General features: G+C 63.3%; 54 protein-coding genes (1 of these 54 only partly in view). 26 read left to right on the forward strand and 28 right to left on the reverse strand.

The window, feature by feature from the left end:
- Positions 1–16 precede the first annotated feature (16 nt).
- Genes AC1Q64_RS14185 through AC1Q64_RS14200 form a run of 4 tightly spaced genes read right to left on the reverse strand, consistent with a single transcriptional unit; the run spans position 17 to position 1613 of the window.
- Complete coding sequence (locus AC1Q64_RS14185; RefSeq protein ID WP_492251764.1) at positions 17–373, reverse strand: protein tyrosine phosphatase family protein; 357 nt, start codon at positions 371–373, stop codon at positions 17–19.
- Between the two features lies 1 nt (position 374).
- Positions 375–824 carry a YeeE/YedE family protein gene (locus AC1Q64_RS14190; protein ID WP_291436715.1) on the reverse strand — a complete coding sequence of 150 codons (450 nt, stop codon included), beginning with the start codon at positions 822–824 and terminating at the stop codon, positions 375–377.
- Positions 825–852: 28 nt separating this feature from the next.
- Positions 853–1284 (reverse strand): YeeE/YedE family protein, encoded by a 432-nt coding sequence (locus AC1Q64_RS14195; protein ID WP_492251765.1) that lies wholly within the window; start codon positions 1282–1284, stop codon positions 853–855.
- The gene (locus AC1Q64_RS14200) at positions 1278–1613 is read right to left on the reverse strand and encodes an ArsR/SmtB family transcription factor (protein ID WP_291439970.1); all 336 of its coding nucleotides are present in this window, start codon (positions 1611–1613) and stop codon (positions 1278–1280) included. Before AC1Q64_RS14200 ends, AC1Q64_RS14195 begins: the two co-directional genes overlap by 7 nt.
- A gap of 101 nt (positions 1614–1714) precedes the next feature.
- Between AC1Q64_RS14200 and AC1Q64_RS14205 the strand changes: the two genes are divergently transcribed.
- The 7 genes from AC1Q64_RS14205 (at position 1715) to AC1Q64_RS14235 (ending at position 8683) form a co-directional block, all read left to right on the forward strand.
- On the forward strand, positions 1715–2575 hold the full coding sequence (locus AC1Q64_RS14205; protein ID WP_492251766.1) for an MBL fold metallo-hydrolase: 861 nt from the start codon (positions 1715–1717) through the stop codon (positions 2573–2575).
- Positions 2576–2621: 46 nt separating this feature from the next.
- A complete protein-coding gene (locus AC1Q64_RS14210; RefSeq protein WP_291439966.1) occupies positions 2622–3002 on the forward strand; it encodes a rhodanese-like domain-containing protein in 381 nt (126 codons plus the stop codon).
- An 85-nt stretch (positions 3003–3087) separates the two neighbouring features.
- The gene (locus tag AC1Q64_RS14215; protein WP_492251767.1) at positions 3088–3279 is read left to right on the forward strand and encodes a YgaP family membrane protein; all 192 of its coding nucleotides are present in this window, start codon (positions 3088–3090) and stop codon (positions 3277–3279) included.
- A 62-nt stretch (positions 3280–3341) separates the two neighbouring features.
- Positions 3342–3716, forward strand: a complete 375-nt coding sequence (locus AC1Q64_RS14220) for a carboxymuconolactone decarboxylase family protein (RefSeq protein WP_492251768.1) — start codon at positions 3342–3344, stop codon at positions 3714–3716.
- 138 nt (positions 3717–3854) lie between these two features.
- Positions 3855–4385, forward strand: coding sequence for a putative pterin-binding protein (locus tag AC1Q64_RS14225; protein ID WP_492251769.1), 531 nt, complete (start codon positions 3855–3857; stop codon positions 4383–4385).
- A 28-nt stretch (positions 4386–4413) separates the two neighbouring features.
- Complete coding sequence (locus AC1Q64_RS14230) at positions 4414–7500, forward strand: hybrid sensor histidine kinase/response regulator (RefSeq protein WP_492251770.1); 3087 nt, start codon at positions 4414–4416, stop codon at positions 7498–7500.
- Complete coding sequence (locus AC1Q64_RS14235) at positions 7493–8683, forward strand: response regulator (RefSeq protein ID WP_492251771.1); 1191 nt, start codon at positions 7493–7495, stop codon at positions 8681–8683. The genes AC1Q64_RS14230 and AC1Q64_RS14235 overlap by 8 nt, the downstream gene beginning before the upstream one ends.
- Positions 8684–8784: 101 nt before the next feature.
- Here AC1Q64_RS14235 and bioB read toward each other — a convergent pair whose 3' ends face one another.
- Positions 8785–9828 (reverse strand): biotin synthase BioB, encoded by a 1044-nt coding sequence (bioB, locus tag AC1Q64_RS14240; protein WP_492251772.1) that lies wholly within the window; start codon positions 9826–9828, stop codon positions 8785–8787.
- 3 nt (positions 9829–9831) lie between these two features.
- On the opposite strand from bioB, the gene AC1Q64_RS14245 reads away from it, so the two are divergent.
- A complete protein-coding gene (locus tag AC1Q64_RS14245) occupies positions 9832–10116 on the forward strand; it encodes a hypothetical protein (protein WP_492251773.1) in 285 nt (94 codons plus the stop codon).
- A 66-nt stretch (positions 10117–10182) separates the two neighbouring features.
- Here AC1Q64_RS14245 and AC1Q64_RS14250 read toward each other — a convergent pair whose 3' ends face one another.
- The 8 genes from AC1Q64_RS14250 to scpA all read right to left on the reverse strand — a co-directional run bounded on the left by AC1Q64_RS14250 (position 10183) and on the right by scpA (position 19085).
- The gene (locus tag AC1Q64_RS14250) at positions 10183–10572 is read right to left on the reverse strand and encodes a phosphopantetheine adenylyltransferase (RefSeq protein WP_492251774.1); all 390 of its coding nucleotides are present in this window, start codon (positions 10570–10572) and stop codon (positions 10183–10185) included.
- A gap of 90 nt (positions 10573–10662) precedes the next feature.
- Entirely contained in the window at positions 10663–11031 is a 369-nt protein-coding gene (locus AC1Q64_RS14255) for a hypothetical protein (protein ID WP_492251775.1), read from the reverse strand.
- A 30-nt stretch (positions 11032–11061) separates the two neighbouring features.
- Positions 11062–11532: a VOC family protein gene (locus AC1Q64_RS14260; protein WP_056744910.1), complete on the reverse strand. Its 471-nt coding sequence runs from the start codon at positions 11530–11532 to the stop codon at positions 11062–11064.
- Positions 11533–11645: 113 nt separating this feature from the next.
- On the reverse strand, positions 11646–13694 hold the full coding sequence (locus AC1Q64_RS14265; protein WP_492251776.1) for an acetyl-CoA carboxylase biotin carboxylase subunit: 2049 nt from the start codon (positions 13692–13694) through the stop codon (positions 11646–11648).
- Between the two features lie 151 nt (positions 13695–13845).
- Positions 13846–14298 (reverse strand): PH domain-containing protein, encoded by a 453-nt coding sequence (locus tag AC1Q64_RS14270; RefSeq protein WP_492251777.1) that lies wholly within the window; start codon positions 14296–14298, stop codon positions 13846–13848.
- Positions 14299–14316: 18 nt separating this feature from the next.
- A complete protein-coding gene (locus AC1Q64_RS14275) occupies positions 14317–15849 on the reverse strand; it encodes an acyl-CoA carboxylase subunit beta (RefSeq protein WP_063460287.1) in 1533 nt (510 codons plus the stop codon).
- Positions 15850–15891: 42 nt separating this feature from the next.
- Entirely contained in the window at positions 15892–16920 is a 1029-nt protein-coding gene (gene meaB / locus AC1Q64_RS14280; protein WP_492251778.1) for a methylmalonyl Co-A mutase-associated GTPase MeaB, read from the reverse strand.
- Positions 16917–19085, reverse strand: coding sequence for a methylmalonyl-CoA mutase (scpA, locus tag AC1Q64_RS14285; RefSeq protein WP_492251779.1), 2169 nt, complete (start codon positions 19083–19085; stop codon positions 16917–16919). Before scpA ends, meaB begins: the two co-directional genes overlap by 4 nt.
- Positions 19086–19228: 143 nt before the next feature.
- Between scpA and AC1Q64_RS14290 the strand changes: the two genes are divergently transcribed.
- Entirely contained in the window at positions 19229–19870 is a 642-nt protein-coding gene (locus AC1Q64_RS14290; protein WP_291440038.1) for a GntR family transcriptional regulator, read from the forward strand.
- A 17-nt stretch (positions 19871–19887) separates the two neighbouring features.
- Here the strand turns inward: AC1Q64_RS14290 and AC1Q64_RS14295 are convergent, their stop codons facing one another.
- On the reverse strand, positions 19888–20706 hold the full coding sequence (locus AC1Q64_RS14295) for a tetratricopeptide repeat protein (protein ID WP_492251780.1): 819 nt from the start codon (positions 20704–20706) through the stop codon (positions 19888–19890).
- A gap of 326 nt (positions 20707–21032) precedes the next feature.
- Between AC1Q64_RS14295 and AC1Q64_RS14300 the strand changes: the two genes are divergently transcribed.
- Positions 21033–22889, forward strand: coding sequence for an AMP-dependent synthetase/ligase (locus tag AC1Q64_RS14300; RefSeq protein WP_492251781.1), 1857 nt, complete (start codon positions 21033–21035; stop codon positions 22887–22889).
- Positions 22890–22914: 25 nt separating this feature from the next.
- Here AC1Q64_RS14300 and AC1Q64_RS14305 read toward each other — a convergent pair whose 3' ends face one another.
- Entirely contained in the window at positions 22915–24036 is a 1122-nt protein-coding gene (locus AC1Q64_RS14305) for a saccharopine dehydrogenase family protein (protein ID WP_492251782.1), read from the reverse strand.
- A gap of 168 nt (positions 24037–24204) precedes the next feature.
- Here AC1Q64_RS14305 and AC1Q64_RS14310 point away from each other — a divergent pair, with 168 nt between their 5' ends.
- Entirely contained in the window at positions 24205–24657 is a 453-nt protein-coding gene (locus AC1Q64_RS14310; protein WP_291435776.1) for an Lrp/AsnC family transcriptional regulator, read from the forward strand.
- Positions 24658–24758: 101 nt separating this feature from the next.
- Here the strand turns inward: AC1Q64_RS14310 and AC1Q64_RS14315 are convergent, their stop codons facing one another.
- Positions 24759–25346, reverse strand: coding sequence for a lysophospholipid acyltransferase family protein (locus AC1Q64_RS14315; protein ID WP_492251783.1), 588 nt, complete (start codon positions 25344–25346; stop codon positions 24759–24761).
- Positions 25347–25669: 323 nt separating this feature from the next.
- Here AC1Q64_RS14315 and AC1Q64_RS14320 point away from each other — a divergent pair, with 323 nt between their 5' ends.
- The gene (locus AC1Q64_RS14320) at positions 25670–26851 is read left to right on the forward strand and encodes an alkane 1-monooxygenase (RefSeq protein WP_492251784.1); all 1182 of its coding nucleotides are present in this window, start codon (positions 25670–25672) and stop codon (positions 26849–26851) included.
- 239 nt (positions 26852–27090) lie between these two features.
- A complete protein-coding gene (dusA, locus tag AC1Q64_RS14325; protein WP_492251785.1) occupies positions 27091–28137 on the forward strand; it encodes a tRNA dihydrouridine(20/20a) synthase DusA in 1047 nt (348 codons plus the stop codon).
- On the opposite strand, the gene AC1Q64_RS14330 is transcribed toward dusA, so the two are convergent.
- Complete coding sequence (locus AC1Q64_RS14330) at positions 28130–30964, reverse strand: bifunctional diguanylate cyclase/phosphodiesterase (RefSeq protein WP_492251786.1); 2835 nt, start codon at positions 30962–30964, stop codon at positions 28130–28132. The two genes, dusA and AC1Q64_RS14330, sit on opposite strands and share 8 nt — an antisense overlap.
- Before the next feature lie 215 nt (positions 30965–31179).
- Here AC1Q64_RS14330 and AC1Q64_RS14335 point away from each other — a divergent pair, with 215 nt between their 5' ends.
- From AC1Q64_RS14335 to rsxB, 3 genes are all read left to right on the forward strand, one after another.
- Entirely contained in the window at positions 31180–32268 is a 1089-nt protein-coding gene (locus AC1Q64_RS14335; protein ID WP_492251787.1) for a GTP pyrophosphokinase, read from the forward strand.
- A gap of 204 nt (positions 32269–32472) precedes the next feature.
- Positions 32473–34077: a polyhydroxyalkanoate depolymerase gene (locus AC1Q64_RS14340; RefSeq protein ID WP_492251788.1), complete on the forward strand. Its 1605-nt coding sequence runs from the start codon at positions 32473–32475 to the stop codon at positions 34075–34077.
- Entirely contained in the window at positions 34074–34781 is a 708-nt protein-coding gene (rsxB, locus tag AC1Q64_RS14345; protein WP_492251789.1) for an electron transport complex subunit RsxB, read from the forward strand. The genes AC1Q64_RS14340 and rsxB overlap by 4 nt, the downstream gene beginning before the upstream one ends.
- Positions 34782–34825: 44 nt before the next feature.
- Here the strand turns inward: rsxB and AC1Q64_RS14350 are convergent, their stop codons facing one another.
- On the reverse strand, positions 34826–36313 hold the full coding sequence (locus tag AC1Q64_RS14350; protein ID WP_492251790.1) for a methyl-accepting chemotaxis protein: 1488 nt from the start codon (positions 36311–36313) through the stop codon (positions 34826–34828).
- Positions 36314–36494: 181 nt separating this feature from the next.
- Here AC1Q64_RS14350 and dapC point away from each other — a divergent pair, with 181 nt between their 5' ends.
- From dapC to AC1Q64_RS14380, 6 genes are all read left to right on the forward strand, one after another.
- Positions 36495–37700 carry a succinyldiaminopimelate transaminase gene (gene dapC / locus AC1Q64_RS14355; RefSeq protein WP_291435797.1) on the forward strand — a complete coding sequence of 402 codons (1206 nt, stop codon included), beginning with the start codon at positions 36495–36497 and terminating at the stop codon, positions 37698–37700.
- 16 nt (positions 37701–37716) lie between these two features.
- Positions 37717–38550 carry a 2,3,4,5-tetrahydropyridine-2,6-dicarboxylate N-succinyltransferase gene (gene dapD / locus AC1Q64_RS14360; RefSeq protein WP_056744941.1) on the forward strand — a complete coding sequence of 278 codons (834 nt, stop codon included), beginning with the start codon at positions 37717–37719 and terminating at the stop codon, positions 38548–38550.
- A 68-nt stretch (positions 38551–38618) separates the two neighbouring features.
- A complete protein-coding gene (locus AC1Q64_RS14365) occupies positions 38619–39782 on the forward strand; it encodes a PilT/PilU family type 4a pilus ATPase (protein WP_056744943.1) in 1164 nt (387 codons plus the stop codon).
- A 162-nt stretch (positions 39783–39944) separates the two neighbouring features.
- Positions 39945–41126: a succinyl-diaminopimelate desuccinylase gene (gene dapE / locus AC1Q64_RS14370; RefSeq protein WP_492251791.1), complete on the forward strand. Its 1182-nt coding sequence runs from the start codon at positions 39945–39947 to the stop codon at positions 41124–41126.
- Positions 41123–42010: a 50S ribosomal protein L3 N(5)-glutamine methyltransferase gene (gene prmB, locus AC1Q64_RS14375; RefSeq protein WP_492251792.1), complete on the forward strand. Its 888-nt coding sequence runs from the start codon at positions 41123–41125 to the stop codon at positions 42008–42010. Before dapE ends, prmB begins: the two co-directional genes overlap by 4 nt.
- Positions 42011–42125: 115 nt before the next feature.
- The gene (locus tag AC1Q64_RS14380; protein ID WP_492251793.1) at positions 42126–44165 is read left to right on the forward strand and encodes an ABC-F family ATP-binding cassette domain-containing protein; all 2040 of its coding nucleotides are present in this window, start codon (positions 42126–42128) and stop codon (positions 44163–44165) included.
- A gap of 488 nt (positions 44166–44653) precedes the next feature.
- On the opposite strand, the gene phbB is transcribed toward AC1Q64_RS14380, so the two are convergent.
- The 5 genes from phbB to AC1Q64_RS14405 form a co-directional block, all read right to left on the reverse strand.
- On the reverse strand, positions 44654–45391 hold the full coding sequence (gene phbB, locus AC1Q64_RS14385) for an acetoacetyl-CoA reductase (RefSeq protein WP_291435809.1): 738 nt from the start codon (positions 45389–45391) through the stop codon (positions 44654–44656).
- A 245-nt stretch (positions 45392–45636) separates the two neighbouring features.
- Positions 45637–46419 carry an EAL domain-containing protein gene (locus AC1Q64_RS14390; protein WP_291435811.1) on the reverse strand — a complete coding sequence of 261 codons (783 nt, stop codon included), beginning with the start codon at positions 46417–46419 and terminating at the stop codon, positions 45637–45639.
- Between the two features lie 63 nt (positions 46420–46482).
- Positions 46483–47940 (reverse strand): methyl-accepting chemotaxis protein, encoded by a 1458-nt coding sequence (locus AC1Q64_RS14395; RefSeq protein ID WP_492251794.1) that lies wholly within the window; start codon positions 47938–47940, stop codon positions 46483–46485.
- A gap of 190 nt (positions 47941–48130) precedes the next feature.
- A complete protein-coding gene (locus tag AC1Q64_RS14400; protein WP_492251795.1) occupies positions 48131–49309 on the reverse strand; it encodes an acetyl-CoA C-acetyltransferase in 1179 nt (392 codons plus the stop codon).
- A 70-nt stretch (positions 49310–49379) separates the two neighbouring features.
- The gene (locus AC1Q64_RS14405) at positions 49380–51080 is read right to left on the reverse strand and encodes a PHA/PHB synthase family protein (RefSeq protein WP_492251796.1); all 1701 of its coding nucleotides are present in this window, start codon (positions 51078–51080) and stop codon (positions 49380–49382) included.
- Between the two features lie 123 nt (positions 51081–51203).
- Between AC1Q64_RS14405 and AC1Q64_RS14410 the strand changes: the two genes are divergently transcribed.
- The gene (locus AC1Q64_RS14410) at positions 51204–51545 is read left to right on the forward strand and encodes a hypothetical protein (protein ID WP_291435818.1); all 342 of its coding nucleotides are present in this window, start codon (positions 51204–51206) and stop codon (positions 51543–51545) included.
- Here AC1Q64_RS14410 and AC1Q64_RS14415 read toward each other — a convergent pair.
- From AC1Q64_RS14415 to AC1Q64_RS14425, 3 genes are all read right to left on the reverse strand, one after another.
- A complete protein-coding gene (locus tag AC1Q64_RS14415) occupies positions 51465–52394 on the reverse strand; it encodes a purine nucleoside phosphorylase YfiH/LACC1 family protein (protein WP_492251797.1) in 930 nt (309 codons plus the stop codon). The genes AC1Q64_RS14410 and AC1Q64_RS14415 overlap by 81 nt on opposite strands.
- A complete protein-coding gene (maiA, locus tag AC1Q64_RS14420; RefSeq protein ID WP_492251798.1) occupies positions 52391–53059 on the reverse strand; it encodes a maleylacetoacetate isomerase in 669 nt (222 codons plus the stop codon). Before maiA ends, AC1Q64_RS14415 begins: the two co-directional genes overlap by 4 nt.
- 111 nt (positions 53060–53170) lie before the next feature.
- On the reverse strand, positions 53171–53626 hold the full coding sequence (locus AC1Q64_RS14425; RefSeq protein WP_043566498.1) for a MarR family winged helix-turn-helix transcriptional regulator: 456 nt from the start codon (positions 53624–53626) through the stop codon (positions 53171–53173).
- Between the two features lie 123 nt (positions 53627–53749).
- Between AC1Q64_RS14425 and AC1Q64_RS14430 the strand changes: the two genes are divergently transcribed.
- From AC1Q64_RS14430 to AC1Q64_RS14440, 3 genes are all read left to right on the forward strand, one after another.
- A complete protein-coding gene (locus AC1Q64_RS14430; protein WP_492251799.1) occupies positions 53750–54445 on the forward strand; it encodes a fumarylacetoacetate hydrolase family protein in 696 nt (231 codons plus the stop codon).
- Positions 54446–54574: 129 nt separating this feature from the next.
- Positions 54575–55126: an NUDIX hydrolase gene (locus tag AC1Q64_RS14435; RefSeq protein ID WP_015014179.1), complete on the forward strand. Its 552-nt coding sequence runs from the start codon at positions 54575–54577 to the stop codon at positions 55124–55126.
- An 8-nt stretch (positions 55127–55134) separates the two neighbouring features.
- On the forward strand, positions 55135–55377 hold the full coding sequence (locus AC1Q64_RS14440) for a DUF1737 domain-containing protein (protein ID WP_492251800.1): 243 nt from the start codon (positions 55135–55137) through the stop codon (positions 55375–55377).
- Positions 55378–55432: 55 nt separating this feature from the next.
- Here AC1Q64_RS14440 and AC1Q64_RS14445 read toward each other — a convergent pair whose 3' ends face one another.
- Together AC1Q64_RS14445 and AC1Q64_RS14450 are read right to left on the reverse strand one after the other, a co-directional pair.
- On the reverse strand, positions 55433–55858 hold the full coding sequence (locus AC1Q64_RS14445; protein ID WP_492251801.1) for a collagen-like protein: 426 nt from the start codon (positions 55856–55858) through the stop codon (positions 55433–55435).
- Between the two features lie 274 nt (positions 55859–56132).
- Positions 56133–56742, reverse strand: partial view of a penicillin-binding protein 1A gene (locus AC1Q64_RS14450; protein WP_492251802.1) — the 3' portion only. Its footprint extends 1685 nt past the window's final position; only the last 610 of its 2295 coding nucleotides appear in the window; the start codon falls outside the window, past its right edge; the stop codon is at positions 56133–56135.

Here is a 56742-nt window from a genome sequence, read left to right on the forward strand (position 1 = left end):
GGCGATTCCTGGGAGATCAGGAAGCCTCGACGCCCAGGGCCTGCGCTAGCCCAAACATCTGCGCAGACCTGGCGCCCGAACGGCAAAACGCCAATGTGGGCTTGGGTGCCGAGATCAGGACCTTGTGCATGGCCTCTACCTGTTCCGGAGTGATGGAACCGCTCACCACGGGCAGGTACACGTAATGCAGCCCGGCCACCGTGGCGGCGCGCTCCATTTCAGGGCTGGTGGGTTGTGCGCCACCGCCCTCCCCGTCGGGCCGGTTGTTGATGACGGTCTTGAAGCCCTGCTGGGCCAAAGGGGCAAAGTCGGTAGTGGCCAGCTGGGGCGACACTGCGAAATCGGGGGTAAGGGCAATGATCTGCAGCGGCATGTCAGCGGACTCCGACTTGGGTGGAGGTATGGCGACGGGACATGCGTTCAGCCAATTCGAACAGCCACATACCCGCCAGCATGGCGATCACAAACACGATGGCTTTGGGCTGGCCTGCGCCCGCCGATACGATGGCCGGACCTGGACAAAAACCTGCAATGCCCCAACCTGCGCCAAAGATGAGGCTTCCGACCACCAGTCGGCGATCAATGTCGCGCGACGTGGGCAAGTGCATCGCGCCTCCCAGGAAACTGGTGGTGCGCTTCTTTGCCACGGCGAACGCAAAGACGCCCACCGCAATGGCTCCGCCCATCACAAACGCCAGCGATGGGTCCCACAAGCCAGCCAGATCCAGAAATCCGAGCACCTTGCTGGGGTCGGTCATGCCCGAGACGATCAGGCCCAGTCCAAAGATAAGGCCCACCACAAACTCCGAAATACGATTTTTCATAGCGATCAATGCTCCGATGCGTAGAGGGTCAGGCCAGCGCGTGCCGGATGAGAAAGACGGTGACGAACCCTGCCCCCATGAAGGCCAGGGTGGCCACCAGGGACCTGGGCGACATGCGCGAGAGTCCGCACACGCCATGGCCGCTGGTGCAGCCCGATCCGTAGCGGGTGCCGACACCCACCAGCAGGCCGGCGATCACCACCATGCCCCAGCCCGTATCAATGCGCGGCTGCGTAGGGCCTGCCACCAGCCAGGAAAGCCCGGGCGCCACCAACATGCCCAGCACAAAAGCCACACGCCAACCGATGTCGCCAGCGCGAGGCCGCAGCAGGCCACCGACGATGCCGCTGATGCCCAGGATGCGCCCATTGAAAAGCACAAAAAGCGCCGAGGCCAGGCCCAGCAGAACACCGCCCGCGAGGGCGGCCCAGGGGGTGAAATGGGTCCAGTCGATCAGCATGCTGCGCTCTCCTTGGCAGGGCCGCAAAATTGTTCGAACAGCACGTTCATCACGGCCAGGGCCTGGGGGCTGGCGATCTCGTAATAGATGTTTTTGCCTTCTCGGCGGGTACTGACGAGGCCCTCTTCGCGCAGCACCCCCAGTTGCTGGGACAACGTGGGCTGGGAGATGCCCACCAGTTCCTCCAGCTCGCCCACGCGCTTTTCACCCTGTGTCAGCTGGCACAGCAAGAGCAGGCGATCGGGGTTGGACAAAACCTTCATCAAGCGGCAGGCGATGTCGGCGGACCTGCGCAAGGCTTCAAGGTCCATTTGCGTCTCTGCGTGCATGGTGGCGGGCTCCTTTTTCAAATTCGATGTCGATATTCTATTGACTAACAATCTATCTGTCAATAAACTATCAACATAGAAATTAAATACGGAGTCCTTCGATGCAACCCCATATAGAAGCCTTCTTTGATGACGCCACCTGGACGGTGAGCTATGTGGTGTTCGATCAGCCTGGCGGCCACTGCGCGGTGGTGGATTCGGTGCTGGACTACGACCCGAAGTCGGGTCGCACCCGTACGCTGTCTGCCGACAAGATCGTGGCGTTTGTGCAAGGTCAGGGGCTGAAGGTGCAATGGATTCTGGAAACCCATGCCCATGCAGACCACCTGTCGGCCGCGCACTACCTTCGCGACAAGCTGGGCGGGAAAATTGCCATTGGTGCGTCCATCACCCAGGTACAGGATGTGTTCAAGAAGGTCTTTCATCTGGAGCCCGGGTTCCACCCGGATGGCAGCCAGTTCGACCAGCTCCTGCACGACAACGAGGTGTTCCGCATTGGTCAGCTAGAGGCAAAGGCACTCGCAGTGCCTGGCCACACGCCGGCTTGCATGGCCTACAAAGTGGGAGACGCCGTGTTTGTCGGCGACACGCTGTTCATGCCCGATGTGGGTACCGCGCGCTGCGACTTCCCTGGTGGCAACGCACACACGCTTTACCAGTCAGTGCGCAAGTTGCTCAGCCTGCCCGCTGAGACCCGCCTGTTCATGTGCCACGACTACCCCCCCGCAGGGCGCGCAGTGGCCTGGCAAACCACCGTTGCCGACCAGCGCGCCGACAACATCCATGTGCACGACGGGGTGACCGAGGAGGCTTTTGTGGCGCTGCGCACCCAACGTGACGCCACGCTGGAGATGCCGGTGCTCATCCTGCCCTCGGTGCAGGTCAACATCCGCGCGGGAGAAATGCCGCCACCGGAAGCCAACGGCGTGACCTATCTCAAGATTCCCGTCAACGCGCTGTGACACGCTGCCGCATCCGTACCACCCCACCCACTGCAGGAACACTGACATGAAAACCGCCCACGATCTGGTCACTGCTGCCAAGGCTCTGGTGCAAGAGGTACCGCTGGACAAGGCAGACGAAGCCATCCGCAACGCCGACGTGCTGATCGATGTGCGAGAGGCCGACGAGTACCAGGCTGGGCATATCCCCGGCGCCATTCACGCCTCTCGCGGAGTGCTGGAGTTCCGGCTCAGTAGCACGCCCGAACTCAACGCTCGCGACCTCAAGGTGGTGCTGTACTGCAAGACCAGTGGCCGGGCTGCGCTGGCTGCGTGTGCCATGCAGGACATGGGCTACCTGCAGGTGCAGTCCATCGCAGGCGGCTTTGACGCGTGGTTGGCTGCGGGCAATCCCGTCGCAGCGCCCGCATCCCCCTCATTCGATTGACCGGGCGGTGAGCGCATCCGGCGTTCACCGCGCTTGTGCAAGTAAGGCCCATCCCCGGGCCACAACCCCAGAGCAAGGAATCATCATGAACATCAATGTAGGAACCGTAGACCGTGTGCTACGCATCGTCGCAGGCCTGGTCTTGATCGCACTGGCTGCCACCGGTACGGTGGGCTGGTGGGGTTGGCTGGGGGTGGTACCACTGGCAACAGGCCTGTTTCGCTTCTGCCCGGCCTACACGCTGCTCGGCATCAACACCTGTCCGATGAAAAAATGAACCGATGGCGTGCGCCCGCCGCCTGGCTGGCGCTCATCATGGTCCCAGCGAGGAATAATGAAATGAGTACGTTTGATCACATCGGCCTGATTCAGGGCATCAACGAAAACCTGGCCACCTTTCGCAAGGCCCAGCCCGACGCCATGCGGGGCTTTGCGCAGCTGGCGCAGGCGTCCATGGCGGAAGGGGCACTGACCAGCAAACACAAAGAACTGATTGCCCTGGCCATCGGCGTGACCCAGCGCTGCTCCGGGTGCATCGGTTTTCATGTCAAGGCGCTGCAAAAGCTTGGCGCCACGCGTGCAGAACTAGAAGAAATGCTGGCCGTGTGCGTTTACATGGGGGGCGGCCCGGCACTCATGTACACGGCCGAGGCGCTCAAGGCCTGGGACACCATGGCCGCAGCCAACCTCACCACCGCAGCCACCGCTGCCTGAAGCCCTGGCCCTGCCCCCTCTCCCACCATCATCCGCTCTATATGCAAAACCACCTTCAGCCAGACCAGCGGCAATAAATCGGTTTACATTTTGGGCGTCTGTCCGCGAGACTGTTACCAAACCGGAAGGGGGGTGTCCATGCAATCTCATCGTCGTCATGGGGGGAAACTGGCGAGGTCCAAGGCATTGGCGGCATGGGTCATCGGTGCGCTGGCGGCGGGCACCGCACACGCCCTGGAGTCACCCACAGGTCCCGTCGTCCTGACCATCGATGGCGCCATCACGCAGACCAACCGGGGTCCGCAGGCGCAGTTCGACATGAAGATGCTGGAGAAGCTGCCGCAGCACAGCTTCTCCACCCAGACACCCTGGTACCCCAGCGCCGTCACTTTCACAGGCCCCCTGCTGCGCGATGTGCTGGCGGCGGTGGGCGCCAAGGGCACCAAGATCACTGCTGTGGCCCTGAATGACTACAAAACCGAGATCCCTGCAGACGATGCCACGCGCCACGACGTGATCGTGGCGCGCCTGATGAACAACCGGCCCATGCCCATCCGCGAAAAAGGCCCGCTGTTCATCGTGTACCCGTTTGACACCAAGGCAGAGTTGCGCAGCGAGCTGTACTACAACCGGGCGGCCTGGCAGCTCAACGCCTTGCACATCCGATAGCCGCCCCTCCCCGCCACAGCCCCCACGCATGCTGCGCAGCCAACACATCCTGAGGCTCATCATTGCGGGGCTGGTATTGGCCTATGTCGCTATTGCGGCTGTGCAGTACAGCCAGTACCGCAGCGTGGAGGCCGTCATGCGGCGCGGCGACGTCAACGCGCTGTGGTCGTTCTTGCAGCTCAACGTGGAGTACGAAAAGCTGGACCATGCGCTGCACCAGTTCGAGCTGGACCCCACCAGCATCACCACGGACAAGCTGGAGCTGCGTTACGACTTGTTCCTGAGCCGTTTCAGCGCGCTGGAGAGCGGCACCTCTCGCACGCTGATGCAGGACGAGCCCATTTACGCCAATGCGCTGGCGGCCCTGCAGCGGTTTGTGGCAGCGGGCGACAGCTACTTTGGCGCCAGTGTGGACGCCACCTCCAGCCAGACCAATATGCGACGGCTGCGCACCGAGCTGGACGGCCTGCGCGACACGGTGCAAGAGCTTTCGCTCAACGCCTCGCGCGTTTCCGCCATGCTGGGCGATTCGCGCAATGCCGAGGTCAAGCGCCAGACTTTGCTCACCACTGGGCTCACGGCATTCCAGGCGCTGCTCACGTTTTTGCTGGCCTTTGCGATGGCGCGACAATTCTTGCAGCGCGAAAAGGCTACGTCCCAGGCCATGGCCGCGCAGAACGAGCTGGTAGAGGCCCTTAAGCGCAACGAGGAGGCGCTGGAGGCGCGCGTTGCAGAGCGCACCGTGGAGCTGCAGAAGGTCAACGCAGCCCTGCGCGAACACGAGGACGAGCTGGAGATTGCCTGGGCCCGCGCTGAAGACGCCTCGCAGATGAAGTCGGACTTCCTGGCCAACATGAGCCACGAGATCCGTACCCCCATGAACGCGGTGATCGGCATGAGCCACCTGGCCCTGAGCACCAACCTCACGCCGCGCCAGCGCGACTATGTCGAAAAGATCCAGCGATCAGGCCAGCATCTGCTGGGCCTGATCAACGACATCCTGGACTTCAGCAAGATCGAAGCCGGCAAGCTTGAAGTGGAGCTGGTGGACTTTGACCTGCGCGGCGTGCTGGACAACGTGGTCAACCTGGTCAGCGACAAATGCGTGCACAAGGGTCTGGAGCTGCTGTTCGATGTGGACCCTGCCCTGCCCGACGACCTGCGCGGCGACCCGTTGCGCCTGGGGCAGATCCTGGTGAACTACGCCAACAACGCCGTCAAATTCACCGACAAGGGCGAAATCATCGTGCGCGTCACCGAAACGTCGCGCGACAACACCGGAGTCCTGCTGCGCTTTGAGGTGCAGGACACCGGCATCGGCCTGACTCCCGAGCAGCAGTCGCGGCTGTTTCGCTCGTTCGAACAGGCCGACACCTCCACCACGCGCAAATACGGCGGCACCGGGCTGGGGCTGGCCATTTCCAAGAAGCTGGCTGGCTTGATGGGCGGCGAAGTGGGGGTACAAAGCCAGCCTGGGGTGGGCAGCACCTTCTGGTTTACCGCCCGTCTGGGGCTGGGCAACCCGAGCCATGCCCCTCTGCTGCCCACCCCCGACCTGCGTGGGCGGCACGTACTGGTAGTGGACGACAGCCAGCAGGCCCGGCATATCCTGGGCGAGATGCTGGCCCGCATGAGCTTTGCCGTCACCACGGCCTCTTCCGGCGAGGAGGCGGTGGTCCAGGCCCGCGCCGCCGAACAGGCTGGTCGCCCCTGCGAGATCGCATTCGTGGACTGGAAGATGCCCGGCATGGACGGGTTTGACACCCACCGCGCACTCGCCCGCCTGCAGCACCCGCCCCACACGGTCATAGTGACCGCAGCAGGCCGCGACGATGTGCAAAGCGAACTGGAGCGCGCGGGGCTGCAGCTGATGCTGTCCAAGCCCGTCAGCCCCTCGCAACTGATTGATGCCGCCATGCAGGCGCTGGGAGGGCCGACCCGATCTTCTGACGGTCGGACCAAGCAGGCACCCACCCGTGCAGCGCACCTGTCTGCCATTGCTGGTGCGCGGGTGCTGCTGGTGGACGACAACGACCTGAACCAGCAAGTAGGCGCCGAGCTGCTGAGCGGCGCAGGCCTGGTGGTGGACGTGGCCCAGAACGGACAGGTGGCGCTGGACATGCTCGCCCAAGCCCCCTACGACCTGGTACTGATGGACATGCAAATGCCCGTGATGGACGGCCTGACCGCCACCAGGCACCTGCGCCAGAACCCGTCCTGGGCCCAGTTGCCCGTGCTTGCCATGACGGCCAACGCCATGAGCCGCGACCGTGACCTGTGCCTGGAAGCGGGCATGAACGGCCACCTCGCCAAACCCATCGACCCGGACGAACTGTTTGCCACCCTGCTGCAATGGATTGCACCGCGTACCACCGGTGCGGACGAGGCTGACAGCGAAGGCGGAGACCTTCAGGGGCAGCCAGCAAGCGCTCCCTCCAAGTCCGACACAGCGCCCCACTCCACTGCCGCGCTTCCCGCCGATGACGCACTGCACCGCATCCCAGGGCTCGACGTGACCGCCGGCCTGCGGCGCGTGCTGGACAAACGGCCTGCCTACGAGGGCCTGCTACGCAAATTTGTGACAGGGCAAGCGCATGCGGTACAAGCCACCCGCATCGCCATGGCCGCCGGGCAGCACGACGAGGCCCAGCGCGCCATGCACACGCTCAGAGGCACGGCCAGCACCATTGGCGCTACCGCCTTGGCCGCCCTGGCGCAACGGGTGGAAGAAGCCATCGCCCAGAAGGCCTCGCCCGACTTGGTGGAGCCACTGCTTCAGCCTGTCGAAGCGGCTTGCCAGGCGCTGGTTACGGCACTACAGCAGGCCCTGCCCGCAGAGGAGGTTGCGGGCGCGGACGTTGCTCCCGGCCTGCAGATCGACGCATCCGCCGCGCGTGAACTGGTGGCGCAGCTCAGCGCGCTGCTGTCCGACGACGATTCCGACGCCATTGAAATCTTCAAGCAATCCGCCCCCACCCTGCAGGCCCTGCTGGGGCCGCTGTATGGCCAGATGAAGAGGTCGATGGACAGCTACGACTTCGTGGGGGCACTGACAGCACTGCGCAAGGCTCCCCTTGCACACAATGACAACCAGGAGGACCCGGTTCATGAATAGCCCATTCGCGCCCAGTGCCAAATGCACGGTGCTGGTCGTAGACGACACGCCCGACAACCTCTCGCTGATGAGCGACCTGCTGCGCACCGACTACAAGGTCAAACTCGCGCCCAGTGGCGAGCGTGCACTGCAGATTGTGGCGGGCGACAGCAAGCCCGACCTGATCCTGCTGGACATCATGATGCCGGACATGGACGGTTACGAGGTGCTGCGCCGCCTGCAGTTCAACCCCGACACCGAAGACATCCCCGTCATCTTCCTCACCGCCATGAGCGCAGCCGATGACGAAAGCGTTGGCCTGGAGCTGGGTGCGGTGGACTACATCACCAAACCCATCAACCCGGCCATCGTGATGGCCCGGGTGCGCAACCACCTGCAGCTCAAGCGCGCGCGCGATTTCCTGGCCCAGCACAACCATTTTCTGGAGCAGGAGGTCGCCAACCGCACCAGGGCGATGGCCGAGCTGCAGGACGCCACGATCCGCGCTATGGCCTCGCTGGCCGAAACGCGCGACAACGAAACGGGCAACCACATTCGCCGCACGCAGCACTACATGGAAGCGTTGGCCCGCGACCTTCAAAACCACCCGCGCTTCAAGGACGAGCTGACTGACGCCGCCATCGAGACCATCTTCAAGTCCGCCCCGCTGCACGACATTGGCAAAGTGGGTATTCCGGACCGCATCCTGCTCAAGCCCGGCAAGCTCACGCCGGAAGAGTTCGAGATCATGAAGACCCACACCACCCTGGGGCGCGACGCCATCATCGCGGCCGAGACGGGTACCACACAGGACAACCCGTTTTTCCGGTATGCCAAGGAGATCGCCTACAGCCACCAGGAGAAATGGGACGGCTCTGGCTACCCCGAAGGCCTGGTGGGCAACACCATTCCGCTGTCAGCGCGGCTCATGGCCGTGGCCGACGTGTATGACGCACTGATTTCAGAGCGTGTCTACAAACCCTCGTATTCCCACGAGCAGGCCGTGAAGATCATCCGCGACGGCCGGGGAAGCCACTTCGACCCTGACATGGTCGATGCCTTCCTGGCACTGTCGGAGGAGTTTCGGCGCATTGCCCAGCAGTTTGCCGATGCCGAGCCTGCAAGGCTGGCCCAGGTGGACCGCCTGGCGGCCGATTTGCCCATGGAGCGCATTGAACTGACCTTGCGCGAAGATCCGCTCTGAATGGCTGTGCCCCGCGCCGTGTCGTAGCGCAGCACTGTGGCACTGCATTCGGTGGCGCAGCAGCGCGCTCCAGCAGAAGCACGCCGCCGCTCCGGGGAACATCAAGCGCTGTGGCTGTGCCCGTCCAGGGTGGTGGTCGTTGTGCGGTGGCCATTCAGGCCCAGCTTGGCCAGCAGTTGCACATCCGCCTCCACGTCGGGGTTGCCTGTCACCAGTAGCTTGTCGCCATAAAAGATGGAGTTGGCCCCGGCCATGAAGCACAGCGCCTGCACGGCTTCACCCAGTTGCTGGCGCCCCGCCGACAGGCGCACGCGCGCCTTGGGCATGGTGATGCGGGCCACCGCAATCACGCGCACAAAGTCAAACGGGTCGATGGGCTCGCTGTCAGCCAAAGGCGTTCCAGGCACGCGCACCAGGCTGTTGATGGGCACGGACTCGGGGTACGGCTGCAGGTTGGCCAGCTGCGCAATCAGGCCCGCACGGTGCACGGGCGCCTCGCCCATGCCCACGATGCCGCCGCAGCACACGCTGATGCCCGCGCTGCGTACATGCTGCAGCGTGTCCAGCCGGTCCTGGTAGGCGCGGGTGCTGACCACATCGGTGTAGTACTCGGGGGCGGTGTCCAGATTGTGGTTGTAGTAGTCCAGGCCCGCGTCTTTCAATGCCTGCGCTTGGTGCGATTCGAGCATGCCCAGCGTCGCGCAGGTCTGCAGGCCCAGGCCCTTCACCGCACCGATCAGGGCGCTGACTTTTTCAATGTCGCGGTCCTTGGGCGCACGCCAGGCGGCACCCATGCAAAAGCGCGTGGCACCCGCGTCCTTGGCGGCCTGGGCGGCGCGCACCACCTCATCCACCTCCATGAGCTTGTCAGCCTTCACGCCGGTGTCGAACTCCGCCGCCTGCGGGCAATAGCCGCAGTTCTCGGGGCAGCCGCCGGTCTTGACCGACAGCAGCGTGGCCAGCTCAACGTCGCCTGCAGGCCAGTGCTGGCGGTGAACGGTTTGGGCTTCAAACAGCAGGTCCATCAAGGGCTTGTCGAGCAAGGCCTGGATGTCTGCCACCGACCACTCACCTTGCACGACCGGCGCAGGGACGGGGCGATGGAGCTGGATGGGCTGGGGGGCGGAGAGGGTTGCGTTGGCCATGGGTTGGTTCCTTTCAAAAGCCTGCTGCTGCAAGCACCAGGTATTGCATCAGTGATCACACCAAGCGCCACCCCAGAGTCGTCAGGAGAGCCGCTTTGTATCGCTATCACCATGATTTTGAAGGAGATTTCGGCACAACTGCCTTCAACATGGTCACAAAAGGTGCCACTATTTTCAGGCGCTCAACTGTTCGGATCTCGCCGTGCGAAAACGGTAGAAAAGCCAGCTGTTGACCACTTTAGGGAGCACGTTGAAACCACGGCCAAAACCGCCAATGCAACGCGCTGACAACTGGTGGCTTTGGCTTTTATCTTGCGGCTGGCGCCCTCTCGCACGCTCCGAAGTTCGTGAAAGTTAGGCGCTTGCTGGGCACCTCTCGGACCAGACTCGGGCCACAGCGCCCGCAACCAGGCACGCCAGGGCCAGGCCATCGGCCACCACCACGCGCTGCAAATGCGCATTGAAGCCGTTTGTGGACCATGCAAGCAGCAGGAAAGAAAAAATGCTGACCGCACCAACAATCAGGCCCGGCCACTGGTGGCCGGGCTTGAACGCCGCCATCAGGCAGAGCCCACCCACGATGCCGAACAACACGGCACGGTGCCACAGCAGGATGAGCGTTTTCGGATCGGAAGGGGCCACGCCGTAGAGTCTGGCCAAGTGCTCTGAGCCGAGCACGCCGATCAAGGGAATCAGGTGAATGGCACCTGCGAGCAGCAAGGCCAGAGAAGCAATTTTTTGCATGGGCAGGCGACACCAAAGACAAGGTGCCGCCGTTGTAGCCCCCGCCGGGCCCGGTGACCATGACGCCCCAGGTCATGGACGCCGCGCTGTTCAGCGCCCCAGCATCTGCTCCAGCGCCTCGCGGATGGCGCGGGGCTTGTTGTCAGCGTCGTCGATGGCAGAACAGCTCGGACTGTGCTCCACCTCGGCGCCGCTACTGCCGACGCGACCGAACAGACGCTCGCAGTCACATCGCAGGGAGGCCAGCGTCTTGCGGGACCGCTGGTGTTTCACTTCCGCCACCCAGCAGCGGTCCGCGCAGCCGCAGGACCGGTACTGCAGGGTTTCCCCCGGCCGGCCCCAGTCGAGCGGATAGGCACCCGTGCCACCTGCTGCCCCACCGCCCTGCCCTGCCAGTGCGAGGACCAGCAGGGCGCTCACCTTGGCGCCAGCCAGCAACGTACGCTGGAGCGAAACCATGGGGGCAACAGCGGGCTGTGGTGGTGGGGTTCAGCCCAGCGCGGCAATCACGTCCGCCGGTGCCTGCACCAGTTCGATCAACACGCCTTCGCCCGCAATTGGAAACTCGTCATTGCTCTTAGGGTGCAAGAACGTGATGTCGTAGCCCGCCGCCCCCTTGCGGATGCCGCCGGGCGCAAAGCGCACGCCTTTGGCCGTGAGCCATTCCACCGCCTTGGGCAAGTCATCGATCCACAGGCCGATGTGGTTGAGCGGCGTGGTGTGCACGGCGGGCTTCTTGTCGATGTCCAGCGGCTGCATGATGTCCACCTCCACCTTGAAGGCGCCTTTGCCCATGGCCAGGATGTCTTCATCGACGTTCTCGCGCTCGCTCTGGAAAGTGCCGGTCTGTTCGAGGCCCAGCATGTCCACCCACAGCGTCTTCATCCGCTGCTTGTCGGTGCCGCCAATGGCCACCTGCTGGATGCCCAGGACCTTGAAGGGGCGTGGGGTTGTGCTCATGATTACTCCTGATTTGATAGCAACCAGCGCATATTCTTCTAGCGCTAGCGGCCAAAAAGACTAAAAAAGGGGCGCAAGGCCCCTCTGGATGGGTTGTGGGGCCCTGGGCAGGATCACTGGAATTCCAGGATCACCTGGTCCACCGCCAGCGACTCACCCTTGCCCGCCGTGATCTTGCCCACCACGCCATCTTGCGCGGCAAAGAGGATGTTCTCCATCTTCATGGCTTCGATCACCGCCAGCTTTTCACCGGCCTGCACCTTCTGCCCAGGCTGCACCGCCACATCGACCAGCAAGCCGGGCATGGGCGAGAGCAGGAACTTGGACAGATCTGGCGGTGCCTTGAATGGCATCAGCTTGTGCAGCTTGGCACCCAGGGGCGACAGCACCAGCGCATCGATCTGCGTGCCGTTGTGGGCAATGCGCAGCGCCAGCGGGTTCTTGCCCACGCCGCGCTCCACCTGGGCCGTGAAGCCCTGGCCGTTGCATGCGCCCTGCACGCGGATCTGGCCCAGCGTGGCGGTGCTACTGATCTGATAGCTATTGCCGCCCACGCTGATTGCGCTGGAGCCCGATTTGTCTTCAAAGTCGGACACCGTCACCTCGTGGTGCTGGTTCTGCCCTTCAGCACCCAGCGTGACTACCACAAACTGCTCGCCCACCTTCACCTCGTGGCCAGCGAGCTGGCCGCTGATGCCGGAGGCGCGTGCACGGTAGCGGCGGTTCATGAACGCGGCCAGCGCCACCAGGAACAGCGGGTCGCTGTGCGGCACGTCTTCGGCGTGGAAGCCCTTGCCGTAGTTCTCGGCGATGAAGCCGGTGTTGAAGTCGCCCGTCACGAACTTGGGGTGCGCCAGCAACGCGGCCTGGAACGGGATGTTGCTGCTGATGCCGCGAATCACAAAGCCGTTGAGCGCCGCGCGCATCTTGGCAATCGCATCGTTGCGGTCCGTGCCGTGCACGATGAGCTTGGCGATCATCGAGTCGTAGTACATGGGGATCTCGCCGCCCTCATACACGCCCGTGTCCACCCGCACGCCCAATTTTTTGGTCGTATCGGACTGGAACATCGTCTCCTCCGGCGGCTGAAAGCGCACCAGGCGGCCGGTGGACGGCAGGAAGTTGCGGAACGGGTCTTCGGCGTTGATGCGGCACTCAATGGCCCAGCCGTCGCGCTTCACGTCGGCTTGTGTCAACGGCAGCTTCTCGCCCGCGGCCACGCGGATCATCAGCTCCACCAGGTCCAGGCCGGTGATGCATTCCGTCACCGGGTGCTCCACCTGCAGGCGGGTGTTCATCTCCAGGAAGTAGAAGTCCTGGTCCTTGCCGACCACGAACTCCACCGTGCCCGCGCTCTGGTACTTCACGGCCTTGGCCAGTTGCACCGCCTGCTCGCCCATCGCCTTGCGGGTGGCGTCGCTGATGAAGGGCGATGGAGCCTCTTCAATCACCTTCTGATGGCGGCGCTGGATGGAGCACTCGCGCTCGTTCAGGTAGATCACGTTGCCGTGCGAATCGCCCAGCACCTGGATCTCGATGTGGCGCGGTTCCTGCACAAACTTCTCAATGAAGATGCGGTCGTCGCCAAAGCTGTTGCGGGCCTCGTTCTGGCAGCTGGCAAAGCCTTCAAACGCTTCCTTGTCGTTGAACGCCACGCGCAGGCCCTTGCCACCGCCGCCGGCCGAAGCCTTGATCATCACGGGGTAGCCAATGCCCTTGGCGATCTCCACCGCCTGCTCGGGGCCCGAGATGGCGTCGTTGTAGCCCGGGATGGTGTTGACCTTGGCCTCGTTGGCCAGCTTCTTCGATGCGATCTTGTCGCCCATGGCAGCAATCGAAAACGCCTTGGGGCCGATGAAGGCGATGCCTTCGTCTTCGCAGCGCTTGGCGAAGGCTTCGTTTTCAGAGAGGAAGCCATAGCCCGGGTGCACGGCCTGCGCGCCCGTCTGCTTGCAGGCGGCAATGATCTTGTCGGCCAGCAGGTACGACTCGCGGCTGGGCGCGGCGCCAATGTGCACAGCCTCGTCGGCCAGCTTGACGTGGCGCGCTTCCTTGTCAGCGTCGGAGTAGACGGCGACGGTTGCGATGCCCATTTTCTTGGCCGTTGCAATCACCCTACACGCAATCTCGCCCCGGTTCGCAATCAGGATTTTGGTGAACATTCTCTTAACTCCTTAGGCTATGGGGTGGCGTGTAGCAGCCCGCTGCGCGGTCTGAGGCAGGCAATTTGTCGAAACGTCCGCTGCGCGGCCGTTTTCGCCACGGTTGGCGATCAGGATTTTGGTGAACATAACAAGTTCCTCGAAACGGAATTCAAAAACCAGTGATGTGGGCTGCGGGGCAACGCTCACGCAAGCAGTCCACAAACCGTTGTTTCTCACGCGGCGACACAAGCACACTGCGAGCAGTGCCGTACAGAACACGAATGCGGTCCAGCGACAGCGCGGGCGATGACAGCCAGCTGCGAGACGGCGATACCTCCCGCACCTCGCTCAATGCGATGCGCCAGCGAAACGGGCCGCTGCGAATGCGCAGCTCCTCGCCCGTCACGGTGTAGTTCGTGTCCAGCAGCAGCCAGATCGGCAGCACCAGCGTCAGCAAGACGATGCCGGCCAGCACAGCCATCTCAGCCCTGGACGTGGAGAACAGCACCATCGGGGCCGCAATGCTCAGGCACGTGAAACCCGCAGCCACGGCAATGCCAGAGATCCAGGCATCCACCTTGGACACAAAGAATGCGCGTGGCACTGGCAACACGAAGGTCATGGCGCTTTCGCTCTGTGATCAGAGAGGGATGTTCCCGTGCTTGCGCCACGGGTTTTCCAGCTTCTTGTCGCGCAACATCACCAACGACCGGCAGATGCGCTTGCGCGTCTCGTGCGGCAGGATCACGTCGTCAATAAAGCCCCGCGCCCCAGCCACAAACGGGTTGGCAAAGCGCTGCTTGTATTCCGCCTCGCGCGCGGCCAGCTTCACCGGGTCGTTCTTGTCTTCGCGGAAGATGATTTCCACCGCGCCCTTGGCGCCCATCACCGCGATCTCGGCGTTGGGCCAGGCCAGGTTCACGTCGCCGCGCAGGTGCTTGGAGCTCATCACGTCATACGCACCGCCGTAGGCCTTGCGGGTGATGACGGTGATCTTGGGCACGGTGCACTCGGCGTACGCGTACAGCAGCTTGGCGCCGTGCTTGATGATGCCGCCGTACTCCTGGCTGGTGCCGGGCATGAAGCCGGGAACGTCCACAAACGTGACCACGGGGATGTTGAACGCATCGCAAAAGCGCACAAAACGCGCGGCCTTGATGCTCGACTTGATGTCCAGGCAGCCCGCCAGCACCAGCGGCTGGTTGGCCACGATGCCCACGGTCTGGCCTTCCATGCGGGCAAAGCCGATCAGAATGTTCTTGGCGTACTCGGGTTGCAGCTCGAAGAAATCCCCATCGTCCACCGTCTTGAGGATCAGCTCCTTCATGTCGTACGGCTTGTTGGGGTTCTCGGGCACCAGGGTGTCCAGGCTCAGGTCCATGCGGTCGGCCGGGTCGTTGCTCTTGCGCACCGGGGCTTTTTCGCGGTTGTTGAGCGGCAGGTAGTTGTACAGGCGGCGCAGCATCATCAGCGCCTCCACGTCGTTCTCGAACGCCATGTCGGCCACACCGCTCTTGGTGGTGTGCGTCACGGCGCCGCCCAGTTCCTCGGCCGTCACCTCTTCGTGCGTCACGGTCTTCACGACTTCGGGGCCGGTCACGAACATGTAGCTCGAATCCTTGACCATAAAGATGAAGTCCGTCATGGCGGGCGAGTACACGGCGCCACCGGCGCTGGGGCCCATGATCATGCTGATCTGCGGAATCACGCCGCTGGCGAGCACGTTCTTCTGAAACACGTCGGCATAGCCGCCGAGGGACGCCACGCCTTCCTGAATGCGCGCGCCGCCCGAGTCGTTGAGGCCGATCACCGGCGCGCCGACCTTCATGGCCTGGTCCATCACCTTGCAGATTTTCTCGGCATGCGTCTCAGACAAGGCGCCGCCGAACACGGTGAAGTCCTGGCTGAAGACGAACACCAGGCGGCCGTTGATCATGCCGTAGCCGGTCACCACGCCGTCGCCGGGGATTTTGTTGTCCTCCATGCCAAAGTCGGTGCAGCGGTGCTCGACGAACATGTCCCATTCCTCGAACGTGCCGTCGTCCAGCAGCAGCTCGATGCGCTCGCGCGCGGTGAGCTTGCCCTTGGCGTGCTGCGCATCAATGCGCTTTTGCCCGCCGCCCAGGCGTGCCAGCGCACGCTTTTTCTCCAGTTGCTCCAGGATGTCTTGCATGGTCGTCCTTTGGTGAAATGGCTTATTGCTTGAAAATGCTATTTATTTGATAGCTGCTTGCGCTTGATGTGATTGCGCTAGCAGCAGATTTCTTGCTGCAGTCGATGCGGCAATGCGCCCTGCGGCCACATCGGCCTGCATCTGGGGCAGCAGCTCTTTGACCTCTGGATGCTGGCGAAACGCGAGCTTGAGGCCCGCGTCGATACGCTCCCACATCCACGACAGCGCCTGCTTTTCGCGCCGTGTACTGATGCGGCCATTGGCCGTCTGCAACTGGCGAAACTGCGTGACCGCCGCCCAGAAGGCATCGACGCCCTGCCCGAGTAGCGCGCTGATCTGCACGACCTTGGGGTGCCACAGCGTTTCGTCGTGGTGGGCGTTCTCGGGGTTGCCGTGCTGACTGAGTAGGCGCAGGCTCGACGTGATCTGCGCCTCGGCCCGTGTGGCGGCGTTTTTGTCGATGTCGGCCTTGTTGATGACCACCAGGTCGGCAATCTCCATCACGCCCTTCTTGATGGCCTGCAGGTCGTCGCCCGCGTTGGGCAGCTGCATCAGCACAAACATGTCCGTCATGCCCGCCACGGCAATCTCGCTCTGGCCCACGCCCACGGTCTCGACGATGACCACGTCGTAGCCTGCGGCTTCGCAGACCAGCATGGCTTCACGCGTCTTCTCGGCCACGCCGCCCAGCGTTCCGCTGGAGGGGCTGGGGCGGATGTAGGCTTTTTCGTGCACCGACAGGTGTTCCATGCGCGTCTTGTCGCCCAGGATGGAACCACCCGAGACGGTGCTGGAGGGGTCGATGGTGAGCACAGCCACGCGGTGACCCTGACCGATCAGGTAAAGGCCCAGGGCTTCGATGAAGGTGGACTTGCCCACACCGGGCACGCCGCTGATGCCGAGGCGGAAGGCCTTGCCGGTGTGCGGGAGCAGCGCGGTGAGCAGCTCGTCCGCCTGGGCGCGGTGGTCCACCCGCGTTGATTCGAGCAGCGTGATGGCTTTGGACATGGCCCTGCGTTGCACCGCCGCCGTGCCCTGTACCACCCCGTCAAGAAGCGCCGCAGGTGTCACGCCACCGCCTTGCGAATCTGCTCCAGCACATCCTTGGCACTGGCGGGAATGGGTGTGCCGGGGCCGTACACGCCCTTGACGCCCGACTCGTACAAGAAGTCGTAGTCCTGCGCGGGGATCACCCCACCCACAAACACGATGATGTCGTCCGCACCCTGGTCCTTGAGCGACTGGATGATGGCGGGCACCAGCGTCTTGTGGCCTGCGGCCAGCGTGCTCACGCCCACGGCGTGCACGTCGTTTTCAATGGCCTGGCGGGCACATTCCTCGGGGGTCTGGAACAGCGGGCCCATGTCCACGTCAAAGCCCAGGTCAGCAAACGCGGTGGCCACCACCTTGGCGCCCCGGTCATGGCCGTCCTGGCCCAGTTTGGCGATCATCACGCGGGGGCGGCGGCCTTGTTCTTCGGCAAAGGCGTTGATTTCGGTCTTGAGTTTGTCCCAGCCTTCGGCCGAGTCATAGGCAGCTGCGTACACACCGGTCACCTTTTGTGTATCGGCGCGGTGGCGCCCAAAAACCTTCTCCAACGCATCGCTGATCTCGCCCACTGTGGCACGCAGACGCACAGCCTGAATGGACAAATCGAGCAGGTTGCCCTCGCCACTCTCTGCGGCGGCGGTCAGCGCATCCAGTGCTGCCTGCACCTTGGCGGCATCGCGCGTTGCACGGATCTTTTGCAGGCGAGCGATCTGGCCGTCGCGCACCTTCATGTTGTCGATCTGCAGGATGTCAACCGGGTCTTCCTTCGCCAGCTTGTACTTGTTGACGCCCACGATCACGTCCTTGCCACTGTCGATGCGCGCCTGCTTCTCGGCGGCAGCAGCTTCGATCTTGAGCTTCGCCCAGCCGCTGTCCACGGCGGCGGTCATGCCACCCATGGCCTCGACCTCTTCGATGATCTTCCAGGCCGCGTCGGCCATGTCCTGGGTCAGCTTCTCCATCATGTAGCTGCCGGCCCAGGGGTCGATCACGTTGGTGATGTGGGTCTCTTCCTGGATGATGAGCTGCGTGTTGCGCGCAATGCGGGCGCTGAACTCGGTGGGCAGCGCAATGGCTTCGTCAAAGCTGTTGGTGTGCAGACTCTGCGTGCCGCCAAACACGGCCGCCATGGCCTCTATGGTGGTGCGCACCACGTTGTTGTAGGGGTCCTGCTCGGTGAGGCTCCAGCCCGAGGTCTGGCAGTGCGTGCGCAGCATGAGGCTCTTGGGGTTCTTGGCCCCCGTGGCCTTCATGATGCGGCACCACAGCAGGCGCGCGGCGCGCATCTTGGCGACTTCGAGATAGAAGTTCATACCAATCGCCCAGAAGAACGACAGGCGCCCGGCGAACTCGTCCACGTCCATGCCCTTGGCGATGGCAGTCTTCACATACTCCTTGCCATCGGCCAGTGTGAAGGCCAGTTCCAGCGCCTGGTTGGCCCCGGCTTCCTGCATGTGGTAACCGCTGATCGAGATCGAGTTGAACTTCGGCATGTTCTTGGCCGTGTACTCGATGATGTCGCCAATGATCTTCATCGACGGCTTGGGCGGGTAGATGTAGGTGTTGCGCACCATGAACTCTTTCAGAATGTCGTTCTGAATGGTTCCGGAGAGCTTGTCTTGCGAGACGCCCTGCTCTTCTGCCGCCACTACATAGCCCGCCAGCACGGGCAACACCGCGCCGTTCATGGTCATCGATACGCTGACCTTGTCCAGCGGGATCTGGTCGAACAGGATCTTCATGTCCTCGACCGAGTCGATCGCCACCCCGGCCTTGCCCACGTCGCCCGTCACGCGGGGGTGGTCGCTGTCGTAACCCCGGTGGGTGGCCAGGTCAAACGCCACCGACACGCCTTGCCCGCCTGCGGCGAGGGCCTTGCGGTAGAAGGCGTTGGATTCTTCAGCGGTCGAAAAGCCTGCGTATTGGCGAATCGTCCAAGGCCGCACCGCATACATGGTGGCCTGCGGGCCGCGCAGATAGGGTTCAAAACCCGGCAACGTGTTGGCATACGGCAGGCTGGCCGTGTCTTCGGCGGTGTAAAGCGGCTTGACGGTGATGCCATCGGGCGTGACCCAGTTGAGGGCGCTGACATCGCCCCCCGGCGCTGACTTGGCTGCGGCCTTGTCCCAGGCTTCCAGCGAAGACGCGGCGAACTCTGGGGCGTTGTTGGTGGGGTTGTCACTCATGGCAAAAGCTACTCCGAAGATGGCGTTGGGGCGTCCAACACGGCGCACAGGCGGTGACCGCTCAGGTGCTGTGGTGTGGTTGCGAGTTTACATCATTCATAATTATTGATTCAAAATATTCCGTGCAGCTTACAATCTGCCCCATGTCTGCCCTCACCCTCACTCCCCGCGCGCTCTATGAAGAAGTGGCCGAGCAATTGCGCCAGCGCATCTTCCGGCGCGAACTGGAGCCGGGCAGCTGGATTGACGAACTCAAGATTGCCGAGGAATTCGGCATCAGCCGCACGCCCCTGCGCGAGGCGCTGAAGGTGCTGGCCGCTGAAGGCCTGGTCACGATGAAGGTGCGCCGTGGCGCCTATGTGACCGAAATGAGCGAAAAAGACCTGCGCGACGTGTATCACCTGCTCAGCCTGCTGGAGAGCGACGCCGCAGGCGTGGTGGCCGAACACGCCACCGAAGCGCAGCTGCAAATGCTGCAAGACCTGCACGCCGAGCTGGAAACCGCTGTGGCTGATCGTGAGAAATTCTTCGCCATCAACGAACGCTTTCACATGCTGCTGCTGGAGTTGGCCGACAACCGCTGGCGCAGCCAGATGGTGGCCGACCTGCGCAAGGTGATGAAGCTCAACCGCCATAACTCCTTGTTCAAACAAGGGCGTATTGAAGATTCCTTGAGCGAACACCGCGCCATCCTCGCCGCGATGGTGGCGCGCGATGGCAAGGCCACCATGCGCGCCATGCAGGCGCACTTTGCACAGGGGCTGGAGGCCGCCACCCCCGACTAAGAAAAATCCCGGGGCGTTTAGTTTCGCGCAGTAACCAACACCCATTGGGCGCAGGCCTCGGGCCCCACTACTAGCGGGTGTTCTGCACAAAGAAGTGCTATTCGCTCCTTGAGCTGCTCAAGGGTGGCTGGGTCTTTGGCGGCCCGTTTCAACCAGTGAATACCGTCTTCCCGGTCTCGCTCGACACCAATTCCGAAGATTCGCATTAAGCCATAATCCAGCTGGGCCTTGCGGTGGTTCTGTTGAGCTGCCTTTACCACCCACTGTCCTGCAAGAGCATAATCTTTGGACACAGCAACGCCCTGCGCATAGATATTTCCAAGATTATATTGCGCTGATGCGTAGCCCATGGCTGCAGAGATTTCATACCAATAGATGGCTTTCTGAATATCCTGGGGAAAATCGTTCCTTCCCGTAGCATAGATATGCCCCAGGTTGAATGCAGCGACAGCATCTCGCTGCTGTGCCAGCTCTTCCAGCAGACTGACCGCCTTGCGAATGTCCTGCGGGACACCACGCCCTTCCTCGTAAAAATTGGAAAGATTGAATTTTGCGGCCGATACCCCGGCCGCTGCAGCTTTCTCGAACCATTTGGCTGCCAGGGCATCACTACGCTCTCCACCCAGGCCTTCCGCATAAAAACCTGCCAAATTGTTCTGGGCATTCGCATCGCCCGTATAGGCCGCGACTTGATACCAGATTTTTGCCACGCCATACATGGAATTCCTTTGCGCCTGATTACCTAACCGCATAGCATTCTTCCAGGAAAAAAGCATGAGGCTCAGCAGAAGCAAAAAAAGCAGAATATTGATAATTTTTTGGCGCTTGTAAGTCATCCATATCCCTATTTTTTTCGGCCGACAGATATATTAAAAATGCACACTGGTGCCGCGCACCACTTCCTTGGTGTCCGCTGAGGGTGGGTTGAACGTGAGCCCCGAGGCGCGCAGCACACCGAGCCGGGCTCTGGCGGCGTGCTGGATTGTGGTCGAACCAACGCAGGGCCCAAGCAAATACTGCCCAGATCATTCCAGTAACAGGAACACACCATTTACAAAATGAAAGGGTGGAGCGCACGCGTCCACTGCGGGGCCAGTGGGTATGATCACTCGGGTTTTTACTGAGGCCGCGCGCTTGCGCCACGCCTTTAACGCAGAGTCTGATGCCCCCTATTCCTTCTGACATCTCCAGCGTTCAGACGCTGCCACAGCTTCTCGCCTACCGCGCTGCCAGCACCCCCGACGCCGAGGCCTACCGGGCTTTTGACTCCTCCCGTCAGACATGGGCCAGCCTGACCTGGGCACAGACCGCAGAGCGCGTGAGCACGTGGACCCACGCCCTGGCCGCAATGCAGTTGCCCCCGGCGGCCCGCGTGGCCATCTTGCTGCCCAACAGCCTCAATGCCATGTGTGCAGACCAGGCCACGCTGGCCGCCGGCGACGTGCCCGTGCCTCTGCACGCCATCGACAACCCCGGCAGCATCGCCTACATCCTGGCGGACTGCGAGGCCTCGATGCTGTTCGTGAGCCAGGCCGAGCAATGGGAAAAGATCCGCGCCGTGGGCACGTCCTTCCCGGCCCTGCGCGCCGTGGTGATTACCGATGACGACGACGCGTTCAAGCCCACCCCGGCGTCGGGCGACAACCCGGCCGTGGGGTCGCTGGCGCAATGGCTGACGGGCGCGGCGCAAACGGACGCATCCACCGCGGCCACAGGCCCGCAGGCCGATGACTTAGCGGCCATCGTCTATACCTCTGGCACCACCGGCAAACCCAAGGGCGTGATGCTGACCCACCGCAACGTGGTCAGCGACGTGAAGGCCGTGCTGGAGCGCATTGCACCCACGGTGGACGACGTGTTCCTGTCGTTCCTGCCGCTGTCGCACACCTTTGAGCGCACGGGCGGCTACTACCTGCCGATTGCAGCGGGCAGTTGCGTGGCCTATGCCCGCTCGGTGGCGCAGCTGGCGGAAGACCTGAAAACCATACGCCCCACCGTGCTGGTGTCGGTGCCGCGCATCTACGAGCGCATCCACGCCAAACTGCTCGAAAAACTCTCGCCCACGCCCTGGAAGATGCAGCTGTACGAAGCCGCGCAGAACAAGGGCTGGGCCCGGTTTTGTGCAGCCCAGGGGCTGGCTGCCCCCACACCGGATGCCAGCAGTCAGGCCGCAGGCTGGATGGCCGCCCTGCCCTGGCCCGTGCTGCAGGCCCTGGTGGCAAAGCCTTTGCTGGCCCAGTTTGGCGGCCGCGTGCGTGTGGCGGTGAGTGGCGGCGCACCGCTGTCGCCCACCATTGCGAAGTGTTTTCTGGGCCTGGGCCTGCCGCTGATCCAGGGCTACGGCATGACCGAGACCGCACCGGTGGTGTCGGTCAACGCACTGGATGACAACGACCCCGCCTGCGTGGGCAAGGCCCTGCCCGGCGTGGAAGTGCGTATCGGCGACAACCACGAGCTGCAGGTACGCGGCCCCATCGTGATGAAGGGCTACTGGAAGCGCCCCGAAGACACCGCACGCATCTTGAGCACCGACGGCTGGCTGGGCACCGGCGACCAGGCCGACATCGTGAACGGCCGCATCTACATCAAGGGCCGCATCAAGGAAATCATCGTCACATCCACCGGCGAAAAGATCCCACCGGGCGACCTGGAACTGGCCCTGCTGGCCGACCCCCTGCTGGAGCAGGCCTTTGTGGTGGGCGAAAACCGCCCCTTCATCGCCTGTGTGGCCGTGCTGAACCCGGGCGAGTGGCAGCGGCTGGCCGCTGACCTGGGCCTGAACCCCCAGGCCGCCGACAGCCTGAACCACCCCAGCGTGCACCGTGCTGTGCTGGCGCGCATCGAAAAGAACACCGCCAGCTTTGCCCGCTATGCCGTGCCGCGCACGGTGCACCTGACGCTCACGCCTTGGACGATTGAAAACACCTTAATGACGCCCACGCTCAAGCTCAAGCGCAACAACCTGATGGCGCACTTTGCCGAGGCCATTGAGGGCATGTACCAGAAGCCGGGGCGCTGAACCCCCCAGGCCCCGGCCAACGCCCTCACATCACCAGCTCGCTCGCCCGTGCGTAGGCTGAGCCAAAACGGTTGCCAAGAAAGTCGTCCAAGGCGACCGCCTCCTGCCCCACAAAACCTTGCTGCTGCAACCGGCCTTGCGCCACCAGATCCAGCGCCGTGCAGATGCCTGCGGCCGTGGTGAGCTGGATGGCGCTCAGCGTGTGCCCGGCCACTTGCGTGCCCACGATATGGGCCGAGTACGAGTCCTGCACCAGCCGCCCGCCCCTGAGGCCTGATGCGGTGGCAAACACCACGATCACGTCCTGATCGGTGGTGGGGATGGCGGTTTCGAGAATGTCCTTGAGCAGATCGCGCCGGTCGCGCAGGCGCAGGTCGTTGAGCAGCAGCTTCAGGATGGCGTTGTGGCCGGGGTAGCGGATGGACTGGTAGTCCACCTGCCGCGCCTTGCCCGCCAACGTTTCTGTCAGCGTGCCCAGCCCGCCCGAGGTGTTGAAGGCCTCGTACTCCACGCCGTCCAGCGCAAAGGTTTCCAGCCCCTCCAGCGCAGGCACCGTGGTGCGCACGCCGTCCACAATCGCCTCGCAAGGGTTGCAGTATTCGTTGATGAGGCCCTCGGTGCTCCAGGTGAGGTTGTAGCGCAGGGCGCCCTGCGGATAGCGGGGCAGCGCGCCCACGCGCATGCGCAAGGTGTGCAGGGTGTCAAAACGGCGAGCCAGATCGTTGCCCACGATGCCGATGAACCCGGGAGCCAGGCCGCACTGGGGCATGAGCACGCTGCGGGCATTGGCGGCGAGTGCGCGAATGGCCCGGGTGCTGGCCACGTCCTCGGTCAAGTCAAAGTAATGCACTCCGGCTGCGGCGCAAAGCGTCGCAACCGGCACGGCGCGGTGAAACGGCAGCGCGTTCAACACGGCAAAACGGCCATCGATGGCGGCCTTCAGGCCTGCGTCGTCAGTCGCCAACTCGGTGGATACGCCCAAAGCCGCCACTTCGGCCAGACGCGCCGGGTCGCGGTCCACCACCAGGATGTCGTAGTCGCCGGCCTGCTGCAGCAGCAGCGCCATGGCAAAACCAATGTGGCCAGCCCCCAGGACGGTGATGGAGTGACGGGCGGTGGTGTTGGAATGGGTGGAAAAGGTGGTCATGGCAGCGCTCCCGGTAGTGCTCACCGCATGCAGCGGAGAGGTGTTGTGGATGCCTTGATGCTAGGCAATGGCACTGTCAATGTGTAGCGTTCAAAACGTCGAAAGCTGCTTTCTTTTTTGCCATAACGGCGAATATGATGGGCGTTATGACTTTTTGAAGAAACGCGCATGAACCAGACCTTGGATGACACCGACCGGCAACTGCTCAGCCTGCTGCAGACCAATGCGCGCGAGGGCACAGCCACGCTGGCGCGCAAGCTCGGCCTGGCCCGCACCACCGTGGTGGCACGCATCGCGCGGCTGGAGCGCTCTGGTATGGTGGCCGGTTATGGGGTGCGGCTGGGCACCCGGCTCGATGCCACCACCGTACGGGCCTGGTGCAGCATCAGCGTGTTGCCCAAAACAGCGCCCACTGTGCTGCGCGCGCTGGAGGCTATGGCGGAAGTCGAAGAAGTGTCGGCCGTGAGCGGGCCGTTTGACTACCTGGTGTTCTTGCGCTGCGCGAGCCATGAGCAGCTGGACACCCTGCTGGACAAGGTGGGGCAACTCGATGGCGTGCACCAGACGCAGACCAGCATCGTGCTCAGCCGCAAAATCGATCGGCGAAGTGTGGGGGCGTGAAGGCGGCTGCCACCAACGCAGCAACTACATTTTTGATAGCATTCGGTGCTTTCTATATAAGCACCAGAGGCCGATTTCATTCAACAATTTGACGACCCACATCAGGTCTCAAATTGCTTGGGGTTCTTGCCCTGGATGGGCGCATAAAACGCCTTGATGCGCGCCATGTCGCCGTCCAGATCGCCCGTAGGCTCGAACACCGGGCCCAGGCCGCCCACCTTGCGGCCATAGTCCACAAACGCGAGCACGATGGGCACGCCCGCCTGCTGGGCGATGAAGTAAAAGCCCGTCTTCCAGTGCCGCGTCTTGCCGCGTGTGCCCTCGGGCGGCACGATGAGCTGCATGGGACCGTCGGCGTCGCGCATGGCCTGGGCTGAGTTGGCGACCAGGTTGTTGGACTGCTCGCGGTTCACCGGGATGCCCCCCAGCCAGCGCATCACTCCGCCAAACGGCGCCTTGAACAGGCTGTGCTTGCCCATCCAGTACACCCGCAAGCGCAGCGAGAAGGCCAGCATCAGCGTGTATGGCAGGTCCCAGTTGCTGGTGTGGGGCGCGGCGATCAGCACGCTTTTGGCGGCGTGGGCGGGCAAGGTGCCTTCGATCTTCCAGCCGGTGATGCGCAGTGTGAAACGGGAAAAAGCGCGCAAAAGCGTGTTGACAACCGGCGTGTCAAAAATGGTGTGGTGCATGGGAAACGGGGTGACAAAACGGAGCCCGGGGCGCTGAAACAGGCGATGGGCCCGTGGCTCCGCAGGCATCGAGAGCGCCGCGAGTATCGCTGATAGCGCCAATGCCCCGTCTTGACGCAAGGCAAAGTGCAGCAGCCGCTGCTTGCAAGCACCCCGTGCAGAGCACTCACTATTTCACGGCAACCAGGGCAATCAATACTGGCGCTATCGGTTGTTTTTAGCCAGTTTTCCGTAGCAAATGCAGAATGCCAAATAAAACTGGCGTTTGCTCCCCGCCCGTCCAGAATGCACCATCTGCAGGCCCGTGTTGTCAACGCCGCCCCATGCTGCAAGCCCCATTGCCCACCACCCCGCCCTACCGCGACCGCAAGCGGTATGCGTGGCTGCTGTCACTGGTGGTGCCATGCACCGTGGGCGTGGGCCCGGCGCTGATGGGGTGGACAGGCGACCCACTGGCGCTGTGGGCGCCGGTGGCCTTTTTCTACCTCGTCGCCCCGTTGCTCGACTGGCTGCTGGGCGTAGACCGAAGCAACCCGCCCGAGTCCGCCGTGCCCGCACTGGAGCGCGACCGCTACTACCGCCGCATCACCTACCTGCTGGTGCCGGTGCTTTGGGCGGCTTTCGTCTTCAGCGCCTGGTGGGTGGCCACGCAGCCCCTGCCCTGGCATGGCGTGCTGGCAATGGTGCTGACCACCGGCACGGTGGGTGGGTTCTGCATCAACCTGGGGCATGAGCTGGGCCACAAGAACACGGCGTTGGAGCGCTGGCTGGCCAAGCTGGTGCTGGCGCCCACGGCCTATGGGCACTTCTTCATCGAACACAACCGAGGCCACCACCGCGATGTGGCCACGCCGGCCGACCCGGCATCATCGCGCATGGGCGAGTCCATCTACCGCTTTGTGCTGCGTGAAATGCCCGGGGCTGCACGCCGCGCCTGGGCGCTGGAAAAAGACCGATTGGCCCGCCAGCACCAGCCGGTGCTGTCGTGGCACAACGAGATCCTGCAGCCCGCGCTGATCACCGTGCTGCTCTGGGTCAGCCTGACTTTTTGGCTGGGTGCGGGCATCCTGCCCTTTTTGCTGGTGGCGTCGTTCTGGGCCAACTTTCAGCTCACTTCGGCCAACTATGTCGAGCACTACGGCCTGCTGCGCAGGCGCGATGTCCGTGGCCGTTACGAACCCTGCCGCCCGCAGCATTCGTGGAACAGCAACCATGCGTTCTCCAACTGGGCACTGTTCCATCTGCAGCGGCACTCCGACCACCATGCCCACCCGCTGCGCCGTTACCAGTCGTTGCGGCACTTTGACGATGTGCCGCAACTTCCCATCGGCTACTTCGGCATGTTCACCCTGGCCTATGTGCCGCCGCTGTGGCGCCGCGTGATGGACCCGAGGCTACTGGCCCAGGTGGGCCACGACGCCGCCCACATCAACATCGACCCACGCCAGCGGGCAAGGATCGTGCGGAAATACGGGTTGCAAGAGTTGAGGCAGAGCGAGTATTAATGCCCTGGCACCCGGGCGCATGAACCCTGCAGGCCACAACTCACGGCCTCATGCACTCCATATTTGATAGCAACCAGAGCAAATAGCACGGGCGCTTGCGCCCGTTTTGATCCAAAACCCTGCTCCAACACCCTCTGCGCAGGCAGTGGGATAATTACGGCTTCGCGACTGCAGCCCCGCAGCGCCCCCGACCAGAGGGGCGTTCTGCTGCAGAACCTCCCCTCCCCGCCCTTCGTTGTTTGCCTGTGGAACCCACCTTGAGCCCCTGGCGCATGTCCGTCGCCCCCATGATGGACTGGACCGACCGCCACTGCCGTTACTTTCACCGGCTGCTGACCCGCCAGACCCTGCTGTACACCGAGATGGTGAACGCGGGCGCCATCATCCACGGCGGTACCGAGCGCCACCTGCGCTTCAACGCCGAAGAGCATCCCGTGGCCCTGCAACTGGGCGGCAATGAGCCCGACAAGCTGGCTGAGGCCGCACGCCTGGGCGCGCAGTGGGGCTATGGCGAAATCAACCTCAATTGCGGCTGCCCCAGCGACCGCGTGCAGCGCGGCGCGTTCGGTGCCAGCCTGATGAAGTCGCCCCAGCTGGTGGCCGACTGCGTGAAGGCCATGAAGGACGTGGTGGATGTGCCTGTCACTGTCAAGCACCGCATTGGCATCGACAAGGTGGAGGACTACGGCTTCGTGCGCGACTTCATCGGCACGGTGGCTGAGGCCGGGTGCACCGTGTTCATCGTCCATGCGCGCAATGCCTGGCTGCAGGGCCTGAGCCCGAAGGAAAACCGCGATGTGCCGCCCCTGCGCTACGAGGTGGTGCACCGCCTCAAGGCCGAGTTTCCGCAGTTCACCATCGCCATCAACGGCGGCATCACCACCGACGCGGTGGTTCAGGAGCAGCTCATGCACCTGGACGGCGTGATGATTGGCCGCGAGGCGTACCACAACCCCTGGTGGCTGGCCCGCTGGGACCAGCTCTACTACGGCGAACAAGGTGGTGTGCCCTGCCCCCTGACGCGCGAAGAGGTCGAAATCAAGATGGTCGAGTACATGGAGCGCGAGGCCGCCCAATACGGCACCCCCTGGCCCCACATCGCCCGCCACATGCTGGGCCTGCGCCACAGTCTGCCGGGCGCCCGCATCTGGCGCCAGGTGTGGAGCAACCATCTGCTCAAGGACCGCCCCGCGCGGGAGGTACATGCGCTGGCGGTGCAGTCGTATGCGAGCGCTGCGCCCGAACAAAGCGTTGGGCCTGGCGCACTGGCCACTGCGGCTACGTAATCAGCCGCCCCAGCCAGGCGGCCAGCGGCTCGGGCCGCGCGAACAGGTAGCCCTGCAGGCATTCGCAGTGGCTCTCCACCAGAAAGTCCGCCTGGGCGCGTGTCTCCACACCCTCGGCCACCACGCGCAGGTGGAGGTGACGGGCCACCGAGATGATGGACTGCACGATGGCCGTGTCATTGGGGTCGTCTGGTGTGTCGTCCACAAAGCTCTTGTCGATCTTGAGCTCGTAAAGCGGCAACCGCTTGAGATAGGCCAGGCTCGAATAGCCGGTGCCAAAGTCGTCAATGGAGAACCGCACGCCCAGGCCCACGATTTCGGTCATGCGGGCGATGGTGTCGTCCAGGTCCTCAATCAGCAGGCTTTCGGTCACCTCCAGGATCAGGAGGGCCGGGTTGGCGCCGGTGTGGGCCAGGATGTGGCGCACGCGCTCCACAAAGTCGTCCTGGCGGAACTGCCGCTCGCTCACATTGACGGACAGCGAAAGCTCGCGCCCCGCTGCCTGCAAGCGCGCCAGGGTTTCGCAGGCCTGCTGGATCATCCAGTCGCCCATGCGCAGGATCAAGCCGGAGGCCTCGGCGATGGGGATAAAGCGGCTCGGGGGCACATTGCCTCGCACGGGGTGCTCCCAGCGCATCAGCAGCTCGCCGCCCACCACGACGCCGGATGCGTCCACCTGGCTCTGCACGAATGCAGCCAACTGGCCCAGAGCGTGTGCTTTCTTCAGGTCCTGCTCCAGCGCCAGGCGTTCCTGCACATCAGCCTGCATGGCCGCTTCATAAAAACGAATGCGGTTGCGGCCCAGGTCCTTGGCGCGGTACATCGCGGTGTCGGCCTCGCGCAGCAGGTCTTCAACGCCCTCGCCACGCTTGGGGAACAGCGTGATGCCGATGCTGCCGGTGGTGCTGTAGAGGTGGGTGTCGATGGTGTAAGGCGCCTCCAGCGCTGCGCGCATTTCTTCAGCCACCAGCAGCGCGGCACGCCCTGCGGACTCCATGTCCGACGCCACGTTGTGCACCAGCACCACAAACTCGTCACCGCCCAGGCGCGCCACGGTGTCTCCAGGGCGTTGCAAATGTGTGAGCCGCTGGGCCACCTGCATGAGCAGCGTATCGCCCACCGTGTGACCCCGCGCGTCGTTGATCTGCTTGAAGTTGTCGAGGTCGATGTAAAGCACAGCGCCCACCTGCGCGGCCTTTTGGGCGTTGGCCAGCGCATGCTCCATGCGGTCCAGCAGCATGCGTCGGTTGGGCAGACCAGTGAGCGCATCAAAGTACGCCAGCTGGTGTGACCGCGCCTCGGCTTGCTTGCGTTCGGTAATGTCGCGCGACAGTGCGATGAACCGCGGTTCGTCGCCAGGCGCTGCACTCTCCTTGCGCGCAATCGACAACTCAAACCAGTGCGTGGCACCGCGCAGCTCCAGCCGGAACTGGTGGCCGGATGAATACCCGGTGCGGTGCGCGGCCTCCAGCGCCGCATGGCACCCGGCAGCGGCTTCGGGGGGGACTACGTCGCGCAGCAGACGGCCTAGAAACATCTCGGGTGGCACGGCCAGTTCTTCGGAACGCGCCGAACGGTAGTGGTAGATGCAGCCATCCAGCCCCAGTTCGAACAACAGGTCGGGAATGGCGCTGAGCGTGCTTTCCAGATCGTCGCGAGTCGCGCGCAGTTCGGCCGTCATGTCCCGCGCCAGGACCACGGCACGCTCACGCCCCGTGGCCAGCAGCCAGGTGAACCACGCCAGAATCAGGCTCAGCACGGAGCCCAGCAACGCCACCGGGTGGTGTCCATCGTCCTGAAAGCGCTTGGAGAAGCCCGGTAGGGGAGCCATCTGCAAGGTCCAGCGGCGACCACCCAGTTCCAGTTCACGCCGCGCCTGCAAGCTCAATCCGTCAGCAGTGCGGAGCGAGGTCTTGAGGTTGCTGAACAGCAGCGAGGGTTGTGCACTCCCCGGGGCATCCACCTCCGACCCCGCTCCCACCGGGGCAGCGCCTGGGGTGGTGTCGATGATCTGCAAGCCAATGTCGGCGTCGAATTCGCGGGACATGCCATGGATCACATCCTCCATGAGAAACGGTGCGGACACCCATCCCGCCAGCCCCAGTCGCCGCCCTTGTACGGTGCCGCTGTCTGCGTTGGCCGCGTACAAAGGCAAGTACATCACCAGCCCTGACGTACCGTTCTGCATGAGTGTCAGGCGGCCGGACAATGCCAGCGCACCGGTATCGCGTGCGCGGTCCAGCGCTTCCTTGGCGGGGGGAATGGTCAGCACATCAAAGCCCAGTGCCTTGAGGTTGGGGCCCTCCAACGGCTCGATGTGGGTGATGGGTGCCATAAGGTCGCGCTCGCCAGGCGGGCGCACTGCGTATTGGTCGAAGCCACGTTGGCGCATGTCCTCCAAGTGGGCGGACAGCGCCTTGCCCGGGAACTGCAAGATCAGCGACACCCCCTGAAGCCCAGGCCGGGTGGCCTGCAACTGCAGAGCACTCACATAGGCCTGGAACTCTGCGCGGTCGATGCGTTCCGAACCCTCAAAGTAGCCCTTGACGCCGCGCAACACCACTTCGTAGGTCGCCATGCGGTCCTTGAGGTTGTAGGCGATCTGGTCGGCCGCCACCTCAAAGTTCTGTTCGCGCTTGGTCCGCGTGTTCTTCTCTTCGCTTTGCCAGTACAGAAAGGTGAGGCCCAGCGTCAGCAGCGCAATCAACGGGGGCAACACCACGGGCAGCCAGCGGTGGTTGCTGGTGCTAGCCACTCCTTCAGACACCCACAGCCCCTGCCGAGGGGCGGCGGTTGCATCGTTGTCGGGGGGCGGGTGGGGTGTCATGGTAGGCGGTGTGTGTTGGATGCACAGGCATCTTGCATCGGCGGTGCTGCACCATTATGAGCATCTGTCCTGCGCCGAAAAGAGGCATTCGCGCGCAAACTCCACGGGACGGGTCACGGCATGGCGTTTATGCTCGCACCCGCTGGGCCACAGGCGTATGCGCCCGCACCCACTTTCCGTATCAACCCTGGCAACACCCACCACAAAGGCCTGGCATGGCATCGCTTGATTTCGACCTGGAGGAATCCCAATTTCGCGCTTGGTACGCCGGGCAAGCGGTGGCGCTGGAAGACACCTGCGCTGCGCTCACTGCGCGGGTGGCGGCGGTGGTGACCCAGGCGGGGGGCGTGGACATCACCAAGGTGGAGGGCCGCGTCAAGGATGTGGACGAATGTGTGCGCAAGTTCGTGCGCAAGTACCGTCCGGCGCTGGAAGAGAGCAACACCCCCTACGACATAGAGACCTACATCACCGACCTGATTGGTGTGCGGGTGGTGTGCCTGTATGAAGACGAGCTGGAAAAGGTCGCCCAGATAGTGCGCGCCCATTTCGCCGTGATCGATGTGACCGACAAGGTGTCGGCGGTGGAAAGCACGGAAGCGTCGTTTGGCTACAAGGGGCTGCACCTGGACCTGCGGCTGAGCGTGGCCGAGCGCGACCTGCCAGAGCACGCCGCCTATGCGCAGTGGCCCTTTGAGCTGCAGGTGCGCACCATCATCCAGGACTCGTGGAGCGTGCTGGACCACAAGATCAAGTACAAAAAATCCATTCCGGGCCAGCTCAAGCGGCGCATCAACGTGTTGTCGGCCTTGTTCGAGCTGGCCGACCGCGAGTTCCGCCAGATCCGCGATGCCACAGCGGCTGAACTGCTGCAGGCACCTGACGAAACTGCCGAGCCGGCACCCGATGTCGCCGCAGATTTGCAGGCCCCCGCCCGCTCAGCAGCCACCAGCAGCGAACTGAACGCGTTCACTTTCTTGAAGATCGCCACGCATTTCTTCAAGGACTTCGAGTTCGAGCCGTCCAAGGTCGATGGGTTTGTGGACGACATCCAGGCCTGGTCGGCAGGCATGACACGTGCGCGCTTCAACAGCCTGATGCGCGAGACGATCGGGGTGGTCAAACGCTACAAGCAGCACTTTGAAGAACAAAACCCGCAGGCAAGCTTCAACCCGTACACCGTGATCCGGCACTGTCTTTACTTGAGTAACAAGACCGCTTTCCGCCCCGCATTGCGCAATTCCGCCCGCGAGTCGTTCGAGGCCTGGCTGAACGACAACGCGGAGCCCAAAGTGCAGGGATAAGACAAAAATCGGCACAAGCGCTGGTACTCATTGCCTGGATTGCTATCGTTTTTGATAGCGCAGTATTTGTTCTTCCGCACACCGACGGCCTGCACCCGAGCGCTGCCGCCTGTCGCATTAGCGACTCCACATTGGTGGTTTTACTCCATGCGCTTGTTACCAAGTGCTGCTATATTGCACTGCAACAAATCGGAGTTTCGCCCCATGCTGTACCACCTCTACGAAACCCAGCGCTCCCTGATGGAGCCCTTCACAGATTTTGCGCAGGCGGCTTCCAAGTTATTCAGCAACCCCGTGTCGCCGCTGAGCCAAACCTCGGTGGCCCAGCGCATGGCTGCGGGCTACGACCTGCTGTACCGCCTGGGCAAGGACTACGAAAAGCCCGCCTTTGACATACACACGGTGGATGTGGACGGCATCGGCGTCGCCATCCATGAGCGTATCGAGGTCAACAAGCCCTTTTGCGAACTGCGACGGTTCAAGCGCTTTTCGGACGACCCTGCCACGCTGACCAAGCTCAAGGGCCAGCCCGTGGTGCTCATTGTGGCTCCGCTGTCAGGCCACTACGCCACGCTGCTGCGCGACACCGTGCGCACCATGCTCAAGGACCACAAGGTCTACATCACCGATTGGAAGAATGCACGTCTGGTGCCGATGTCGGAGGGTGAATTCCACCTGGACGACTACGTCAACTACGTTCAGGATTTCATCCGTCACCTGCAGGGCATCTATGGCAACTGCCACGTGATCAGCGTCTGCCAACCCACGGTGCCCGTGCTGGCAGCCGTGTCGCTGATGGCCAGCCGGGGCGAAAAAACGCCCCTGACTATGACCATGATGGGGGGCCCCATCGACGCCCGCAAGTCGCCCACGGCGGTGAACAACCTGGCCACCAATCGTAGTTACGAGTGGTTCGAGAACAACGTGATCTATCGCGTGCCGGAGAAATTCCCAGGCGCGGGTCGCCGCGTGTACCCTGGCTTTTTGCAGTACACCGGGTTTGTGGCCATGAACCCGGACCGGCATGCGACCAGCCACTACGATTATTTCAAGGACCTGATCAAGGGCGATGACGCCAGTGCCGAGGCCCACCGCAAGTTCTACGACGAGTACAACGCCGTGCTGGACATGGATGCGGACTACTACCTGGAAACCATCCAGACCGTGTTCCAGGACTACAAGCTGGTAAACGGCACCTGGGATGTGCGCTCGCCGGACGGCAAGATCGAGCGCGTGCGCCCGCAAGACATCAAGACCACCGCCCTCTTCACGGTGGAGGGCGAACTGGATGACATTTCTGGTTCGGGCCAGACCGAAGCCGCCCACGATCTGTGCAGCGGCATCGTGCGCAAAGAGCAGCGCCATCTCGAAGCCAAGGGAGCCGGCCACTACGGCATCTTCAGCGGCCGCCGCTGGCGCGACATCGTGTACCCCAAGGTACGCGCATTCATCCTGGAGCACGAGTTGCCTGCCAAGCCAGCCACAGCGGCCGCAGCCACCACACCTGCGCACAAGCTCTCCAGCCCAACACCCGCTCCTGCCAGGGTTGTCAGCAAGCCCGCACCGGCAGCCAAAACCGCCGTGACCAAGGCGACCAAGGCGCCTACGGCAGCAGCCAAGCCTGCCCCAGCCCGCGCCGCAGCCAAGCCCGTTGCGGCCACCGCAGTGGCCACGCGCTGGGTGCAGCCCGCCGCAGCCCCCACAGGTGCAGCGCAGGCGCCCACCGCTGATCTGGCCACGGCCCAGACCAGCGCCACGGCGGCGCCGTCCACCCGCAGTGGCAGCAAGAGCAAGGCGCGCAAGGCTTGAGCCACCCCGCCTCTGCCAGCTCCACCCCATCCCACGCTGCCCCCACCGACCTCGCAGCGCGGATTGATGCCGCCCTGCCCCAGACGCAGTGCACGCGCTGCGGCTATCCCGACTGCGCCAGCTATGCGCAGGCCATCGCCCAGGGGGAGGCGGCCATCAACCAGTGCCCTCCGGGCGGTGCTGAGGGCATCGCCCGCCTGGCCGCCATCACGGGCCATGCCGTGACGCCGCTGAGTGCAGACCACGGGGTGGAGGCACCGCGCAGCGTGGCCTTCATTGACGAGGCGTGGTGCATTGGCTGTACCCTGTGCATCAAGGCCTGCCCCACCGATGCCATCGTGGGCTCCAACAAGAAAATGCACACCGTCATCGAGCCTTACTGCACGGGCTGCGAGCTGTGCATCCCGGTCTGCCCGGTGGACTGCATCCAGCTTGACAGCGCCAGCGGCACGGCAACCGGGTGGGCCGCGTGGTCTGATTCGCTCGCGCACCAAGCCAAGCAGCGTTATCTGCAACACCGTCAGCGGGTGCCGCTGGAGGATATAGAGGACGAGGGCTCTGGCGCAAAGGCCGATTCGACATCGGCCGCCAGATCCAGCCCGGCGGCCGCTGCGGTGGCCGCCGAGGGCATGGAGGCACGCAAGGCGGCCATTGCCGCCGCGATGGAGCGCGCGCGGCAACTGCGTGAAAAGGGCGCGCGCTGAGAGCGGTGCCTAGTCCGCCGGACTAGCCACCGCCTGTCTGCTAGTTATCGCGCGGCCAGCGATTTGTACACGCCGCAGCCCACGTACCAGTCCCCCACCCGGCTCACGTAGGACATCTTGGTTTGCACCGCGCCGGTGGCCGGGTTGTTGATGTCGTACTCCACCCAACCCGGTGCACGGTCGGCCTGGGTCACGATGTCGCTGACCAGGCGGTCGCCTGCAATGCCTGGAATGTCCTGGACGCGGGTACCGACCTTGGCCGGGTTGCCGCCAAAGGCCAGATAGGTGCCAGCCGTGTCCAGCACAAACACATACATGTCGCGGTCATGGTAGGGCTGGGTCTTGTCGGTGATGCTGCGCAGGAATTGATCGCGCGAACTGGTCTTGTGCAGCGCCACCGCCTTGTTCACCAGGGACACCGCTTCATCGGCTGTGCCCTGCTGCAGGCGAAATGCCGCCACCGCCTGCGACAGGGTGGACGCGCGGTGCTCCAGTGCCTCTGCCTGCGAGACTGCATGCCCCACCATCTGGGCGTTGTGCTGCGTGATCTGGTCGAGTTGCTGCACGGCAGAGCTGACTTCGCTCAGGCCCGTGCTCTGCTCGGCGCTGGAGCCGGATATCTCGGTCATGCTGACCGCCACGCTGCGGATGCCGCTGGCCATGTTGGCAATGCCTTCGCCCGCCGACCGGATCAGCCCTGCGCTGGCCTCCACCTGGCTGACCGAGGCGCCGATCAGCTCGCGGATCTCCCGCGCAGCGTCGCCCGAGCGCTTGGCCAGGGTGCGCACTTCGCCCGCCACCACGGCAAAGCCCCGGCCCTGCTCACCCGCACGGGCGGCCTCCACCGCAGCATTCAGGGCTAGGATGTTGGTTTGAAAGGCAATGCTGTCGATGACGCCAATGATCTCGGTCATGCGGCGTGCGCTTTGCTGGATGGCTTCCACCGACTGCACTGCACGGGCCATGGCCTCGGCACCGGTGTCGGCAGCCTTGCGCACATCGGCGGCACGGGCATCGGCGCTGCGCGCGGTCTGTGCGTTGTTCTGCACGGCGGACGATAGCTGCTCCACGCTGGCTGCCGTCTGCTCCAGGTTGGCCGCCTGCTGTTCGGTGCGGTCTGCCAGCGACCGGTTACCCTGAGCCAGGCTTTGTCCTGCATGGGCCACCAGCGCGGCATTGCTGCGGATATCGGCCACCATGGACGACAGCGTCAGCACCATGCGGTCGAGCGACTGGGCCATGGAGCCGATCTCGTCGCGCCCATAGACGCCCGCCCGAGCGCACAAGTCGCCACGTGTGGTCTGCTCCATCGCATGCGCCAGTCCTTGTAAGTCAGACGCCAGGCCCGCATACAACGCGCAAAGGGCATATAGAACCACAGCGGCAGCCAGTGCCACACCCCACCACGGAGCATCCACGGCCGCTAACGCCAGGGCGGCCCCCATCAGCACGCCCAGCGTCATCAGTTTGCCCGGCAGGTGCCACCTGCGCATCCACCAAAGCCCGGGGCGCAGCGGTAGGAATCCAGACATCTTGTCTCCGTTATCGTTTTTGAATGTGGGCCATGCTATGTGCCCGCTCTTACGTCGGATTGACAACTCTGCGCGGTGTAAACAGTGCTTGACTCCGCGCCTCGCCCCGACCCTCGCCATAGACGGCGCGACACCCTGCACCGCGCCGTGGGCGTATGCCCTTCGCCCATAATGTCGCTCCATGAATCCCCTGCTCTCCCAACTCCAGCCTTACCCCTTCGAGCGGCTGCGGCAACTCTTTGCGGGAGTCACTCTCCCGGCGGCTTACAGCCCCATCAGCCTGGGCATGGGTGAGCCGCGCCATCCTACACCGCAGTTCATCAAAGATGCACTCAGTAACAACCTGGGCGGACTGGCCAGTTACCCTGCCACCGCCGGTGAACCCAAGCTGCGCGAGGCGTTCACCCAATGGATACGGCAGCGCTATGCGCTGACCCTGGACCCTGGCACCCAGGTGCTGCCCGTCAACGGCTCGCGTGAGGCACTGTTTGCGTTTGCGCAGACCATCATCGATCCCTCGCAAGGCCAACCGCTGGTCGTCTGCCCCAATCCGTTCTACCAAATCTACGAAGGTGCCGCCTTGCTGGCGGGGGCCCAGCCGTACTACGCAGCCAGCGACCCGGGCCGCAACTTTGCAGTGAACTGGGACGCTGTGCCCGAGGCTGTGTGGCAACGCACCCAGCTGCTCTTCGTTTGCTCCCCTGGCAACCCCACCGGCGCCGTGATGCCGCTCAGCGAGTGGAAGAAACTGTTTGAGCTGAGCGACCGCTACGGCTTTGTGATTGCCTCGGACGAGTGCTACAGCGAGATCTATTTCCGCGACGAGCCGCCCCTGGGCGGCCTGCAGGCTGCGGCGCAGCTGGGGCGTGGCGACTTCAAGAACCTGATCTCCTTCACCAGTCTGTCCAAACGCAGCAATGTGCCCGGCATGCGCAGCGGCTTCGTGGCTGGCGACGCAGCGCTGATCAAGTCTTTCTTGCTCTACCGCACCTACCACGGCAGCGCCATGAGCCCCATCGTGCAGGCCGCCAGCATCGCGGCCTGGAGTGATGAAAAGCACGTGGTGGAAAACCGGGCGCTGTACCGCAAGAAGTTTGCCCAGGTCACGCCGCTGCTGGCCGGTGTGATGGAAGTTGCCCTGCCTGATGCCGGTTTTTATCTCTGGGCCAAGGTGCCGGAAGCCCTGGGCATGGACGATGCCGAGTTCGCGCGCGCCCTGCTGGCTCAATACAATGTCACGGTGCTGCCCGGCAGCTACCTGGCCCGCGAGGCCCAAGGGAGCAACCCCGGCGCCCAGCGCGTGCGCATGGCCCTGGTGGCCGAAGCCGAAGAATGCGTGGAAGCTGCGCTGCGCATCGTGCAATTCATCCAATCCCGTACTGCCTGATCTGATCGACAACAACATGACCCAACAACTCCAAACCCTCATCGACAACGCCTGGGAAAACCGCGCCAGCCTCTCGCCAGCCGCCGCCCCCAAGGAGATACAGGACGCCGTCGAGCATGTGATTGCCGAGCTGAACAACGGCAAGCTGCGCGTGGCCACCCGCGAAGGCGTGGGCCAGTGGACCGTGCACCAGTGGATCAAGAAGGCCGTGCTGCTGTCGTTCCGTCTGAAGGACAACGAAGTCGTCAAGGCTGGCGACCTGGGCTTTTACGACAAGGTGCAGACCAAGTTTGCCCACCTGTCCGAAGAAGAAATGAAAGCCACCGGCGTGCGCGTGGTGCCTCCTGCTGTGGCCCGCCGTGGCAGCTTCATCGCCAAGGGTGCGATCCTGATGCCGTCGTACGTGAACATCGGCGCCTACGTGGGCGAAGGCACCATGGTCGACACCTGGGCCACCGTGGGTTCGTGCGCACAGATTGGCTCCAACGTGCACCTGTCGGGTGGCGTGGGCATTGGCGGTGTGCTGGAGCCTCTGCAGGCCGGCCCCACCATCATTGAAGACAACTGCTTCATCGGAGCCCGCTCCGAGGTGGTCGAAGGCGTGGTGGTCGAAGAAAACTCCGTACTGGGCATGGGTGTCTACCTGGGCCAGAGCACCCCGATCTTCAACCGTGCCACCGGCGAAATCAGCTACGGCCGCGTGCCCTCGGGCTCGGTGGTGGTCAGCGGCAACCTGCCCAAGACGGCCGCCAACGGCACGCCCTACAGCATGTACGCTGCCATCATCGTCAAGCAGGTGGACGCGCAAACCCGCTCCAAGACCAGCATCAACGACCTGCTGCGCGACTGATTTGATGGCATGAAGGTGGCCCGTTCGGCCGCCTTGCCGACAGAGACTGACAACAAGAGGGAAACACCATGAGCACGATGGAACGAATTCTTCGCCTGATGGCAGAGAAAAAGGCCTCCGACGTCTACCTGTCGGCCAACGCGCCCGCGCTGATCAAGATCAACGGCGAGTGCGTGCCCATCAACAACCAGATCCTGCCGCCCGATGCGCCGCGCAACCTGCTGTCCGAGGTGGTCCCCCCGGACCGCATCGAAGAGCTGGAAGAAACCGGCGAACTCAACATGGGTGTGCCGCTCAGCGGCGTGGGCCGTTTCCGGGTCAGCGCCATGCGCCAGCGTGGCAGCTATGCAGTGGTGATCCGCTTCATCTCGCAGCAGATTCCCGAGTTCGATTCCTTGGGCCTGCCCCCGGTGATGCGCGAACTCATCCTGGAAAAGCGTGGACTGATCCTGATGGTGGGAGCCACCGGTTCCGGCAAGAGCACCTCACTGGCATCGATGATCGATACCCGCAACGAGGCGCTCACGGGGCACATCCTCACCATCGAGGACCCAGTCGAGTACCAGTTCAAGAACAAAAAATCCATCGTCAACCAGCGCGAGATCGGCAGCGACACCCAGTCCCTGCAGACCGCCCTGAAAAACGCGCTGCGCCAGGCCCCCGACGTGATCCTGATCGGTGAAATCCGCGACCGTGAAACCATGTCGGCCGCCATTGCCTATGCTCAGTCGGGCCACCTGTGCCTGGCCACGCTGCACGGCAACAACAGCTACCACGCGCTCAACCGTATCCTGAGCTTCTACCCGGTCGAGGTGCGCCCCACCATGTTGGGAGACTTGGCATCGGCCCTCAAGGCCGTGGTGTCGCAGCGCCTGGTACGCAAGACCGACGGTGGCCGGGTCCCTGCGGTCGAGGTCATGCTCAACACCAAGCTGGTGTCCGACCTCATCGAAAAAGGCGATTTCTCGGGCGTGCGCGAGGCCATGGAAAAATCCATGGCCGAAGGATCGCAGACTTTTGAAGAAGCGCTGGCCCGCCTCATCATGGACGCACAGATCGACCGCAAGGAAGGCATGGCCTATGCCGATTCGCCCACCAACCTGATGTGGCGCCTGCAAAACGACTTTTCCCTGGCCGCCAACGCCGCCAAGGCCCAGAAAGAGGCACGCGATGCACCCGACGATACGCCGTCGTTCACCGAGATCGTGCTGGACGTCAAGCCGGCGGCGTGATGTGACGCCGTTTGAGCGGCCTGCGGAGCTCTCTATCAAGGGGACGACGCGCGCAGGGCCAAGTGCTTCTTGCTTGGCAGCTCTCTCCTGGGCCACGCAGTGCCAATGCCTGTACCCATGATCGCAGTCCGGCTGCCTGTCTCCATTCCCTCACCCCATCCCATGTCCCGTACCCTGCACCTGGCTGAACAGCTCATCTCCCTCCCTTCCATCACGCCGGAGGACGCCGGCTGCCTGGATTTGCTGGCCGCACGCCTTGCCCAGCTCGGGTTTGTGTGCGAACGACTGGACAGTGGTCCCACAGACTTCCGTGTCAGCAATTTGTGGGCAAAACGGCCAGTAGCGCCAGTGAATCATGCCTCATCCGCTATCAAAACAGTAGTATTTGCAGGCCACACCGATGTCGTCCCCACTGGCCCGCTGGCCCAGTGGAGCAGCGACCCGTTCGTGCCCACCCACAAGGACGGCAAGCTCTATGGCCGGGGTGCGAGCGACATGAAAACCTCCATCGCAGCCTTTGTGGTCGCGGTGGAAGAGTTCCTGGCGGCCACGCCCGCACCGCTGATCGAGCTGGCCTTCTTGCTGACCAGCGACGAGGAAGGTCCTTCCGTTGACGGCACCAAGGTCGTGGTCGAACAGCTCAAGGCGCGGGGCGAAAAGCTCGACTACTGCATCGTGGGCGAACCGACCTCCGTCGAAAAAACCGGCGACATGATCAAGAACGGACGGCGTGGCACCTTGAGTGGCAAGCTCAGCGTGCGCGGCATCCAGGGCCACATCGCATACCCACAACTGGCCCGCAACCCCATCCACCAGGCTCTGCCCGCCCTGGCAGAACTGGCTTCCACCGCGTGGGACAACGGCAATGCGTTCTTTCCGCCCACCAGCTGGCAGATCAGCAACATACATGGCGGTACCGGCGCCACCAACGTGATCCCGGGAGATGTGGTGATCGACTTCAATTTCCGCTTCTCGACCGAATCGACGGCCGAGGGCCTGCAGCAGCGCGTGCACGCCGTGCTCGACCGCCACGGCCTCGAATATGACCTGCGCTGGACGCTGGGCGGCCAGCCCTTCCTCACCACGCCCGGTGAGCTGGTGGGAGCTGTGCAACAGGCCATCACGGCAGAAACCGGCCTGACCACGGAACTGTCCACCACCGGCGGCACCAGCGACGGCCGTTTTATTGCACAGGTGTGTGCGCAGGTAATCGAACTGGGCCCACCCAACGCCACGATCCACAAGATCGACGAGCATGTGGTGGTGGCCGATATCGAGCCGCTCAAGAACATTTACCGCCGCACGCTGGAGAATTTGGACGCAGCGGCAAGGACCAGCATATGAGGACCGTTCTGGAACTGATCGAGTCTGTCGCTGCGCGCCTGGATGCGGCCGGGGTAGCTTTTGGCCATGGCACCACCAACGCCTTCGATGAAGCCGCGTGGCTGGTGCTCTGGGGGCTGGGCCTGCCCCTCGATGAGCTTGACAGTGTCGAAGCCATGCCAGTCTCAGGAGAGCAGCGAGACGCAGTGGAGGCGCTACTGAACGAACGTATCGGAACGCGCAAGCCCGTTGCCTACCTCACCCGAGAGGCCTGGCTCCAGGGTGTGCCCTTCTATGTGGACGAACGCGCCATCGTGCCGCGCAGCTTTATAGCCGAGCTGCTCGTGGACGGCAGTGTGGACGACTTCCTGAGTGACCGCACCCATCGGGTGCTGGATCTGTGCACGGGCAACGGCAGCCTGGCTGTTCTGGCGGCCATGGCCTGGCCTGAAGTCGAAGTGACGGGCGCCGATATCTCGCCCGACGCCCTTGCTGTCGCCCGTATCAATGTGAACAAACATGGGCTGCAGGACCGTATCACCTTGCAGTTGTCCGATGGACTGAGTGCCCTGCCCGGCCCCTGGGACCTGATCCTGTGCAACCCGCCCTACGTCAACGCTGCCAGCATGGCCGCACTGCCCAGCGAGTACCGCGCCGAGCCCGAACTGGCCCTGGCCGGTGGCACGGACGGCATGGACTTCGTGCGCCAGCTGTTTGCCGCCGCGCCCGCATGCATGAGCGAAGACGCTGTGATCATTCTGGAGATCGGCAACGAGCGCGCTTATTTTGAGGCGGCCTTTCCGCAATTGCCGGTTTTCTGGCTCGATACCAGTGCAGGCGAAGACCAGGTTTTGCTGATCACCCGGCAGGCGCTGGCTGCCCAAACCCGGCTCACGGCACAATAGAGCCCTTTACGCCACCTTTGGCAGCTGCAGCGGCTGTGCCGTTGGCAGTTGCGCTGGCCCCCAGAGTTTTGCATGCCACCCGCCTCGTGCGGGTGCGCTTTTTTCTGATTCCCGGATGATCACCCTCAAGAACGTTACCCTGCGCCGAGGCACGAAAGTCGTGCTCGACAGCGTGTCCACCACCATCAACCCCGGCGAAAGCGTCGGGCTCGTGGGCCGCAATGGCGCGGGCAAGTCCAGCCTGTTTGCGCTGCTCAGCGGCAAGCTCCATGAAGATGGCGGGGATTTTCACATCCCGTCGAGCTGGCGGATGGCCGAAGTCGCGCAGAACATGCCCGAGACCGACCAGTCGGCCACCGATTTTGTGCTCGAAGGCGACACGCGTCTGGCCGAAGTGCAACGCCAGTTGGCTGAAGCCGAGGCCAGCGACGATGGGATGGCCATTGCCCATGCCTATTCGGACCTGCATGACGCCGGCGCGCACGATGCCGTGGCGCGTGCTCAGGCGTTGATCCTGGGCCTGGGTTTTCGCGTGAGCGAACTCGACCAGCCCGTCAACAGCTTCTCCGGCGGCTGGCGCATGCGGCTACAACTGGCGCGCGCACTGATGTGCCCCAGCGATCTGCTGCTGCTGGATGAGCCCACCAACCACTTGGACTTGGACGCCCTGGTCTGGCTCGAAGCCTGGCTCAAGCGCTACGCGGGCACCATGATCGTGATCAGCCACGACCGCGAGTTCCTGGACGCCATCACCAACGTCACACTGCAAATCCAGCAAGGCGAGTTGAACCGCTACGGTGGAAACTACAGCAAGTTCGAAGAGCTGCGCGCCCAGCAGCTCGAACTGCAACAGGCCAGCTTTGCCAAGCAGCAGGAGAAGATGGCTCACCTGCAGAAATTCATCGACCGCTTCAAGGCCAAGGCCAGCAAGGCCAAGCAGGCGCAAAGCCGGGTCAAGCAACTCGAACGCATGGAGAAAATCGGGCCTGTGCTCGCCGAGGCGGACTTCACCTTCGAGTTCAAGGAACCGGCCAACTTGCCCAACCCGATGCTGGCCATCAGCGACGCCTCGTTCGGCTATGTGGACGACGAGGGTACGCCCACCACCATTCTTATGGGCGTCAACCGTTCGGTGCTGGCGGGGCAGCGCATCGGCATCCTGGGCGCCAACGGTCAGGGCAAGTCCACGCTGGTCAAGACCATTGCGCGCACCATGAAAGCATTGGGTGGCAGCATCACAGAGGGCAAGGGCCTGAACATTGGCTACTTCGCCCAGCAGGAACTCGACGTGCTGCGCCCCAGCGAAAACCCGCTGGAGCACATGATCCGCCTGGCCAAAGAGCTGGGGCCTGATGCCAAGCAACCCAGCCGCGAGCAGGATCTGCGCAGCTACCTGGGCAGCTTCAACTTCACCGGGGACATGGTCAAGCAGGCCGTGGGCACCATGAGCGGCGGTGAAAAGGCGCGCCTGGTGCTGGCCATGATCGTATGGCAGCGCCCCAACCTGCTGCTGCTGGACGAGCCTACCAACCACCTGGACCTGGCCACCCGCGAGGCCCTTGCCATGGCCCTCAACGATTTCGATGGCACTGTCATGCTGGTCAGCCACGACCGCGCCTTGTTGCGTTCGGTCTGCGAGGACTTCTGGATGGTGGGCCGGGGTGTGGTCGGCCCCTTCGACGGCGACCTGGACGACTATCAGCGTTATCTGCTCGAAGAATCCAAGCGCCTGCGCGAAGAAGCACGGCTCGCCGAACAGGCACAGGCATCCCAGGCTCCTGCAAGTGCTCCCGCCGCAACACCGGCACCCGTGGTAGCGCTGGCCTCCGTTGCTGCGTCAGCACCGGCTCCCGCTCCGTCCCCTTCGCGTGATGGTCGCGAGCAGCGCAAGCTTGACGCTCAAACGCGCCAGCAGCTGGCCGAAAAGACCCGGCCACTCAAAAAAGAGCTGGAACAGATCGATAAACGCTTGACGGCCCTGAGCGCAGAACGCACCCAATTGGAGCAAAAACTGACGGAAGCCTTGCCTCCTGCAGAGATCGCCGAGTGCGGCCGGCGATTGAAAGCCGGAAATGATGAAACGGAAAAACTGGAAGAGCGTTGGCTGGAAATTTCTTCCGAACTCGAAGAAATATCAGCGGCCTCGGTGGGCTAGAGATGTAAAGTCCTGTAAATTCTTTCCAGAATTTTCCGGACTTTCCATTGATCCATCTCGCTTCTATGCTATCAAATGTGTAGCTATTTTTAGTGTAAATCTACAGGCTATTGCGGTTGCATTTTTTTGCGAAAGGTTGTCAACGGACTGTGGACCGCCCGCGTTGTTGGTACATCACAGGAGTTTTCCACCATGAATACCACCGCAATTTTGTCCGCCTGGCCCGAAGACGAACGCGACCGCAAGCGCGCTCCAGCCCGCTTCTGAAGGCGTTGCTGCCTGGCCGATGTTGTGCAGACTGATAGAGTCTTACCCTGCATACCAAGCACAAACCATACCAATGAATGCGAAATACGGGTAGTGCAGCCTGATGTTTCCCAGGCGGACCGTAGCAAGGTCAGACTGCTCCCCCTGCAATCCTTGCAAGTCCCAACAAAAAACCCCGCAAATGCGGGGTTTTTTGTTGGTCCAAAAGGACGGAACAGCCTTTAACCCATGTGCAGGCCGCCATTGACCGAAAAGTCTGCGCCGGTGGCGTATCCGCCCTCTTCCGAGGCCAGCCAAGCGATGATCGATGCAATCTCGCTGGGCTCGCCCAGGCGTTTGACAGGCACCGTAGCGACAATCTTTTCCAGAACATCCGGGCGGATTGCCTTGACCATGTCAGTGCCAATGTAGCCTGGGCTCACCGTGTTGACGGTGACGCCCTTGGTGGCCAGTTCCTGCGCCAGGGCCATGGAGAAGCCATGCATGCCCGCCTTGGCAGCGGAATAGTTGGTTTGCCCCGCCTGGCCTTTTTCGCCGTTGACAGAGCTGATGTTGATGATGCGGCCCCAGCCCTTTTCCACCATGTCAGACACCACCTGCTTGGTGACATTGAACATGCTGTTGAGGTTGGTTTCGATCACGGCGTCCCAATCCTCGCGTGACATTTTGAGGAACATGCGGTCCCGCGTGATACCTGCGTTGTTCACCAGCACATCGATGGTGCCGTGTTCTGCCTTGGTCTTGCCAAAAGCCTCAACGGTGGAGTCCCAATCACCCACATTGCCCACTGATGCATAAAACGTGTACCCCAGGGCCTTCTGCTCTGCCAGCCACTTGGCGTGATCCCGTGTCGGGCCGCAGCCAGCGATGACCTTGAAACCGTCCTTGTGCAGGCGCTGGCAAATGGCGGTACCGATGCCTCCCATGCCACCGGTGACATACGCGACTTTCTGGCTCATGTGATTTCTCCTTGTTGATGATTGGATCAGGACCCACTCTACCGAAGAAATCGGGCACCGCCGTGAAGGAAAACACTGAAGCCCTTTCCTTTTTGACATATCCACATGCGTCATACAGTTGACGCAAGACCAGCTTAGCGGAGGGGCACCGATGTTGTGCCAGTAGACGCACCAAATTCAGGCGGTGGCTAGGCGGCTGCAGACTGCCCCGCAGGGACTGGCCCTGGACTAGGAGCCCCAGTGGGCTAAGCGTGCCGTGGCGCCAGCGGCAGGGATTCCCATCCCGGCTTGGCGAACAGATAGCCTTGCTGGTAGCGAACGCCCACCGATTTCAAATAGGCGGATTCAGCCGAGGTTTCGATACCCTCCGCCACAATGTCGATGGACAAACGCTGGCACACCAACACAATGCCGCATACGATCGCCTGCCGCACAGGGTCGCGGTCAATGCTGCGAATCAGCTCCATGTCAATCTTGAGCACATGGGGCTGGAATTGCACCAGCATGTTCAGCCCCGCGTAGCCCGCACCAAAGTCGTCGATGGCCGTGATGAGGCCTTGGCGTCGGTACTCGTTGAAGATGGACTTCAGGTGCGCACCATTGCTGACCTGCTCGCCCTCCGTCACCTCGAACATGATCCGGTTGTGCGGAAAATCGAACTCTTCAGCCGCCTCCATGGTGGCGCGGATACAGGTCTCGGGCCGGTACACCGCATTGGGCAGGAAGTTGATGCTCAGTCGGCAGTCCGGCAGGCTTGCCAGCCCCAGACGAGACGCCAACTCGATCGCCTTGACGCGGCACGCCTGGTCGAACCGGTAGCGGTTGGTGTCATTCACCCACGACAGTACCGTACCAGCCGATTCGCCATCCACACCGCGCACCAGCGCTTCGTAGGCGAACGGACGATCCAACTCCAGGTCCATGATGGGCTGGAACGCCATCGTGAAGTCGAACGGAAGCTGCGTCTTGTCACGACAGGATTGGCAGCCCACGGGTTCAAAGGGTTGGGCAAAAATGGTCACTGTCATGGGAGAACATGGTAACGCATCATTACAAAGCCGCTGCCTCGTAGTGCCACGCAGACCATGGCCCTAGCGCGGCGTTTGCGCCTGAAGCACAAAAACCGCGACCGCCTCAGCCAACCGGTCGGCTTGGCTTTTGAGGGTCGCGGCAGCGGCAGCCGATTCTTCCACCAGCGCGGCATTTTGCTGCGTCATCTGGTCGAGCAGGCCCACCGACTGGTTGACCTGCGCTATGCCGGAAGACTGGTCTCTGGCTGCGGTATGAATCTCACCCATCATGGCACTCACACGCTGTACCGATCCCACCACATCGGCCATAGTGCGACCCGCCTCGTCAGCCAGTTGCCCGCCCTGTGACGCCTTTTGCACCGATGCGCTGATCAGGCCCGAGATCTCGCGCGCCGCCTGCGCCGAGCGCTGCGCCAGCCCGCGCACTTCGGTCGCCACCACTGCGAATCCCCGCCCCTGCTCCCCGGCACGGGCTGCCTCCACAGCAGCATTGAGGGCAAGGATGTTGGTCTGAAACGCGATGGAGTCAATCACGCCCGTGATGTCTGCAATGCGGGCCGATCCCTCGTTGATATCGCGCATGGTGCGGACCACCTGGCCCACCACGTCACCACCGCGCCGGGCTACCCCTGCAGCCGACACCGCCAGCGTATTGGCCTCGGCGGACGCAGCGGCTGTCTGCCCCACGGTGCCTGTCAACTGCTCCATGCTGGCAGACGTGGCTTGCAAACTACTGGCTGCATGTTCGGTCCGAACAGACAGGTCTTGCGCTCCGCTTGCTATTTCTTCGCACGCCACCGCCATGCCGGCTGCGGCCTGCTGCACGGTAGCTACGGTCTGATGCATGCGGTCCAAGGCTTCCTTGAGTGCCCGTCCGCCTAGCGTGTGCACTGACAAGCTCGACATGTCCAGCATGATGCGGTCGCCATGCGCCAGCGACGCAGTCAACCGCCGCAGCTCGGCGGATTCTTGGGCCGTTCGGCCCATCTTCACGGCCAGGATAACCTCCAGCACCGTCTGGATCACCACATACAGCGCGTGCAACATCACCTGACCCAGGTCAGGGGCAGTGATGCAATACAGGCCGACCCCTGCCGCTTGGAGACGATCAAACAACACATGGTGCACTGCAAACAACGCAGCCGCCCAGACAATCGGCCGCCAGTCCAGATACACCAACAAGAGCGCCAGCGTCACGAAGACACCGAAATGGAACTCCAGCATGCCCCGGGCCAGCTGGATATGCAGCGCTACCAGACTGACCTGCACAAACGACAACACCAGACGCGATACCAGAGTGCCCGGAGCCAAAGCATAGGCCAGCGCAGCAACCGAGCCCAGCACCAACACTGCGGTCAACGCCAGTACTGAATCGACAAATTGCAAGCCCAGCGCGATGGCTGCGAGCGAACTCAGCCCGATCGCAGCCAGGATGACGCGGTCGCCGAGCAAGGCTCCAGAGGCCAACCCATCAGCACCCTGTGAGAAATCCGCCGGGTGCTCAGAAAAAATAGACATTGAGATCGAAAATTTACCGTGATGTATAAATTATAAACTAATCGGTAATTTTCCGACCAAAAATTCACAATTCGAAAGTAGACAAAAAAAGGCCGCATGGACATGCGGCCTCTTCGTTGTCGCCAGCAGCCTGGTCGATCAAAAACTCGGCAAGGACGTCACACCCGAAGCCCCGGACGATGGCATGGCTTCAGCGCTCCAAAGCCAGCGACACCCCCATGCCGCCGCCAATACACAATGCGGCCAGGCCCTTCTTGGCATCGCGGCGCTGCATTTCGTGCAGCAGTGTGACCAGGATGCGGCAGCCGGACGCGCCGATGGGGTGGCCAATGGCGATGGCTCCGCCGTTCACGTTGACTTTGGCGGGGTCAATGGCCAGCTCCTTGTTCACAGCGCAGGCCTGGGCGGCGAAGGCTTCGTTCAGCTCGAACAGGTCCACATCGGCGGCGTTCCAGCCTGCGCGCTGCAAGGCCTTGCGCGAGGCAGGCACGGGGCCCATGCCCATGGTGGCAGGGTCCAGGCCGCTGGTACCAAAAGCGGCGATGCGCGCCAGGGGCTTGAGGCCAAGGGCGGCAGCCTTCTTGGCGCTCATCACCACCACAGCAGCGGCGCCATCGTTCAGGCCCGATGCGTTGCCGGCGGTCACGCTGCCCGCCTTGTCAAAGGCGGGGCGCAGGCCGGCCAGGGCTTCAGCGTTGGTCTTGCGGTTGAGGTACTCGTCGGTGTTGAACAGGATGGGGTCACCCTTCTTCTGCGCCAGGCTCACGCCGACGATTTCATCAGCGAACCTGCCAGCATCTTGTGCAGCAGCTGCCTTCTGCTGGCTGGCCAGGGCCAGTGCGTCCTGCATGTCGCGGGTGATACCGTATTGCTTGGCCACGTTTTCAGCAGTGATGCCCATGTGGTACTGGTTGTACACGTCCCACAGGCCGTCCACGATCATGGTGTCGATCAGCTTCCAGTCGCCCATGCGCTGGCCGTCACGCGAGTTGGGCAGCACGTGCGGCGCCAGGCTCATGCTCTCCTGGCCACCGGCCACGACGATCTCGCTGTCGCCCCAGGCCACGGCCTGGGCGGCAAGCATCACTGCCTTCAGGCCGGAGCCGCACACCGCATTGATGGTGAGTGCAGGGGTTTCCTTGGCCACACCCGCCTTCATGGAAGCCTGACGCGCGGGGTTCTGGCCCACGCCAGCTGCCAGCACCTGGCCCATGATGACTTCGCCGATCTGATCGGACGAGAGACCTGCGCGCGCGATGGCTTCGCGGATCACGATGGCTCCGAGTTCGGTCGCGGGTGTCTTGGCCAGCGAGCCACCAAACTTGCCCACAGCAGTGCGAGCGGCCGAAACGATGACGATGTCTTCCATGGAATGTCCTTGTAGTGGTGAGTGGTGGTTCAGTGATTCTCGCAGCGCCAAAAGTCAGGACTTTTGCGTATCAGGCTTTCTGCTTGACGTATCTACCGGGCGCGGGTTCGATGGCCTTGAATTTGGTGCCTTTGCCGTAGCTTCTGGGCGCGGCAATCTGTTTGCCCGCATGGCCCTTGAGCCAGCCCGACCAGTCGGTCCACCAGCTGCCGGGGTGCTCAGTGGCGCCTTCAAGCCATTGGTCCAGCGTGGCGGGGAACTTGCCGTCGGCGCGGATCCAGTGGCTGCGCTTGCCCTTGGCGGGCGGGTTGATCACCCCCGCGATGTGGCCTGACGCACCCATCACAAAACGCTTCTTGCCCGGCAGCACCTGGGTGGATGCATAGGCGGCCGTGGCCGGAACGATGTGGTCTTCGCGCGAGCCGTAGATGTAGACAGGCAGGTCGAGGCTGCCCAGGTCCAGCTTCTCGCCGCACACGGTAAGCTTGCCCGGCTTGACCAGGTTGTTTTCCAGGTAAAAATTGCGCAGGTACCAGGCGTAGAACGGGCCGGGCAGGTTGGTGCTGTCGCTGTTCCAGTACAGCAGGTCAAACGGCGGCGGCGTTTCGCCCTTGAGGTAGTTGCCCACCACGTAGTTCCAGACCAGGTCGTTGGGCCGCAAAAAGCTGAAGGTGGACGCCAGGTCCTGCCCCTTCATGAGCCCACCCTTGCCCATCTGCATCTCGCGGAACTTCACGAAGGCTTCGTCGATGAAGACATCGAGGATGCCCGTGTCAGTGAAGTCGATCAGCGTGGTCAAGAAGGTGGCACTGGCCACGGGCCCGTCGCCGCGCGCTGCCAGCACGGCCAGCGCATTGGACAAGATGGTGCCGCCCACACAAAAGCCCAGCGCATTGATCTGCTCGGAGCCAGTGATGTTTTGCACCACATCGATAGCGGCCATGGCGCCGTCTTCCACGTAGTCGTCCCAGGTCTTGTGGGCCAGGCTGTCATCAGGGTTGCGCCAGCTCACCACAAAGGTGCGGTGGCCTTGTTCAACGGCGTAGCGGATCAGCGAGTTCTCGGGCTGTAGGTCGAGGATATAGAACTTGTTGATGCAGGGCGGCACCAGCAGAAATGGGCGCTCGTACACTTTGGCCGTGAGGGGCTTGTATTCGAGCAGCTGGAACAACTCGTTCTCGTACACCACCGCACCTTCAGTGGTGGCCACATTGCGGCCTACCTCGAAAAGGCTTTCGTCGGTCATCGACACATGGCCCTGGGTGATGTCGTGCAACAGATTTTGCATGCCCTTGGCAATACTCTCGCCCTTGGTCTCGATGGCTTTTTTCTGCGCTTCGGCGTTGAAGGCGAGGAAATTGCTGGGTGCCATGGCAGCCATCCACTGCTCCACGCCAAATCGGATGCGGGCCTTGGTCTTTTCGTCGGCCTCCACCGCTTCGGCCAGCCCCATCAGGGTGCGGGCGTTGAGCAGGTAGGCGGCGGCAGAAAACGCCGCCACCGGGTTGCTGGCCCAGCCCTCGCCGGCAAAACGTTTGTCCTTGACCTGGGGGGTGCCCTGCAGGCCCTGCGCCCAGAGGTCCTGGGCTTCTTTGAGGTACTGCTGCTGCAGTGCCTGCAGCTTGGTTTGCGACAGTTTCAGGGGTGCAGCTGCGGGTACCTGCGTCCCCAGGTCCAGTTTCTGAAACGATTGCAACGCCTGCGACCAGCTTTGCCCGAAAATCTGCTGGAACTGCTGGGCACTCTCGGCCCAGGGTGATTCAGAAGTCATGCTCATTCCTCAATGGTTGGTCGCTCACAGCGGCTGGGGCCTGGTTTTTGTCTCGCGGGTTCATTGTTGCCCACCCCCATGGTGCATGGCAACGAATTCAACGCTTTCAGTGCACACAAACCAATGTACCTCATCGTCATCGCCTGGACCTACGTCACGCTCATGATGGCGGTGGCCGAGGCCACCAGTCCCCAGGGCACCGTGCTGGGTGCCATCATCACTTTTGCCTTGTACGGCCTGCTGCCCATGGGCATCCTGGTCTACATCCTGGGCACGCCCTCGCGCAAGCGCAAGATCAAGGCCCGGGAGGCGGCGGAACAGGCCGCATACGACGCGGAGCACGCTGCGGCCCACGCGAGCGCTGCTCCAGTTGCGTCAGCGCCGTCAGCCGCGCCAGATGCAGGCGGCCAGACGCCCGCTGCCGCCGAGAGGGGCGCTGTCGCGGCGGTGCGAAAAGAACCTTGAGGCCTGCGTGACGGTGCACCACGGCGCGGTGCCGTCGTTGCCATAGATGTGGGTGATGCCCATGGCACGCAGCCGCAGCCGGGCCAGCCCCGCCAGATCGCACAGGTACTTGCCGGGCGCATCGGCCCGGGCCACAAAGCAGGAGGCAGCTGCTCCGATCAATGCGTCCTGCGTGGCGTCCTGGGCATCGCAAAACGCAGCACGCACATCGGCCCCCACCTCAAAAGCCGTTGGGCCGATGCAGGGCCCCAGCCAGGCCAGCGTGTCGGCGGCCACGTGAGGAACCTCAACTGCGGGCACCGCCATTGCTCCGCTTTTGATAGCTACTTGCACATGGCCCACTAGCGCTTGGTGGCAAAACCCCTTAAAAACAGCCTCCAACACACCCAGCCCTGCATGCCCCGCCAGCCCCCGCCATCCAGCGTGGGCAGCCGCCACGACCTGGCCGGAACGGTGGGCCAGCAACACTGGCAGGCAGTCGGCCACCATGATGGTGCAGACGGCACCTGGCGCGCTGGCCATACAGGCATCGGCCTCGGTGCCGTCAGGGGTCTGCCCGTCGAGCAGCACCACGCCATCGCCGTGCACCTGGTTCAAAAACACGGCGCGGGCGCCCGGCGTCGTGGCCTGCAGGACAGCCTGCAAGGTCTGCCGGTTGGCGGCAACCGCCACCGGATCGTCGCCCACATGGGTGCCCAGGTTCAGCCGGTCATAGGGTGCGCGGCTGACACCCCCCGCCCGCGTGGTGAACAGCGCATGCACACCGGGCGGCGCGGGCCAGTCGGGCACCAGCCAGTCAGCGATGCTGCCCGCAGGCGCGGCCGACGCGGACGCCAGCAGGTTGGTCACGCTTCGTTGTCCGGACAGGCCGATGGCCGCGCCTGCTGGAACGCAGGCAGCCCCATGCAGGCGTCAAACACCCCCATGGTGAGCGGCAGGCCGTCCAGGCTGACATTGAAGCGCTGGGCGTTGAAGATCTGCGGCACCAGGCAGCAGTCGGCCAGCGTGGGCGTATCACCCCAGCACAGCACCGAGGGCGCCATGCCCTGCGCTGCGCGCTCTTGTGCCAGCAACTCCAGTTGCCGCTCGAAAGACTCCAGCCCGTTGCGCACCCAGTGGTGGTACCAGGCGTTCTTGGCGTCCTCCTCCACCTTCAGGTCGCGCACCAGGTACTTGAGCACGCGCAGGTTATTGAGCGGATGGATCTCGCACGCCACCATCTGTGCCAGCGCCCGCACCCGCGCGCGGGCCAGCGGCGTGGCGGGGAGCAGGGCGGGCGTGGGGTGGGTTTCGTCCAGGTATTCGATGATGGCCATGGACTGCGACAGCGCTGTACCCCCGTCGGTCACCAGCGTGGGCACCAGTGCGTCACCGATACGGCGCTGGTATTCGGGGTCCTTGTGTTCGCCCTTGACGAGGTGCACGGGCAGGTAGTCATAGTCCAGACCCTTGAGCTGCAGCGCAATGCGCACGCGGAACGAAGCGGAGGAGCGGAAGTAGTTGTACAGCTGCATGGAAGAACGGAGCCTCTGGTGGGTCAGTGAGGGATACGGAACCGGCGCACCGTGGAGCCAGCATGCCGCAGATGACAGGCCTCTGCGGCCTGAGAGCGCGGGGCGTGCAGGTCAGGCGCCCGAAGTGCCTGCCGGGTCCTGGTGGTTGTAAACGACTTTGGAGAGCAGCACCATCAGGTCGGCACTTTCCTGGGCGGTGAGCGGCGCGGTCAGGCGCTCTTGCACTCGCTGCGCGGCGTCACGCATCTGCAGTGCAGCCACTTCACCTTCGGGGGTGATCCACAGCAGCTTGCGGCGGCGGTCGCGGGTGTCGGGCTCACGGCGGATCCAGCCGCGCTTTTCCAGGCGCCCGATCACGGAACCCGAAGTGGCTGCATCAAAAGCCACGCGGGCTGCCAGGGTGACCTGGTCTTCGCCCGGTTGGGCCAGCAGCTCGTGCAGGATGGCGAACTGCACCGGCGTCACATCAAATCCGGCCGTTTCTTCCATGAAAAGTGCCACGGTCCGCTGGTGGGCGCGGCGCACCAGGTGGCCCGGCGTGTTGTGGAAATCGAAGCTCTTTGCCATGGGCGCGAGTGTAGCGCCCCCCAGCAGAGGGGCCGCGCCCATGGCACACTGCCGCACCGGGGCGTGCATGGTTTGGCGCCCGCCGTTTTTCAGTGGCATCTCCAAAACAATTGAAAGGCAGACATGAGCTACGTGTTTTCTCCGGCCCCCGTGGTCAGCGTGCCCGTGGTGGGCAGCGGCGAGCGGTTTCCGGTGCACCGCATCTACTGCGTGGGCCGCAACTACGAAGAACACGCCAAGGAGATGGGTTTCACCGGCCGTGAGCCACCGTTCTTCTTCCTCAAGCCTGCTGACGCCATCGTGGTCGTCAACGCGGGCGAAACCGGACAGCTGCCCTACCCCAGCCTGACCGCCAACCTGCACCATGAGATCGAGCTGGTGGTGGCCATTGGCAAGGGTGGCAAGAACATCCAGGCCGCAGACGCGTTTGCGCACATCTATGGCTACGCCGTGGGCCTGGACATGACCCGCCGCGACCTGCAGAACGACATGAAGAAACAGGGCCGCCCCTGGTGCATCGGCAAGGGCTTTGATGCCAGCGCACCCATCGGCCCCATCACCCCGGCGGCCCAGGCAGGCGATGTGGCCAATGCATCCATCTGGCTGCAGGTCAACGGAGCGGACCGCCAGCGCAGCACGGTAACCCAGCTGATCTGGAACATTGCCGAGACGATCGAGCACCTGTCCGCCGCGTGGGAGTTGCAGCCCGGCGATCTGATCTACACCGGCACCCCTGAGGGCGTGGGCGCCGTGGTGCGTGGAGATACGCTCGAAGGCGGCGTGGCAGGCCTCACACCCTTGCGCCTGGCCGTGGTGTGAAGACCTCCGGGCGGCCGCCACTGCCCGGCAGACCATTTGCCACACACCGCCTCGTCCTGCTATGCTTTTCATAGCTGTTTGCGCATGTTGCACCAGCGCTACCGGCCATTTTGACCTTAAAACCCCTGCATGACCTACCGCAGCCCCATCAAACATTGCCGCGCCTGTGGCACCGCCGTGGTGTATCGCCTGCCGGACGACGGCGACACCAAACAGCGTGCGGTCTGCCCCGCCTGCAACACGGTGCACTACGAGAACCCGCTCAATGTAGTGGGCACGGTGCCCGCGCTGCCCGACGGCCGCATCCTGCTGTGCAAGCGCAACATCGAACCCCGTTGGGGCAAATGGACGTTGCCCGCAGGCTTCATGGAGCTGGACGAAACCACGGCCCAGGGCGCGGCCCGAGAAACCGATGAGGAAGCCGGTGCGCAGATCGAGATTGGCCCCCTATTCAGCCTGCTGAACGTGCGCCGCGTGGGCCAGGTGCACCTGTTCTACCGCGCCACGCTGCTGAGCGACCAGTTCAACCCTGGCTACGAAACCATCGAGGCGCGGCTGTTTGCCGAAGACGAGGTGCCCTGGGACGAACTGGCCTTCCGCACCGTGAAAGAAACGCTGGAGTGCTACTTTGCCGACCGCAAGGCGGGCACCATGGGCATGCATTTCATCGACATTGAATAGGCCCTGCAATGACGGTTGTCACGCCCAATGCATCGACAGCATTGCCCGCATTGCCCACCCAGGCCAGCGCGCCGCCCGATGGCATGCCGACCTACCGCCTGCTCACCGGCCCTGACGACGCCAGCTTTTGTCGCCGCGTGAGCGACGCGCTGGCGCTGGGCTATCGCCTGTACGGCTCCCCTGCGGCCACTTTCAACGGGCACACCGTGATCGTGGCGCAGGCCATCGTGTGGCCGGGCACCGTGGTCTGACTGAGTGGCCATTCGATATGGCCGCTGTCTCAACGCACCTGCCGCGCGCAGCCACTCAAGGCTTGGCAGGAATCACGATGACGGTGTTGCCGTCGCCCGAGCTCCCGGCACTGCCGGTGTTTCCGGTGTTTCCGGTATTGCCCTTGCTGCCGGTGTTGCCCGTATTTCCCTTGGCGCCGGTGGCACCCGTGTCGCCCTGGTAGCCAGTAGCCCCCTGCATGCCAGTAGCGCCGGTGCTGCCCTGCCCACCGGTGGCTCCTGTCGAGCCCGTAGACCCCATGCTGCCCGTGGCACCTGTGTAGCCCGTATTGCCCTGGTTGCCCGTGGCTCCCGTCGCGCCGGTATAGCCGGTATTGCCTGTCTTGCCGGTGTAACCCGTGTTGCCGGTATTGCCCTGCGCGCCCGGAGGGCCCATGGGGCCAGTGCAGGCGCCCAGAGTGAGGGTGGCCAGTACCAGCAAGGTGGTGGTGATTGTTTTCATGGTGAGTCCTTTGGCGTTGCATGCAGCCCAACGACTGCATGGGCCACTGTGCGGGACACACCTGGCAAGGTCTGTTCGCTTGCGCGCTTAGCGTGGGCGGCAACCGACGGGCGCGGCCTTTGGCGACAACGTCCTACACCGTGCGCTGGCCGCCACCCAGATTGCCCAGCCTATCAAGCCGCCAGTGCGCTCCATGCCGAAATGCCACGGGGGAATACCCAGCCAAGCAGTGCCGCAGGCGCGGATGTCGAAGTCGCCAGGAAGGCTCTAGGGCCTATTCGCCACCGATCCGTTCTTCTGCAGGCACTGGCGGCGAAACAGCGCCAGGTGGATCGAGGGTGATCGGCGGCAAACCACCCGCTCCCGCAGGCCGCGGCGGCATGCCAGGCACCGGGGCCTGCTGAGGGTCGGTGCGGAACAGACCCCGGATCCAGTCGCGCATGGTGCCCAGCGAGCTGTCGGCTGGCGGTGGCGGGCTGGTGTCGAACTCGTCCACAAACCGGTCGTTGCCATCGATCACCTTGTTGCGGATAGCCTGCTGCATGAACTCGCCCACCATGGGCAGCGCACTGCGTGCACCCTGCCCCCAGTAGTCGCTGCGCAGCGTGATGCGCCCGTCGTTGAAGCCCGCCCAGGCACCCGCCACCACGCGGCTGTGCATCATGATGAACCAGCCATCGGTGTTGTCTTGCGTGGTGCCGGTCTTGCCTGCCACATCGGCCTGAATGCCATACCGTGTGCGGATGGCCGTGGCCGTGCCCCGGTCCACAGCGCCGCGCATGGTGTTTCGCAGGGTCTGGGCAGCCCGGGGCTGGAAGACCTCTTCGGGCACGGGCTTGGCAAAGGTCTCCAGCACCTTGCCGTGGCGGTCTTCGATGCTGGTG

The organism is Acidovorax sp. GW835-FHT14G06 (genome assembly GCF_058793595.1).

Bases quoted from the DNA above. Each gene is read 5' to 3' on its own strand.
- AC1Q64_RS14185 (WP_492251764.1), bottom strand. From the start codon at position 373: ATGCCGCTGCAGATCATTGCCCTTACCCCCGATTTCGCAGTGTCGCCC.
- AC1Q64_RS14190 (WP_291436715.1), bottom strand. From the start codon at position 824: ATGAAAAATCGTATTTCGGAGTTTGTGGTGGGCCTTATCTTTGGACTG.
- AC1Q64_RS14195 (WP_492251765.1), bottom strand. From the start codon at position 1,284: ATGCTGATCGACTGGACCCATTTCACCCCCTGGGCCGCCCTCGCGGGC.
- AC1Q64_RS14200 (WP_291439970.1), bottom strand. From the start codon at position 1,613: ATGCACGCAGAGACGCAAATGGACCTTGAAGCCTTGCGCAGGTCCGCC.
- AC1Q64_RS14205 (WP_492251766.1), top strand. From the start codon at position 1,715: ATGCAACCCCATATAGAAGCCTTCTTTGATGACGCCACCTGGACGGTG.
- AC1Q64_RS14210 (WP_291439966.1), top strand. From the start codon at position 2,622: ATGAAAACCGCCCACGATCTGGTCACTGCTGCCAAGGCTCTGGTGCAA.
- AC1Q64_RS14215 (WP_492251767.1), top strand. From the start codon at position 3,088: ATGAACATCAATGTAGGAACCGTAGACCGTGTGCTACGCATCGTCGCA.
- AC1Q64_RS14220 (WP_492251768.1), top strand. From the start codon at position 3,342: ATGAGTACGTTTGATCACATCGGCCTGATTCAGGGCATCAACGAAAAC.
- AC1Q64_RS14225 (WP_492251769.1), top strand. From the start codon at position 3,855: ATGCAATCTCATCGTCGTCATGGGGGGAAACTGGCGAGGTCCAAGGCA.
- AC1Q64_RS14230 (WP_492251770.1), top strand. From the start codon at position 4,414: ATGCTGCGCAGCCAACACATCCTGAGGCTCATCATTGCGGGGCTGGTA.
- AC1Q64_RS14235 (WP_492251771.1), top strand. From the start codon at position 7,493: ATGAATAGCCCATTCGCGCCCAGTGCCAAATGCACGGTGCTGGTCGTA.
- bioB (WP_492251772.1), bottom strand. From the start codon at position 9,828: ATGGCCAACGCAACCCTCTCCGCCCCCCAGCCCATCCAGCTCCATCGC.
- AC1Q64_RS14250 (WP_492251774.1), bottom strand. From the start codon at position 10,572: ATGCAAAAAATTGCTTCTCTGGCCTTGCTGCTCGCAGGTGCCATTCAC.
- AC1Q64_RS14255 (WP_492251775.1), bottom strand. From the start codon at position 11,031: ATGGTTTCGCTCCAGCGTACGTTGCTGGCTGGCGCCAAGGTGAGCGCC.
- AC1Q64_RS14260 (WP_056744910.1), bottom strand. From the start codon at position 11,532: ATGAGCACAACCCCACGCCCCTTCAAGGTCCTGGGCATCCAGCAGGTG.
- AC1Q64_RS14265 (WP_492251776.1), bottom strand. From the start codon at position 13,694: ATGTTCACCAAAATCCTGATTGCGAACCGGGGCGAGATTGCGTGTAGG.
- AC1Q64_RS14270 (WP_492251777.1), bottom strand. From the start codon at position 14,298: ATGACCTTCGTGTTGCCAGTGCCACGCGCATTCTTTGTGTCCAAGGTG.
- AC1Q64_RS14275 (WP_063460287.1), bottom strand. From the start codon at position 15,849: ATGCAAGACATCCTGGAGCAACTGGAGAAAAAGCGTGCGCTGGCACGC.
- scpA (WP_492251779.1), bottom strand. From the start codon at position 19,085: ATGAGTGACAACCCCACCAACAACGCCCCAGAGTTCGCCGCGTCTTCG.
- AC1Q64_RS14290 (WP_291440038.1), top strand. From the start codon at position 19,229: ATGTCTGCCCTCACCCTCACTCCCCGCGCGCTCTATGAAGAAGTGGCC.
- AC1Q64_RS14295 (WP_492251780.1), bottom strand. From the start codon at position 20,706: ATGACTTACAAGCGCCAAAAAATTATCAATATTCTGCTTTTTTTGCTT.
- AC1Q64_RS14300 (WP_492251781.1), top strand. From the start codon at position 21,033: ATGCCCCCTATTCCTTCTGACATCTCCAGCGTTCAGACGCTGCCACAG.
- AC1Q64_RS14305 (WP_492251782.1), bottom strand. From the start codon at position 24,036: ATGACCACCTTTTCCACCCATTCCAACACCACCGCCCGTCACTCCATC.
- AC1Q64_RS14310 (WP_291435776.1), top strand. From the start codon at position 24,205: ATGAACCAGACCTTGGATGACACCGACCGGCAACTGCTCAGCCTGCTG.
- AC1Q64_RS14315 (WP_492251783.1), bottom strand. From the start codon at position 25,346: ATGCACCACACCATTTTTGACACGCCGGTTGTCAACACGCTTTTGCGC.
- AC1Q64_RS14320 (WP_492251784.1), top strand. From the start codon at position 25,670: ATGCTGCAAGCCCCATTGCCCACCACCCCGCCCTACCGCGACCGCAAG.
- AC1Q64_RS14330 (WP_492251786.1), bottom strand. From the start codon at position 30,964: ATGACACCCCACCCGCCCCCCGACAACGATGCAACCGCCGCCCCTCGG.
- AC1Q64_RS14335 (WP_492251787.1), top strand. From the start codon at position 31,180: ATGGCATCGCTTGATTTCGACCTGGAGGAATCCCAATTTCGCGCTTGG.
- AC1Q64_RS14340 (WP_492251788.1), top strand. From the start codon at position 32,473: ATGCTGTACCACCTCTACGAAACCCAGCGCTCCCTGATGGAGCCCTTC.
- AC1Q64_RS14350 (WP_492251790.1), bottom strand. From the start codon at position 36,313: ATGTCTGGATTCCTACCGCTGCGCCCCGGGCTTTGGTGGATGCGCAGG.
- dapC (WP_291435797.1), top strand. From the start codon at position 36,495: ATGAATCCCCTGCTCTCCCAACTCCAGCCTTACCCCTTCGAGCGGCTG.
- dapD (WP_056744941.1), top strand. From the start codon at position 37,717: ATGACCCAACAACTCCAAACCCTCATCGACAACGCCTGGGAAAACCGC.
- AC1Q64_RS14365 (WP_056744943.1), top strand. From the start codon at position 38,619: ATGAGCACGATGGAACGAATTCTTCGCCTGATGGCAGAGAAAAAGGCC.
- dapE (WP_492251791.1), top strand. From the start codon at position 39,945: ATGTCCCGTACCCTGCACCTGGCTGAACAGCTCATCTCCCTCCCTTCC.
- prmB (WP_492251792.1), top strand. From the start codon at position 41,123: ATGAGGACCGTTCTGGAACTGATCGAGTCTGTCGCTGCGCGCCTGGAT.
- AC1Q64_RS14380 (WP_492251793.1), top strand. From the start codon at position 42,126: ATGATCACCCTCAAGAACGTTACCCTGCGCCGAGGCACGAAAGTCGTG.
- phbB (WP_291435809.1), bottom strand. From the start codon at position 45,391: ATGAGCCAGAAAGTCGCGTATGTCACCGGTGGCATGGGAGGCATCGGT.
- AC1Q64_RS14390 (WP_291435811.1), bottom strand. From the start codon at position 46,419: ATGACAGTGACCATTTTTGCCCAACCCTTTGAACCCGTGGGCTGCCAA.
- AC1Q64_RS14395 (WP_492251794.1), bottom strand. From the start codon at position 47,940: ATGTCTATTTTTTCTGAGCACCCGGCGGATTTCTCACAGGGTGCTGAT.
- AC1Q64_RS14400 (WP_492251795.1), bottom strand. From the start codon at position 49,309: ATGGAAGACATCGTCATCGTTTCGGCCGCTCGCACTGCTGTGGGCAAG.
- AC1Q64_RS14405 (WP_492251796.1), bottom strand. From the start codon at position 51,080: ATGACTTCTGAATCACCCTGGGCCGAGAGTGCCCAGCAGTTCCAGCAG.
- AC1Q64_RS14410 (WP_291435818.1), top strand. From the start codon at position 51,204: ATGTACCTCATCGTCATCGCCTGGACCTACGTCACGCTCATGATGGCG.
- maiA (WP_492251798.1), bottom strand. From the start codon at position 53,059: ATGCAGCTGTACAACTACTTCCGCTCCTCCGCTTCGTTCCGCGTGCGC.
- AC1Q64_RS14425 (WP_043566498.1), bottom strand. From the start codon at position 53,626: ATGGCAAAGAGCTTCGATTTCCACAACACGCCGGGCCACCTGGTGCGC.
- AC1Q64_RS14430 (WP_492251799.1), top strand. From the start codon at position 53,750: ATGAGCTACGTGTTTTCTCCGGCCCCCGTGGTCAGCGTGCCCGTGGTG.
- AC1Q64_RS14435 (WP_015014179.1), top strand. From the start codon at position 54,575: ATGACCTACCGCAGCCCCATCAAACATTGCCGCGCCTGTGGCACCGCC.
- AC1Q64_RS14440 (WP_492251800.1), top strand. From the start codon at position 55,135: ATGACGGTTGTCACGCCCAATGCATCGACAGCATTGCCCGCATTGCCC.
- AC1Q64_RS14445 (WP_492251801.1), bottom strand. From the start codon at position 55,858: ATGAAAACAATCACCACCACCTTGCTGGTACTGGCCACCCTCACTCTG.